This is a genomic window from Streptomyces sp. NPDC018263, assembly GCF_055562575.1.
On the sequence record NZ_JBVHFA010000003.1, the window covers coordinates 337040 to 393392 of the forward strand.

Sequence of the window (56353 nt, forward strand, 5' to 3'; positions counted from 1 at the left end):
TTGCTCGGTCGGAGCCGGGGGGAGCGGCCACCTCTTCTCGACCACCGGGCACGGGGTGGGTGCCGCTCGGCCGGGAACAGGCGTGACAGGTGCCCCGGCGAGCGCCTGCGGCTTTTAACGTTACCCAGTGCTCCACATTTCTGTGAAACCCCACCTGACCTGCGATTTTGCTTGGATTTCCAAGTAAATCGACAAGGCCCGGAAGTTCGCTGGTCACAGCCTTGCAGGAGGCCGGAGCAACGGCACGTTATCCCGCGCACCCAGCTCAAAGGAAGAGTCCCGGCGCGTCACCGGGGGCGGCCGGGGATTTATTTCGCGCCGCTCGCGAATTGCGCTTCCGAAGCCACCGGGACGTTCACCGGAGCACGCCGGGTGACCGAATGCGACCACCGACGACTGCCTGTGACAACCCCCAGCTCACGGGGGCTTTTCGTGCCCTAGCATCGGCGCGTGCAGCGCCCTCGTGTACCACCCGTCGTGCCCCACGCGCCCCCGCTCGGCACCTTGTTACCCCTGTACGGAGCCGGTACGGCCCTCGCCTGCGAACCGGTCGACCAAGGGCTGCTCAACCGCGGCTACCGGGTGCGCACCACGCGGGGCCGGTACTTCCTCAAGCACCACTTCGACCCCGACACCGCCGACCCCGACGCCATCGAGCGCCGCCATCTGGCCACCCAGCGCCTCGCCGAGGTCGGCGTCCCGGCCGTCCCCCCGCTCACCCACCGCGAGGGCCGTACGGTCGCGGTCGTCGGCGGACACGCCTACGCGCTGCACCCCTGGATCGACGGCGGGCATCTGCACGGCGGTCAGCTCACCCGCTCCGAGAGCGCGCGCCTGGGGGCGCTGCTGGGCGCCGTGCACGCCTGCCTGGAGCGCGTGATGCCACCCAAGGGGCGCACCCGTCCCGCCACGAGCCCGCACCCGGTGGAGAGCGCCGACCCGGCCGACACCTTCGCCCTCATCGACGACCTGCTCGGCCACGTCCACCGTCACAAGCCGGCCGACGCCTTCGACGACCTGGCCCGCCACCGCCTGCTGGAACGCCGGTCGCTGCTGGAGCAGCACACGGGCCGCCGTCCGCCGCGCGGCGGCCCGGTGGGGTGGGTGCACGGCGACTTCCACCCGTTCAACCTGCTCTACCGGGGCGGCACCCCCGCCGCCATCGTCGACTGGGACCGCCTCGGGGTGCAGCCGCGCGCGGAGGAGGCCGTACGCGCGGCGGCGATCTTCTTCGTACGGCCCGCCGGGATGCTGGACCTGCCCAAGGCGCGGGCGTACGCGCGGGCGTACCGGCGGGCGGCGCGCGCCACCCCCTCGGAGCTGGCGGCGGCCGTGCACCGGGTGTGGTGGGAGCGCCTGAACGACTTCTGGATGCTGCGCTGGCACTACGAGCGCGGTGACACCCGCGCCGACCGCCAGTTCCCGGCCGCCTCCGCGCTCGCGGTGTGGTGGACACGGGAGTACGACGCGGTGTGCGACGCCTTCACGAGCTGAGCCGTCTCGGCGCGGTCAGCCGACAGGCCCGTCCGGGCCCGTTCCGGGGGCCGGCGATGTCGGCCTTCAAGTACCGTCGGCGCCGCCCGCGTCAGCACCGGCCGCCGCACCGGCGTCCGCGCCGCCGGCACCCGCCGTGGTGCCCTGGTCGGTGCCGCCCGCGCTGCCCGTGCCGTCGGTCGTGCCCGCGTCCGTGCCGGTGCCGCCCGCGGCGTCGCCACCCGTGGCGGGCGGCGAGGTCTGCGGATCGGTCGGCGGCTGGCTGGTCTGCTGGTCGGTCGGCTCGTCCGACGGCTCGGTCGTGCCGGGGTCGGTCGGCCGGTTGGTCGGTGTGTAGTTCGAGCCGCCGTTGCTCCAGCCCGAGCCGCCGCCCTGCGTGGCCGGGTCGTCCGTCGGCTCGTTCGTGGTGTCGTCGGACGGCGTCTCGGACGCCTGGTCGTCCTTGTGCGTCTGAGAGACGCTCGGGGACGGCTTGTTGTTCGGGGTGTCGTCGCCGCCGGACTTGTTCAGCGCGAGCGCGACACCGGCCACGACCGCCACGACGGCGAGCGCGGCCAGCACCCACAGCTTGCCCTTGCCGCTGCCCTTGTTGCCGTGGCCCTCGAAGCCGCCGTCGTCGCCGCCCCCGTACCCGCCGGGCAGGATCGGCTGCGGGATCTGCGTGGTGCCGCCGCCGTAACCGCCGGACTGAGGCATCACGGTGGTGCCCGCGTAGCCGCCGGGCGGGGTCGGCGCGCCCGCGGTGGCGTCCACCGGGCCGGTGTTCCAGGTGCCGGTGTGGGCGCCCTGGTCGTACAGCATCTGCAGGCCGTACTGGATCAGGCCGCGCATCTCCTCGGCCGTCTGGAAGCGGTCGTCCGGCTCCTTGGCGAGGGCGCGCATGACCAGGCCGTCCAGCTCGGGCGGGCAGCCGGCGGTGACCTGCGAGGGCGGCACCGGCATGTCCTGGACGTGCTGGTAGACCACCGACAGCGGGGTCTCACCGGTGAAGGGAGGCCGCAGCGCGAGGAGTTCGTAGAGCAGGCAGCCCGTGGCGTACAGGTCGGAGCGGTGGTCGACGGCCTTGCCGAGCGCCTGCTCCGGGGAGAGGTACTGCGGGGTGCCCATGACCATGCCGGTCTGGGTCATCGTCGTGGAGGCGCCGTGCAGGGCGCGGGCGATGCCGAAGTCCATCACCTTGACCGCGCCGTTGTCGGTGATGATGACGTTGGCGGGCTTGATGTCGCGGTGCACGATGCCGTGCTGGTGCGAGTAGGCGAGCGCGTCCAGCACACCGGAGACGATGATCAGGGCCTGCTCGGGGCCCGGCGCGTCCGCGTCCACCAGCAGCTCGCGGATGGTGCGGCCCTCGACCAGCTCCATCACGATGTACGGCACGGCCTGGCCGTTCACCTGGTCCTCGCCGGAGTCGTACACGGCGACGATCGAGTGGTGGTTGAGTCCGGCCACCGACTGGGCCTCGCGCGTGAAGCGGGCCTTGGAGGTGGGGTCCTCGGCGAGGTCGGCGCGCAGCAGCTTGACCGCGACCGTACGGCCCAGCCGGACGTCCTCGGCCGCGAACACCTCGGCCATGCCGCCCCGGCCGAGCCGGTGGGTGAGCCGGTAGCGGCCGTCGCCGACGAGCCCGCCGTTGCCCCAGTTCTCCGGCGCCTCCGCCATGCCGCCGCCGGCCGCCGCCTCGGGGTCGGACGGGCCTTGGGCGCCGTGCGTCTGTGCCATCGGTCCTCGCCGTCGTTTCTGCCCGCGATGCGCGCGGTGTTGATACGGACTCCGTCGGCCACGCTACAGCCTCGCCGGTGGCCGCCGGTCCCGATCCGGCACCGGGACGGGCCCAGGACGGACCGGCCATGAAACCCGCAGCACAGGCCCTCGTGCAAATTCCGTGCACCGCTCGTACGCCTGCTGTAACGCTTGCGCGACGCTTCTTTCGCGTACGGTCACGGAACGGGCACCGGGCTTGACGTGTCCGTGCCCTCGGGCAGACTTGGCCGGGAATGACACATTCGATCAAGGCGGGTGCCGAGCGGCGCGTGTCCGGTCGATGACGGCTCCGACGGGGGCCAGTGGGGGACACGGAACGATGAGCCAGGACGGCGCACAGGGCGGCCGGTACACGGGGCGGGCACTGGCCGGTGGCCGTTACCGGCTCCAGGACCTGCTCGGCGAGGGCGGCATGGCCGCCGTGCACCTGGCCCACGACTCGGTGCTGGACCGCCAGGTGGCCATCAAGACCCTGCACACCGAGCTGGGCCGGGAGCAGGCGTTCCGCGAGCGGTTCCGCCGCGAGGCCCAGGCCGTGGCCAAGCTCACGCACACCAACATCGTCTCCGTCTTCGACACCGGCGAGGACGAAGCGGACGGCATGCCCTACATCGTCATGGAGTACGTGGAGGGCCGCCCGCTCGGCTCCGTGCTCGCCGACGACGTACGGCAGTTCGGCGCGATGCCCGCCGACAAGGCCCTCAGGATCACCGCGGACGTGCTGGCCGCGCTGGAGATCAGCCACGAGAAGGGGCTGGTCCACCGGGACATCAAGCCGGGCAACGTGATGACCACCAAGCGCGGGGTGGTCAAGGTGATGGACTTCGGCATCGCGCGGGCCATGCAGTCCGGGGTCACCTCGATGACCCAGACCGGCATGGTCGTCGGCACCCCGCAGTACCTCTCCCCCGAACAGGCCCTCGGCCGCGGCGTGGACGCCCGCTCCGACCTGTACTCGGTCGGCATCATGCTGTTCCAGCTCGTCACCGGCCGGCTGCCGTTCGACGCGGACTCCCCGCTGGCCATCGCGTACGCGCACGTCCAGGAGGAGCCGGTCGCGCCCTCCTCGATCAACAGCGCGCTGCCGCCGGCGGTGGACGCCCTGGTGGCCCGCGCGCTGAAGAAGAACCCCAACGAACGCTTCCCCACCGCCGAGGCGATGCGCGAGGAGTGCCTGCGGGTGGCGGCCTCGCTCCAGCAGGCGGCGCCGAGCATCGTGCCCGGCGCGGGTCCGGCGCAGAGCGGCTCGGGCGTGGGCTCGGCGGTGTTCCCGCCGGTGGACCACACCGCTCCGGGGCCGCACCCCGGCCAGGTGCAGCAGCCGTACCAGCCGGCCCCGAACCCGTACGGCACCCCGTCCCCGTCCTACGGCTACCCGCAAGCGGGCGGCTACCCGACCCCGCCCGCGTACGGCGGTCAGCCGGCGCCCGCCTACGGGGCCCAGCCGCCGACCGCGGTGCCCTCCTCCGGGGGCGGCGGCCGGAGCCACAAGCCGGTGCTGATCGGCTCGGTCGCGGTGGCCGCGGTGCTGATCGCGGGCCTGCTGATCGCGCTCAACATGAACAAGAAGGACGACACCACGGGGGGCGGTGGCTCCCCCAGCGCCTCCACCTCGTCGCACGCCTCCGGTTACCGGGGCCCGGACACCTCGCGGACGATCGACGCCACCGAGTGCACCGAGCCGCAGGAGTCGTACGACGACGAGAAGAAGATCCGGCTGCCCGACTTCCGGTACAAGAACATCGACTCCGTGAAGGCGTGCTTCCAGGCCGCGAGCTGGCGGTACTCGGTGAAGAAGGAGGACGACAACACCTGGGGCGACGGCACGGTCCTCGACCAGTTCCCCGCGCCGGGCACGGATGTCGACCCGAAGACCATGGGCGAGGTCTCGCTGAGCGTTTCCACGGGCGAGCCGCCGCAGTAGGCGTGACATGAGAAGGGGCCCGGCGGACTGTCTCCGCCGGGCCCTTCTTGTATGACGTGTCCAGAGGTGTCCGGAGGCTGGAGGTGTCTAGAGGTACGGCCCGCCCGAGCGGCCGCCGGTGTGCTGCTCCTCGGCGCCCTCCGGGACGCTGCCCGGCGGCAGCGCGCGGCGCATCTGCTCCAACTGGGCGCGGGCGGCCATCTGCTGGGCGAACAGCGTGGTCTGGATGCCGTGGAAGAGGCCCTCCAGCCAGCCGACCAACTGGGCCTGGGCGATCCGCAGCTCGGCGTCGCTCGGTGTCGCGTCGTCCGTGAAGGGCAGCGAAAGCCGCTCCAGCTCCGCCACCAGCTCCGGCGCGAGGCCGTCCTCCAGCTCCTTGACCGAGCTGGCGTGGATCTCCTTCAGCCGGACCCGGCTGGCCTCGTCCAGAGGAGCGGCGCGCACCTCCTCCAGCAACTGCTTGATCATGCTGCCGATCCGCATGACCTTCGCCGGCTGCTCCACCTGGTCCGTCACCGGGATCTCGCGGGAGCTTTCGTCCGTGTCGCCACCGAGCGCCATCCCGTCCTGGCCCACGACGAGGATCTGGGGGTTCTCGGGCGACCGTTCGTTCCTCGGCATCTCCATGCCGCCATTCTCTCGCACCCGCCCACCCCATCACCGCCGCACCCCCGCGCGCCGGTGATCCGGCGTCCCGCCCCCGACGGCCCAGCCCGAAATGCCCGGTGCGCCAGGAGATGTGAGGCTGGATTTCCTCTTCACCCAGCTTTCCCCCGGCACGCCCGGCTTTTCCTCCGGAGGTCACCGACGTGACTCCATGGCTGCGACTCACGCTCCGCCTGGTGCGGGTGCTGCTCGTCCTGGCAGCGACCGCCGCACCCGTGTGCGGCACCACGGCCGCGTACGGCGCGGAGAGCGCCCCGCCGGGTTCGTCCACGCCGTCCGGCCGCTCCTCCGCCCCCGCCGTACGGGCCCGGAACGCCGCCGACACCGCCTCGCCGTCCCCGACCGTCTCCAAGCCCGCGCGGGCCGGGAGCCGGGGCGGGGAGGGACGGATGCGGCCCGGCCGCCCCGAGCTGCCCGACCCGGCGGACCAGGCCCAGGACCCGGCGGGCAGCGCCACGGCCGCCACCCCGGAGGCCGCCTACCCGGAGGAGCCGGAGACCGCCGACAGCCCGGCCGCGCCCACCCCGACCGCCACCTCGGCCCCGCCTTCGCGGCCTGCCGCCGTACGCCAGGGGGAGAGCACCACGGCACGGGCGCCGCGCATCCTCCCCCTGGGCAGCGGCCTGGTCCTGCTGGGCCTCGGCATCGCCCTGGCCCGGCTGGGCCTCCGCATCCGCCGCACCTGAGAGACGCGCTCCGGGTCAGGGGGGCTTACGGCGCGACCAGCAGCACCTTGCCGATGTGGCCGCTGCCCTCCACCACCCGGTGCCCCTCGGCCGCGTCCGTCATCGGCACCTCGCGGTCGACGACAGGACGTACGACGCCCGACGCGATCAGCGGCCAGACGTGCTCGCGCACCGCCGCCACGATGGCCGCCTTCTCGCTCAGCGGGCGCGCCCGCAGCGAGGTCGCGCTGACCGCGCCGCGCTTGCCCAGCAGCAGGCCGATGTTCAGCTCGCCCTTGGTGCCGCCCTGCATCCCGATGATCATCAGGCGGCCGTTGACGGCCAGCGTCTCCACGTTCCGGCCCAGGTACTTGGCGCCCATGTTGTCGAGGATGACGTCGGCGCCTTCGCCGTCCGTGGCCCGCTCGATCTCGGCGACGAAGTCCTGGTCGCGGTAGTTGATCAGGATGTCCGCGCCCAGCTCGGCGCAGAAGTCCAGCTTCTCCTTGGTCCCGGCGGTCACCGCAACCCGCGCCCCGATGGCCTTGGCCAACTGGATCGCCATGGTGCCGATGCCGCTGGAACCGCCGTGCACCAGCAGCAGCTCGCCGGGCCGGAGGTGGGCCAGCATGAAGACGTTGGACCAGACCGTGCAGGCCACCTCGGGCAGCGCGGCCGCCTGCTTGAGGTCGATGCCCTCGGGCACCGGCAGCAGTTGCCCGGCCGGGATGACGACCTTCTGCGCGTAACCGCCGCCCGCGAGCAGCGCGCAGACCTCGTCGCCCACGGACCAGCCGGAGACACCGGGGCCGAGCGCGGCGATCCGGCCGGAACACTCCAGACCGGGGTAGGCGGAGGCGCCGGGCGGGGGGTCGTAGTGGCCCTGGCGCTGCATGATGTCGGCCCGGTTGACGGCGCTGGCCACCACCTCGACCAGCACCTCGCCCTCGCCGGGCACCGGGTCGGGCACCTCGGTCCAGGTCAGGTTCTCGGGCCCGCCGGGTTCGGAAATCGTGATCGCATGCATGCCCGCGACGCTACTCCCCGACCGCGCCACGGGCCTGACGGCCCGCTCAGTCGCCCGGCAATGGACGCGCGTGCGGGGCGACGTGCTCGGTGGGGGACGCCCGGACGATGGTGATCAGCCGGTCGGTGAGCTGCAACTTCCCCACAGCCGGGTCGTCGTAGCCGAGGACGCGGTGGCCCCGTACGACGCTGACCACGAGGTCCTCCGTGTCGCGCGGGCTGCGGCCCACCTCGGAGCGGACCACCGGGCGGTCCACGATGTCCAGGCCGCTGCCCTGCTGGATCAGGTCCTCCATCACCATGCCGGCGGCGGGGCTGAGCACGGAGAGACCGAGCAGCCGGCCCGCCGCTCCGGAGCTGGTGATGACCGCGTCGGCGCCGGACTGCTTGAGCAGCGGGGCGTTCTCCTCCTCGCGGACGGCGGCCACGATCTTGGCGCCCCGGTTGAGCTGGCGTGCCGTCAGGGCGACCAGCACGGCGGTGTCGTCGCGCTGCGGGGCGATGATGATCTGCCGCGCCTTGTGCACCTCCGCGCGCCGCAGCACCTCGCTGCGAGTCGCGTCGCCGGTGACGCCCGCGTAGCCCTCGGCGGTGGCCGCCTCGATCGCCTTGGAACTGGGGTCGACCACGACGACCTGTTCCTTCTTCAGCCCGGTCGCGCAGACGGTCTGGATCGCCGAACGCCCCTTCGTACCGAAGCCGATGACCACGGTGTGGTCGCGCAAGGTGGACCTCCAGCGGTTGAGACGCCATTCCTCACGGGTGCGCTCGGTGAGGACCTCCAGCGTGGTGCCGACCAGGATGATCAGGAAGAGCACGCGCAACGGGGTGATGACGAGGATGTTGATGAGCCGGGCACCGTCGCTGACCGGGGTGATGTCGCCGTATCCGGTGGTGGAGAGGGTGACCGTCGCGTAGTAGAACGCGTCGAGCAGGTCGACGGGACCGTCGGAGTTGTCGCGGTAGCCGCTGCGGTCCGCATAGACGACGAACGCGGTGGCCACCAGCACCACCAGCGCCATCACCAGGCGCTTGGCGACCTGGCGAATGGGGCGTTCCATCGCCTTCCTGGGGAGCTTCACCCGCGAGGGCACCAGGTGTTCGCCGGCCTGACGGGCTATGGCGTCATGGCCCGGAAGTTTCACGTGAAACACACCCCGATTCCGGCCGTGTCCCACGGCAGGTCCAGCAATTCCAGTCCGGCACCCTGCGCCGCCCCGCCCGGCGGGACGACGGCCAGCGCGTCGGCGGTGGCGATCCCGCGCAGCATGGCGGGCCCGCTGTAGCGCAGCGGCACGGCCCGCTCCCCGCGCAGTACCACGGGGACCAGCCGGGTGTCGTGCGCGTGCCCCTGCACCGCCTCCCTGAGCGGCACCCGGTACGGCTCTGGCGCCGGGTGGGCGGCCAGCGTCCGCAACAGCGGCTCGGCCAGCGTGAGCAGCCCGGCGACGGCAGCGAGCGGGTTGCCGGGCAGCCCGACGAGGTGCTGGTCCGCCTGAGTACGGGCCAGCAGCATGGGATGGCCGGGGCGCACCGCGACGCCGTCGACGAGGAGTTCTGCGCCGAGCCGGTCCAGCGTGGGGTGGACATGGTCCACGGGTCCGGCGGCGGTGCCCCCGGTGGTGACGATCAGGTCGGCGCGGGAGCCGGCGATCGCCTTGCGCAGCGCCTTGGCGTCGTCGCCGAGCCGGCGGACGGCGACGACCTCGGCGCCCAGCGCGCGCAGCCAGGGCGCGAGCATCGGGCCGAGCGCGTCCCGGATCAGCCCGTCGTGCGGCAGCCCCTCGGTGAGGAGTTCGTCGCCGAGGACGAGGACCTCGACACGGGGGCGCGGTACGACGGTGAGGGTGTCGTACCCGGCCGCAGCGGCGAGGCCCAGCACGGCCGGGGTGACCAGGGTGCCGGTGGGCAGCAACTGGTCGCCCCGACGGCACTCCTGACCGCGCGGGCGGATGTCCTGGCCGTGACTCAGCTCGCTCGTGGCGTGCAGCCGGTCCTGGGGGCCGGTGCGGCCGTGCTCGCTGCGCAGGACGGCGGTGACACCGGTGGGGACGCGGGCGCCGGTGGCGATCCGGACCGCCTCGCCGTCGGTGAGCGGCTCGGGGGGCGCGTGCCCGGCGAGCACTCCGCCGTCGCGGATCTGCCAGGGGCCGGGTCCGGCGACGGCCCAGCCGTCCATCGCGGAGGTGTCGAAGGAGGGGAGGTCGCTGAGCGCATCCAGGGGGGCGGCGAGGACCAGGCCGAGGGCGTCGCCGAGGGCGACGGAGGCATGGGGGCGCCGCGTGGCGTCGCGGACGGCTCGGGCGGCTCGGCCGGCGATCTCGCGGGCCTCGGGCCAGGGGGTGGCATGGGCGTGGGGGTGCTCGGGCCCGGCCGGGCGGGCGGGCGCGTGGCCCGTCCGCTCGGTCGGGTGGGGCCGGGCGGTTCGGTCGAGCCGGTCGGTCCGGTCGCTTCCGGGCGCGCGGACGAGGGCCAGGGCTTCCTCCACGTCGAAGTCGTCGGCGTCCAAGGCGTCACCGCGCCCGGCGTGGGGGCCCGCATGGGTGCCGGAGGGGGTCATCCGGCGTCCGGGGCGTCCCCGCCCCCGTTGTGCTCGGCTTCCCAGCGGACGGCCAGCTCGGCGACCTTGGCGGACGCCTCGGCGACGGACTCGGCGTCGCCCTTGCCCTGGGCGGCGGCGTAGCCGATGAGGAAGGTGGTGAGCGGGGCGGCGGGCCGGGCCACACCGTGCGCGACATCGCGTGCGGCGTCCAGCAGGACGCGGGTGTCGACGTCGAGCTCGATGCCCAGCTCGTTCTTGACTGCGGTGATCCATTCGTTCAGCACGTGCCCATGCTCCCTGATCCGTGCCCTGGCGTGGGCGATGTCTTCCCAGGTGTCGCAGTCGAAGGAGGCGAGGGGGTCGGTGAGCCGGGTCAGGCGCAGGGCGCCGGTCAGGCGGCGCAGCGGCAGCCCGGTCAGCCCGCCGTGCTCGCCGTGCTCTGCGGCCAGGTCCGCGAGGGCGGCGCGCAGGGAGGCGGTGCGGTACGCGGCCACCAGCGGCTGGTCTCGGCCGTCGTCGTCGGTGAGCATCGCCCCGTCGGCGTCGCCGTCCCGCAGTTCGGCCAGCAGCCGGTGCACGGTGTCCGCGCCGAGGAACGGCAGGTCGGCGGAGAGCACCACCGCGTGCTCGGCGGTGGTGAGCCGCAGCCCCGCGTCGAGCGCGGCGACGGGTCCGCCACCGGCCGGCTCCTCCCGGGCCCAGCGCACCGGCCTGGTGGTGGCGCGGGGGTCGGCCACCACGACGGTGGTGGCCGCGTCGGCGCAGGCGGCCAGCACCCGGTCCAGCAGCGCCCGGCCGCCGACCTGGACACCGGGCTTGTCGGCCCCGCCGAGCCGCCGCGCCCCGCCACCGGCCAGCACGACGGCGTCGTACGGGGCGTCGTAGGGCGTGCCGGTGGCCGGGCCGGACCCGCTGGACCGGCTGGACTCGGGGGATGCGGCCGGCGGAGGGCCGGCCGGGGCGTTGTCGGTCACCCTTCGAGTATGGCTGGTGGGCACTCGGGGGCGGGCGCCGCCCGGCGGGGACCGGGCGGCGGGGATCAGCCGGACGGGTTCACACGGTGCGCAGCAGTACGGCCGGCTGTTCCACGCAGTCCGCCACGTACCTGAGGAAGCCGCCCGCCGTGCCGCCGTCGCAGACCCGGTGGTCGAAGGTGAGCGAGAGCTGCACGACCTGGCGTACGGCCAGTTCGCCCTCGTGCACCCACGGCTTGGGGACGATACGGCCGACGCCGAGCATGGCCGCCTCGGGGTGGTTGATGATCGGGGTGGATCCGTCCACGCCGAAGACGCCGTAGTTGTTCAGCGTGAAGGTGCCACCGGTGAGTTCACCCGGCGTCAGCCGTCCGGCGCGGGCGGCCTCGGTGAGCCGGGCGAACTCGGCGGTCAGCGACTCCGCGTCCCGCCTGTGCGCGTCCCGGACGACGGGCACGACCAGTCCGCGTTCGGTCTGCGCGGCGAACCCGAGGTGCACACCGAGCAGTTGGACGACCTCGCGGGCCTCGGTGTCGACGTAGGAGTTCAGCTCCGGGAACCGGGCGAGGGCGGCCGCGCAGATACGGGCGAGCAGGGCGACCAGGGAGATCTTCGGGGCCCCGGCCGCGTTCATCGCGGCCCGCGCGCGCAGGAGTTCGGTCGCGTCGGCGTCGACCCAGCAGGTGGCGTCCGGGATCTCCCTGCGGCTGCGGCTCAGCTTCTCGGCGACGGCCCCGCGCACGCCCTTGAGGGGGATGCGGGTGCCTTCGGGGTGGGTGGTGGGCGCCGGCGCGGTGGGGGGTGCCGTCGCTTCGACGCGGAGGGCCGCTTCGACGTCCGCGCGCAGGATGAGGCCGTCCGGGCCGGTGCCGCGCAAGGCATGCAGGTCGATGCCGTTGTCACGGGCGAGCTTGCGGACGAGGGGGGAGACGACGGGGACGGGGCCCTGGGAGGCGGGGGGTTCTGGGGCGGCCGGTTCCGGTGCGGGTGCCGGGGCGGCCGGGGCGGTGCCGTTGGCCACGGTGAGCTGGGCGCGTACGCGGCGCCGGCGGCGGGCGGGGGCCTGGGTGCCGTAGCCCACCAGGACATTGCCGGAGCCCTCGGCCTCGGGGGTGTTCTCCCCGGCCGGTCCGACGGGGTCGGGGGAGCCGACCGCGACGGTGATCAGCGGTGCGCCCACGGGCAGTTCGGTGCCCTCCTCGCCGTAGCGGGCGGTGACCACGCCGCCGTAGGGGCAGGGGACCTCCACCATCGCCTTGGCCGTCTCGACCTCGACGACGGGCTGGTCGACGGCGACCACGTCACCGACGGCCACCAGCCAGCGCACGATCTCCGCCTCGGTGAGCCCCTCGCCGAGGTCGGGCAGCTTGAACTCCAGTACCTGGGCCATCAGTTCTCCGCCTCCCACTGGAGACGGGCCACCGCGTCCAGCACGCGGTCGACACCGGGCAGGTGGTGCCGCTCCAGCATCGGCGGCGGGTAGGGCAGGTCGAACCCGGCCACGCGCAGCACCGGTGCCTCCAGATGGTGGAAGCAGCGCTCGGTGATCCGGGCCGCGATCTCGCCGCCGGGCCCGCCGAACCCGGTGGACTCGTGCACGACGACCGCGCGCCCGGTGCGCCGTACGGAGGCGCAGACCGTCTCGTCGTCGAAGGGCACCAGCGAGCGCAGGTCGACGACCTCCAGGTCCCAGCCCTCCGCGCGGGCGGCCTCGGCGGCCTCCATGCACACCGGCAGGGACGGCCCGTAGGTGATCAGGGTGGCGCTGGTGCCGGGGCGCCGGACGACCGCGCGCCCGATGGGCTCCACCTCGGTGGGGTGGTCCGCGTTCCAGGTGTCCTTGGACCAGTAGAGCCGCTTTGGCTCCAGGAACACCACGGGGTCGTCGGAGGCGATGGCCTGCCGCAGCAGCCCGTAGGCGTCGGCGACGGTGGCCGGGGTGACGACGTGCAGGCCGGGGGTGGCCATGTAGTACGCCTCGGAGGAGTCGCTGTGGTGCTCGACGCCGCCGATGCCGCCGCCGTAGGGGACGCGCACGGTGATCGGCAGGGGCATGCGGCCCCGCGTGCGGTTGCGCATCCGGGAGACATGGCTGACGAGCTGCTCGAACGCCGGGTAGGCGAACGCGTCGAACTGCATCTCCACCACGGGCCTCAGGCCGTACATCGCCATGCCCACGGCGGCGCCGAGGATGCCCGCCTCGGCCAGCGGGGTGTCCGTGCAGCGGTCCTCGCCGAACTCGGCGGCGAGCCCGTCGGTGACCCGGAAGACACCGCCGAGGGTGCCGACGTCCTCGCCCATGACATGGACGGCGGGGTCGGCGGCCATCGCGTCGCGCATCGCGCGGGTGAGGGCCTGCGCCATGGTGGCGGGCTTGACGGCCACGGTGGTCATCGCGGGTCGCCTTCCTGGTCGTCCTGTTCGGCGGCCAGCTCGGTCCCGAGCAGCGCGCGCTGTTCACGGAGCTGCGCGGTGGGCTCGGCGTACACGTGGTCGAAGAGGTCCATCGGGTCGAGCCGGGGGTCCTGGTTCATGCGTTCGCGCAGGTCGGCGGCCATCGCCTCGGCGTCCTGCCGGACCGCGTCGATCGCGGCCTCGTCCAGCAGCCCGCGTGCGGTCAGCTCGCGTTCCAGGAGCTGGACCGGGTCGTGCCGCCGCCACGCCTCGACCTCGTCGTCCTCGCGGTAGCGGGTCGCGTCGTCGGCGTTGGTGTGCGCCTCCACGCGGTACGTCACCGCCTCGACCAGGGTGGGGCCGCCGCCCGCGCGGGCCCGCCGCACCGCCTCGGTGAGCACCTCGTGCACCGCGACCGCGTCGTTTCCGTCGACCAGGCGGCCCGGCATGCCGTATCCGACCGCCTTGTGGGCGAGGGAGGGCGCGGCGGTCTGCTTGGCGAGCGGGACCGAGATGGCGAAGCCGTTGTTCTGCACGAGGAAGACGACCGGGGCCTGCCAGACGGCGGCGAAGTTCAGCGCCTCGTGGAAGTCGCCCTCGCTGGTGCCGCCGTCGCCGACCATGGCGAGGGCGACCACGTCGTCCCCCTTGAGCCGGGCGGCGTGCGCGAGGCCCACGGCGTGCGGCAACTGGGTGGCGAGCGGGGTGCTCAGCGGGGCGACGCGGTGGGTGTGCGGGTCGTAGCCGGTGTGCCAGTCGCCGCGCAGCAGGGTGAGCGTCTCCACCGGGTCGACGCCCCGGGCGACCACGGCGAGGGTGTCGCGGTAGCTGGGGAAGAGCCAGTCGCGCTCCTCCAGGGCCAGGGCGGCGGCGACCTCGCTCGCCTCCTGTCCGGTGCTGGAGGGGTAGACGGCGAGCCGGCCCTGTTTGGTGAGCGCGGTCGCCTGCGTGTTGTAGCGGCGGCCGCGGACCACCTGGGCGTAGAGCCTGCGCAGCAGGTCCGGGTCGGCCTCGGCGGCCGTGTCGGTGCCGAGGACGCGATAGGGCTCGGCGTCGGGCAGCAGCGGCGCGGGGTCCGTGCGGGGCTGCCAGGCGGGCGGCGGCGATGGCCGGTACGCGCCCCGCTGCTCCATGACCGTCATGACGGCACCTCCTCGTGGGAGCGGCTACGAGAGGCGGGTCGGCTGTGACCCGTCTCACCTACCGATTGTTCGGTCGTCGGCGCATTTTGGCTACTGGCCCCCTCAGGCTGTGGACAAACGGTTTTGCACAGCCTGGAATGAATGCAGGACGTCCACGGCGATGAAGCGGGGGGACATGACACCTGAACAAATGGCCCAGGCGGCGGAGGACGGCGCGCTGCGCCCGCCCCGCCCGCTGGACGCCATAGATCAGGACATCCTCAAGATCCTCCAGGCGGACGGCCGCGCCTCGATACGTTCGGTCGCCGAGCGGGTCCATGTCTCCCGCGCCAACGCCTACGCGCGGATCAACCGGCTGGTCGAGGACGGGGTGATCCGGGGCTTCGGCGCCCGGGTCGACCACGAGCGGGCCGGGCACGGCACCTCGGCGTACATCACGCTGAACATCGTCCAGAACACCTGGCGCACGGTCCGGGAACAGCTTCGCCGCCTGCCCGGCGCGTCCCACATGGCGCTGGTCGGCGGCGACTTCGACGTGCTGCTGCTGGTGCACACGCCGGACAACAGGGCGCTGCGCGAGCTGGTGCTCACCCGGCTCCAGTCGATCCCGGAGGTGCTCGGCACCCGCACCCTGCTGGTGTTCGAGGAGGAGGACCTGGAGCCGGACGCCTGACCCCCGCGCCGGTCCCTACTCCTTGCGCAGCCCCGCGAAGACCAGCCGCACCACCGCGTCGGCCACCTCGCGCCCACTGGCCCCGCGTGTCTCGGGCCGGTACCACTCCACGATGGAGTTGATCATTCCGAAGACCAGCCGGGTCGCCAGCCGGACCTCCACGTCCCCGCGCACGTCCCCGTCCTCGGCGGCCGCCCGCAGCAGGTCGGCCACCCGGTGGTCGAAGTCCCGGCGCCGCTCCAGCGCCCACCGCTCCGCCTCGGTGTTGCCCCGGACGCGCAGCAGCAGCGTCACATAGGGCAGCTCGGCTATGAGCACCTCGACCATGCGCCGTACGACGTGCTCCAGCCGGTCCACCGGCCGCCCCACGCGCGCGGGCTCCTCGTCGAGGATGGCGAACAGTCCGTCCAGCGCCCGGCTGACGGCCCGGCGCAGCAGCTCCTCCTTGCCGCTGACGTGGTGGTAGATCGAGGACTTGGAGATGCCCGCCGCTCGGGAGAGGTGCTCCATGGAGGTGCCGTCGTAACCGCGCTCGTTGAACACCCCCACGGCGACCGAGAGCAGGGTCTCGGGGGTGTACGTGTCGCGCTTGGCGGTGGTCATGAGGTGCCCTCCCGCTTGTCGGTGGCGTACGCGTGGCGGTAGAGCGCGAGGGACGGCGCGTACCGGCCGGAGGGGTCGCGCATGTGCAGGTCGTCCAGCAGCTCGTACGCCCAGCTCCGGCCGAGCCTGCGGCTCCACTCGAAGGGCCCGAGGGGGTAGTTGACGCCCAGGCGCATCGCGGTGTCGATGTCCTCCTCGGTGGCCACGCCCTTGGCGACCGCGTCGTGCGCGAGGTCGACGATCCGGGCCACCGTGCGGGCGACGATCATGCCGGGCACGTCCCCGATGACGCTGACGTCCTTGCCGAGCGCCTGGAAGAGGCCGATGGCCTCGGCCAGCGTACGCGGGGAGGTGTCCTGGGAGGCGGAGAGCGCGATCCGGGTGGCGGCGCGGTAGTCCAGGGCGAGGTCGAAGTAGACGACGTCCCGGAACTCCACGGCGGTCTGCCCGTCGGCGAGGACCAGTTGGCCACCGCTCGGCAGGGCCAGCCGGCTGCCCTGGTCCTCGTCGTCCTCGTGGACGGCGATGCCCGCCTCGCGGATCAGCGGGAGCAGCCCGGCGGCCGGGCCGAGGTCGCCCTCCACGGTGACGTGGGCCGGCGGCTTCTCCTTCTCGGCGGTGTGCGGCTCGGGGCGCTCGGCGCCCTCGGCGTAGTCGAACCAGCCCTGGCCGCTCTTGCGGCCGAGCCGCCCGGACTCCACCAGGCGGCGCTGGGCGAGCGAGGGCGTGAAGCGGACGTCCTGGAAGAAGGAGTTCCACACCGAGTGGGTGACGGATTCGTTGACGTCCTGCCCGATGAGGTCGGTCAGCTCGAAGGCGCCCATGCGGAAGCCGCCGCTCTCGCGCAGCACCGCGTCGATGGTGGCCGGGTCGGCGCCCTGTGCCTCCAGCACGGCGAACGCCTCGGCGTAGAAGGGCCGGGCGATGCGGTTGACGATGAAGCCGGGGGTGTCCGCGCAGGCCACCGGGGTCTTCCCCCAGGCGCGGGCGGTCTCGTACGCGCGCGTGACCGACGTGACGTCGGTGGCGTACCCGGAGACGACCTCCACCAGAGGCAGCAGCGGGGCCGGGTTGAAGAAGTGCAGACCCAGGAAACGGCCGGGGGAGGCGAGCGCGCCGCCGACGGCGGTCACCGACAGGGAGGAGGTGTTGGTGGCGAGCAGACAGTCCTCGGAGACGATCCCCTCCAGCTCCCGGAACAGCTCCTGCTTGACGTCCAGCCGCTCCAGCACGGCCTCCACGACCAGCGCGGAGTCGGCCAGTTCGGCGAGGTCCTCGACGGGCGTGAGGCGGGCGCGCGCCGCGTCCCGTTCGTCCGCGCCGAGCCGGCCCTTGGCCACGAGCCGGTCGAGGCGGGCGCCGATGGCCTCGGCGGCCTCCCGCGCCCGGCCGGGCAGCGCGTCATGGAGCAGGACCGGGTGGCCGGCGGTCAGCGCGACCTGGGCGATGCCCTGGCCCATGGTGCCGGTGCCGACCACGGCCACGGGACTGCTGAGGTCGATAGCTGTCATGTGCGCGATCCTCCCGCACGACGTTGTCCACAGATGCGGCGGACCCCCTTGTCCCGACCGATCGTTCGGTTACTCTAGCCCTGACCGCCCGCAGCCCACCACCGTCCGGCGGAAGGCTCCGCGGGCCGCGCCCGCCGCAACCCTGCCGTCTCTCCAAACCCCCAGGTCACGAGCTCGACGACGAGCTCACGCAGACGAGGAGTTGGTCCCGGATGACCGCCCGACCGACCGCACACGAGCTGATCGCCCAGCACCGCCCCACCCTCGATCAGGCCCTTGAGGCGATCCGCACCCGCGCGTACTGGTCCCCGCACCCTGAGCACCCCAAGGCGTACGGCGAGCACGGCAGCCTGGACGCGGGCGCGGGCAAGGCCGCCTTCGACGCGCTCCTCGGCACCCGTCTGGACCTGGACCAGCCCGGCACGGACGACTGGGTGGGCGGCGAGGTCTCGCCGTACGGCATCGAACTGGGCGTGAGCTACCCGCACGCCGACCTCGACGTGCTGCTCCCCGCGATGCGCGCCGGGCAGGCCGCCTGGCGCGACGCGGGCGCGGAGGCCCGCGCGGCGGTCTGTCTGGAGATCCTGAAGCGGATCAGCGACCGGACGCACGAGTTCGCGCACGCGGTCATGCACACCAGCGGCCAGGCGTTCATGATGGCGTTCCAGGCGGGCGGCCCGCACGCCCAGGACCGCGGCCTGGAGGCGGTGGCGTACGCGTACGCGGAGCAGACCCGCACCCCCGAGACCGCGGAGTGGAGCAAGCCGCAGGGCAAGCGCGACCCGCTGACGCTGACCAAGAGCTTCACGCCGGTCCCGCGCGGCATCGCCCTGATGATCGGCTGCAACACCTTCCCCACGTGGAACGGCTATCCGGGCCTGTTCGCCTCCCTGGCCACCGGCAACGCGGTCCTGGTCAAGCCGCACCCGCGCGCGGTGCTGCCGCTCGCGCTCACCGTCCAGGTGGCCCGCGAGGTGCTGGCCGAGGCCGGTTTCGACCCCAACCTGGTCGCGCTCGCCGCCGAGCGGCCCGGCGAGGGCATCGCCAAGACCCTCGCGACCCGCCCCGAGATCCGCATCATCGACTACACCGGCTCCACCGCCTTCGGCGACTGGCTGGAGGCCAACGCCCGCCAGGCGCAGGTCTACACGGAGAAGGCCGGCGTCAACACGGTGATCGTGGAGTCCACCGACGACTACCAGGGCATGCTGGCCAACCTGGCCTTCTCGCTCTCCCTGTACAGCGGCCAGATGTGCACCACCCCGCAGAACCTGCTGATCCCGCGCGAGGGCATCAGTACCGATGAGGGCCACAAGTCCTTCGACGAGGTGACCGGCGACCTCGCCCGCGCCGTCGACGGCCTCCTCGGGGACGACGCCCGGGCCAACGCCCTGCTGGGTGCCATCGTCAACCCTGATGTGAAGGCCCGCCTGGAGGCCGCCGCCGACCTCGGCGAAGTCGCCCTGGCCTCCCGCGAGGTCACCAACCCGGACTTCCCGGACGCGGTGGTGCGCACCCCGGTGATCGTGAGGCTGGACGCCGCCAAGCCCGACGACGAGGCCGCCTACCTCGGCGAGTGCTTCGGTCCGGTGTCCTTCGCGGTGGCCGTCGACTCGGTCGCCGACGCCGTCGACCTGCTGCGGCGCACCATCCGCGAGCAGGGCGCCATGACGGTCGGCGCCCACACCATCGACCCGGAGGTGGCGCGCGCCATCGAGGAGGTCTGCCTGGAGGAGCCCGCCCAGCTCTCGCTGAACCTGACCGGCGGGGTGTACGTCAACCAGACCGCCGCCTTCTCCGACTTCCACGGCTCCGGCGGCAACCCGGCGGCGAACGCGGCCCTCACCGACGGCGCGTACGTCGCCAGCCGCTTCCGTGTGGTGGAGGTCCGCAAGGAGGCGTAGTCGCGCGGCTCAGGCGGTGCGCAGGCTCCAGTGGTACAGCGTCATGGCCACGCTGGTGGCCAGGTTATAGCTGGAGACCTGCGGCCGCATGGGCAGCGCCAGCAGCCGGTCGGCTCGGGCCCGCAGCGGTGCCGAGAGCCCGCTGCGCTCCGAGCCGAACGCCAGCACCGCGTCGTCGGGCAGCCCGACCCGCCGGATGTCGTCGCCCTCGGGGTCGAGGGCGAACAGCGGCCCGGTGGGCAGCTCGTCGACACCGAGGCGCTCCACGGCGGTGGCGAAGTGCAGCCCCGCCCCGCCGCGCACCACGGTGGGGTGCCACGGGTCGAGAGTGCCGGTGGTGACGACCCCGGTGGCGCCGAACCCGGCCGCCAGCCGGATCACGGCGCCCGCGTTGCCGAGGTTGCGCGGCTCGTCCAGCACCACCACGGGCGCGGTGCGCGGCTGGTGGGCCAGCGTCTTGAGGTTGGCCTCGCGGGACGGCCGTACGGCCAGGGCGGCCACGCCGGTCGGGTGCGGGCGGGGCACCAGGGAGGCGTACACCGCCTGGGGCACCTCCGTCAGCAGCGCGTCCAGCGGGTCTCTGACGTCCCCGGCGAGTTCACCGGCGAGGGCGAGCGTGGCCGCGCGGTCGGTGGTGACCGCCACGGGCACCTCGGCCCCGAAACGCAGCGCGTGCTTGAGGGCGTGGAAGCCGTCCAGCAGCACGGCGTCCCCGGCGCGCTCGCGCCAGCGGTTCAGGGAGTCGGTCATGCCCTGAACCCTACGTGCCCCGCGGTGGACTCCTCCGGGGCGCGGGGCGGCGGCACCCGGCCCGCCCCGCCGCGCCGTATCAGCCGTCCACGCGCGCGTGCGGCCCAGCCGCCGAGGAGCAGCAGGAAGGCGGTGGGCAGGAAGACGGCGTCCGCCGTGATCATCGCCAGGGAGAAGAAGGGCAGCCCGAGGACGACGGCGATCACCGCGTGCTCGGTCATCATCAGCACCAGCAGGACGTTCTTCACGCGCCGGTTGAACAGGGTGAAGGGGAAGGCGACCTGCACCATGACCGTCCCGTAGGTCACGATCATCATCAGGACGCCGCTGGCGGACATCAGGCCGGCGAGGGCGGGCCAGGGGGAGAAGTAGTCCAGGTGCAGCGGGTAGTAGACGGCGGTGCCGTCCTGCCAGCGCGAGCCCTGGATCTTGTACCACCCGGCCGTGGCGTAGATCAGGCACGCCTCCGCCATGATCACGGCGATACCGGCGTTGTGCAGCACGTTCGCCAGCACGTCGAGCAGCATCCGGGGCTGCTGCGAGCGCGTCCAGCGACCGGCCGCCCACCACAACCCCAGCCCGGCCCAGCTCGCCCAGAGCAGCGCGGGCACCAGCCAGTCGCCGTGGAACCGGCCCGTCACCGCGGCCGTGACCAGCACCGTGCCGGACAGCCCCCACAGCACCGGACCCACCCGGTCGGCGGGAACGCGCTCCCCACGCGCGCGTGCCGCCTCCGCCCGCCCGGCCCGGCGCGCGTCCAGCGACCACACCTGGGCGCAGCGGGTGAACACCAGGTAGAGGGACATCAGGTGCAGCACGTTGTCGCCGCCGTCCCCCATGAAGACGCTGCGGTTCTGGAGCGACAGCACCCCCACCATGAACAGCACGGCCGCGGTCCGGGTGCGCCACCCGACCAGCAGCGCGGCACTGGCCAGCAGCGCGAGGAGGTAGCAGAGCTCGAAGAAGAGCCGGCTGTCGGACCACATCAGCACCGTGAAGGCGTGATTGTCGGCGATGAGCTGGTGGGCCAGGTTCCAGCTCCACGGCCCGGCCGGCCCGTACAGCTCCTGGCGGTGCGGGAACTCGCGCAGCAGGAACAGCAGCCAGGTCCCGGCGAACCCGATCCGGATCACCGCGCTCTGGTACGGGCCGAGGGCAGCGCCGGTGACGCGCCCGACGCCCTGGGCGAAGGTCTGGGAGAGCCGGTTCATCGGGCACCCGCCTCGGTCTCGTCACCGGTCACCGTCCACCAGGGCAGCACACGGTAGGCGGGCTCGGTGGAGACCTTCTCCCGGCTCCACTCGGGCGGGGGCACGTTGACGGTGCGGGAGCGCACTTGCACGCGCTCGATGGTTCCGAGGCGTTCGACGCCCTCGTCCCGCCGCAGGCGCAGCACCACTATCCGGCGCACGTACTGCTCGGAGAGCGCCCCGCGCACGCCCACGGGCCGGTTGTCGGTGCCGTGGGTGTTGCCGAGGAAGTCCCAGGCGCGGCGCAGCTCGTTCTGCTGGGTGTGGCTGGGCAGCAGGTTGCCGTCGATGGCGGCGCCGTCCGCGGCGGACAGGTCGGTCCAGCCGGTGGTGCGCACCTCGCCGTCCCCGCCCCGGACCTGGGCGCGTACCTGTACGGCGACGTTCTGCTGCAACGGGTTCGGCGCGAACAGCTTCCAGTTCTGCTCGAACTCCGGGTACACCCACCCCTCCACCGCCTTGGCGTGCCGCTTGCTCACGGTGTTGGCGGGGGCGAGGCTCAGGAACACCATGCCCAGGTGCACCGCGGCGACGGCCGCCACGACCGCGAGCGCGCCGCCCGCGACGAGGCGGTAGCGGGGGGAGAGGGCGGCGAGTCCGGTGCGCGGAGCGGGCTCCCTGGCTCCGCCGGGCTCGGTGGCCCCGGGTCCGGCGCCCTCTGCTGCGGTGGCCCCGGACTGGGTGGCCCCGGACTCGGTGGCCCCGGACTCGGTGACCTCGGATTCGGTGGCCCCGGACACGGTGGCCCCGGACACGGTGACCTCGGATTCGGTGGCCCCGGACACGGTGGCCCCGGATTCGGTGGCCCCGGACACGGTGGCCCCGGATTCGGTGGCCCCGGACACGGTGGCCCCGGATTCGGTGGCCCCGGATTCGGTGGCCCCGGATTCGGTGGCCCCGGATTCGGTGGCCCCGGCTGGTGTTCCGGGGCTGTCCGCGCGACGCGCCCCGGCCGGACCGTCCGGCCCGCTCAGGGCCCCCGGCTCCTCGTCGTACGCGTCCATCCCCGCCCCGTCCCGCTTCCGCTCCGGCATCGACGCACCCGGCATGGGCGCCCCCTGGTCCTCGGACGCCTTTGCTTCCGCTTGGCACCCGCACGGAACGGTACTCAGCCCCACCCGCCCCGCGCAGCCCAGGGCCCGGCCTTCGCCGCCCGGCCGGGGCGGGGTTTTCCACAGGCGCGGGGCCGCATTGTCCACAGCGGTTGACACCCGACGACGCCCCGGCACACCATTGACACGCACGAACCGAACGATCGGTCGGGGCGTGTTTCCGGCAGAGTCCTAGGTCAGGGGGACCGCATGGCCACAGCAGCCGCGCCTCGCACGGACCGCACACCCGCGGAGGGCGCACCCGGCGCCACCGCGGACATCGCGGCGCACCAGTACGCCTTCGACACGGCGGTGGCCGCCGAGGAGCGCATCGAGCCGCGCGACTGGATGCCGGACGCCTACCGCGCCACCCTCGTCCGCCAGATCGCCCAGCACGCGCACTCCGAGATCATCGGCATGCAGCCCGAGGCGAACTGGATCACCCGCGCCCCCAGCCTGCGCCGCAAGGCGATCCTGATGGCCAAGGTCCAGGACGAGGCGGGCCACGGCCTCTATCTCTACAGCGCCGCCGAAACCCTCGGCACCAGCCGCGAGGAGCTGCTCGACAAGCTGCACAGCGGCCGCCAGAAGTACTCCTCGATCTTCAACTACCCAACCCTGACCTGGGCCGACGTGGGCGCCATCGGCTGGCTGGTGGACGGCGCCGCCATCACCAACCAGGTCCCGCTGTGCCGCTGCTCCTACGGCCCGTACGCCCGCGCGATGGTCCGCATCTGCAAGGAGGAGTCCTTCCACCAGCGCCAGGGATACGAGCTGCTGCTCGCCCTGAGCCAGGGCACCCCCGAGCAGCACGCCATGGCGCAGGACGCGGTCGACCGCTGGTGGTGGCCCTCACTGATGATGTTCGGCCCGCCCGACGACTCCTCTCAGCACTCGGCCCAGTCCATGGAGTGGAAGATCAAGCGCCACTCCAACGACGAGCTGCGCCAGCGCTTCGTCGACATCGCCGTCCCCCAGGCCGAGTCCCTCGGCCTCACCCTCCCCGACCCGGACCTGAAGTGGAACGAGGAGCGTGGGCACCACGACTTCGGCGCCATCGACTGGACCGAGTTCAAGGAAGTGCTCAAGGGCAACGGCCCCTGCAACGAACAGCGGATCACCCAGCGCCGCCGCGCACACGACGAGGGCGCCTGGGTCAGGGAAGCGGCCGCCGCCCACGCGGCCAGACACGCCGGGAGCACCGGCCGGACAGGAGCGACGCGCGCATGACCCACACCGACTGGCCCCTGTGGGAGGTCTTCGTCCGCTCCCGCCGCGGCCTCTCCCACACCCACGCCGGCAGCCTGCACGCCCCCGACGCGGAGCTGGCCCTGCGCAACGCCCGTGACCTGTACACCCGGCGCGGCGAGGGCGTCTCCATCTGGGTCGTCCCGGCCACCGCCGTCACCGCCTCCTCGCCCGACGAGAAGGACCCGTTCTTCGAGCCGTCCGCCGACAAGCCCTACCGGCACCCGACCTTCTACGAGATCCCGGAAGGGGTGAAGCACCTGTGACCGCCACCGTCCCCACCACCGCCGCGCTGGCCCTCGGCGACGACGCCCTGGTGCTCTCCCACCGCCTCGGGGAGTGGGCCGGACACGCCCCGGTCCTGGAGGAGGAGGTCGCCCTCGCCAACATCGCGCTCGACCTGCTCGGCCAGGCCCGTGTACTGCTCTCCATGGCCGGCGACGAGGACGAGCTGGCCTACCTCCGCGAGGAACGCGCCTTCCGCAACCTCCAGTTGGTGGAACAGCCCAACGGCGACTTCGCCCACACCATCGCCCGGCAGCTCTGCTTCTCCACCTACCAGCACCTGCTGTACGCCGAACTGGCCGCACAGGAAGGTCCGTTCCAGCCGCTGGCCGGCAAGGCGGTCAAGGAGGTCGCCTACCACCGCGACCACGCCGAGCAGTGGACCGTGCGCCTCGGCGACGGCACCGATCTCAGCCACGACCGGATGAGCCGGGCCTGCGGCGCACTGTGGCGCTTCACCGGCGAGATGTTCCAGCCGATCCCCGGCGTGGACGTCGACTGGGCGGCGCTGGAGGCGAGTTGGCTCGCCTCGGTCACGGACGTGCTCGGGCGCGCCACCCTGACCGTGCCCGAAGGCCCCCGCACGGGCGCCTGGGCCGCGGGCGCGGGCCGACAGGGCCTGCACACCGAGTCGTTCGGGCGGATGCTCGCCGAGATGCAGCATCTGCACCGCAGCCATCCGGGGGCGTCATGGTGACCGCCACCGCGCTGGAGTCGGAGCTGCTGGAGCTGGCCGGCTCGGTGCCCGACCCCGAACTCCCCGTGCTCACCCTGCACGAGCTGGGCGTCGTGCGCGCCGTGCACCTCACCGGCACCGGCGCGGTCGAGGTCGACCTCACGCCGACCTACACCGGCTGCCCGGCGGTGGAGACGATGAGCGCGGACATAGAAGAGGTCCTCCGGGCGCACGGCATGCGGGAGGTGACCGTCCGCACGGTCCTCACCCCGGCCTGGTCCACGGACGACATCACTCCCGAGGGCCGCCGCAAGCTCCGGGAGTCCGGCATCGCCCCGCCGCGCACCCGGCACCCCGCGGGACCGGTCGCCCTCACCCTGGGCCCGACCCGCACCGGCGCCGCCGGGGAGCCGACGACGGAGGCCGTCCGCTGCCCCCACTGCGACTCGGCCGACACCGAGCTGCTGAGCCGCTTCTCCTCCACGGCCTGCAAGGCGCTGCGCCGGTGCCTCTCCTGCCGTGAACCCTTCGACCACTTCAAGGAGTTGTGATGGCACGCTTCCACCGGCTCCGGGTGGCCGAGATCGACCGGCTGACCGACGACTCGGTCGCCGTCACCTTCGCCGTGCCGCCCGAACTGCGCGAGGAGTACCGGCACCGGCCGGGCCAGCACCTCACCCTGCGCCGCCGAGTGGACGGCGGGGACATCCGCCGCACCTACTCCATCTGCTCCCCGGCCCCCGACCCGGCCGGGCCCGGCCCGAGCACGCTGCGGGTGGGGGTACGGCTGGTCGACGGGGGCGCGTTCTCGACGTACGCGTTCAAGGAGATCGCCGCCGGGGACGAGCTGGAGGTGATGACCCCGGCCGGGCGCTTCACCCTGGACCCGGCGCCGGGTCACTTCGCGGCCGTCGTCGGCGGCAGCGGCATCACGCCGGTGCTGTCGATCGCCGCCACGCTGCTGGCCCGTGAGCCGGGCGCGCGGTTCTGCATGGTCCGGGCCGACCGTACGGCCGCCTCGACCATGTTCCTGGAGGAGGTGGCGGACCTGAAGGACCGTTACCCGGAGCGGTTCCAGTTGGTGACGGTCCTCTCCCGCGAGGAACAGCAGGCGGGCCTGCCCTCCGGCCGCCTCGACCGGGACCGGCTCACCGGGCTGCTGCCCGCGCTGCTCCCGGTGGACCAGGTGAAGGGCTGGTTCCTGTGCGGCCCGTACGGCCTGGTGGAGGACGCCGAACGGGCGCTGCGCGGTCTCGGCGTGGACCGCTCCGGCATCCACCAGGAGATCTTCCATGTGGACGGCGGCACCACCCCGGCCACCACCGCCCCGGCGGCCGCGCACAGCACGGTCACCGCCCGCCTCGACGGCCGCGGCGGCAGTTGGCCGGCCCAGCGGGGCGAGTCCGTCCTGGACACCGTCCTGCGCAACCGCCCCGACGCCCCCTACGCCTGCAAGGGCGGCGTCTGCGGCACCTGCCGCGCCTTCCTCGTCACCGGCGAAGTCCGCATGGACCGCAACTTCGCCCTCGAACCCGAGGAAACCGAAGCGGGGTACGTCCTGGCCTGCCAGTCCCACCCCATGACCGAGAAGGTGGAGGTGGACTTCGACCGGTGAGCGGAGTGGCTAGATCACGACCCCGGCCTGTCCCGCGTCCGTGACCACAGGCCGGCCCGCGGCCTCCCAGTGCTTCATGCCGCCGTCGACGTTCACCGCGTCGATGCCCTGCTGGACGAGGTACATGGTGACCTGGGCGGAGCGGCCGCCGGAGCGGCAGATGACGTTGACGCGGCCGTCCTGGGGGGCGGCCTCGGTCAGCTCGCCGTAGCGGGCGACGAACTCGCTGATGGGGATGTGCAGCGCCCCCTGGGCATGACCGGCCTGCCATTCGTCGTCCTCGCGGACGTCCAGCAGGAAATCGCCGTCCTTGAGGTCCGTGACCTCGACCGTGGGCACACCAGCTCCGAAACTCATGCCCCCGACGCTACCCGAAGCGCCGCACGCGACGCGGGGGCCTCACTCCTGCGTCAGCAGCGCCGCCAGGTCGGACTCACGGCGGGCGATGTCACCGTGCAGCCGCTCGGCGATCTCGGTGAGGAGGCTGTCGGGGTCGTCCGGGGCGAGCCGGAGCATGCCGGCGATGGCGCCGTTCTCCAGTTCCCGGGCGACCAGGGTGAGGAGTTCCTTGCGCTGGGCGAGCCACTCCAGGCGGGCGTACAGCTCGTCGCTGGGGCTGGGCCGGCGCTCGGGCGGCACCGGTCCGGCGGCCCACTCCGCGGCGAGTTCCCGGAGCAGGGCCTCGTCACCGCGGGCGTAGGCGGCGTTGACGCGGGTGATGAACTCCTCGCGGCGGGTGCGCTCGGCGTTCTCCTGGGCGAGGTCGGGGTGGGCCTTGCGGGCGAGGTCGCGGTAGAGCTTGCGGACCTCCTCGCTGGGCCGCACCCGCTCCGGCGGCCGCACCGGCTGGTCGGTGAGCATCGCGGTGGCCTCGGGGAACAGACCCTGGCCGTCCATCCAGCCGTGCAGCAGTTCCTCGACGCCGGGTATGGGCGACAGGTTCGCGCGGGCCTCGGCGGCGCGCCGGATGTCCTCGGGGTCCTGGGTACGGGCGGCCCGCGCCTCGGCGATCGAGGCGTCCAGCTCCTCGATGCGGGCGTACAGCGGGCCCAGCCGCTGTTCGTGCAGCCGGGCGAAGTTCTCGACCTCGACGCGGAAGGTCTCCACGGCGATCTCGAAGTCGATCAGCGCCTGCTCGGCGACCCGGACGGCCTTTTCCAGCCGTTCCTCGGGCCGCGGCGACTGGGCCTGTTCGGTCTGCTCAGCTTCCGGGGTCGTCACCCGACCAGCCTAGGCCACGGCCACAAGGCCCTGCCGCGACGGAGCGGAACGACCGCCCCAACTCGCCGTCTCCGCCTAGGAACCCGCCTGCGGGCACACGGCCGGAACCCACTCCGCCACCAGATCCCGGCACGCCACCACCAGCCGGCCCGGGCGGCAGGCCACCTCGTGGGTGCAGCCGCCCGGCAGCGGCAGGATCTCGTCCAGGATCACATCGGCCGGCGAGGCCGGATCGCACACGTCCAGCACGTCCGACTGGAAGCGGGAGACCCCGGTGTAGCGCAGGAGCAGGTCCTCCTCGTGCCGGAAGCAGTGGTGCCGGAAGCGGATCTCGACGTCACCGTCGTCCGTGCGGTGGACCCGCGTGGGCAGCAGGTCGCGGACACAGCGCTTGGCCTCCGGGTCGTAGTGCGCCGGGTCGGTGGCGAAGGCACGGGCGCCGGGCGGCAGTCCGGCGGCGATACCGGGCAGCCGGGCGAGATAGGGGCGGGGGTCGGCGAGCACGGGCTCCTCGCTGCCGCCGCCGCGCAGTTCGACGTACTTCATCTCACCACCCCGGCCGCCCTCTTCCCGCCACTGCGGCTTCTTGCCGCATCCCGCTCACACCCCCGTCTCGGCCGCGATCCGCCCGGAGCGCACCGCCTCCACCAGCCGCGCGTGGTCGGCCTCGGTGAGGTCGGCGTAGGCGGTGGCGAAGCCGGCCACGGCGTCGTCCAGTTCCTCGTTCTTGCCGCAGTACCCGGCGATGAGGCGGGGGTCGGCGCTGTGGGAGTGGGCGCGGGCCAGCAGGGCGCCGGTCATCCGGCCGTAGTCGTCGACCTGGCCGGGCGCGAGGGCGGCCGGGTCGACGCTGCCCTTGCGGTTGCGGAACTGCCGTACCTGATAACCCCGCCCGTCGACCGTGGTCCAGCCCAGCAACATGTCGCTGACCACCTGCATCCGCTTCTGCCCCAGCACCACGCGCCGCCCCTCGTGCCCGGCGGGCGGCACCGGGAAGCCCGCGGTGGCCAGGTGCGGGGCGAGCGCGGAGGGCCGGGCCTCCTTCACCTGGAGGACGAGCGGCTCCCCACGATGGTCGAGAAGCAGTACGACGTAGGACCGGGTGCCCACGCTGCCGGTGCCGACGACCCGGAAGGCGACGTCCTGCACCGCGTACCGCGCGAGCAGCGGCAGCCGGTCGGCGCCCAGCGTCGACAGATACGGCTCCAGCGAGGCGGCGACGGCGGCGGCCTCCGCGTCCGGGACTCGGCGCAGCACCGGGGGCGCGTCCACGAAGCGGCGGCCCCCGTCCTCCCCGGCCTCCGTGGACCGGGCGGCGAAGCGGCCGCTGGTGTTGGCCCGCGCCTTCGCCGAGACCCGCTCCAGGGTGCCGAGCAGGTCGTGCGCGTCGGTGTGGGAGACGAGTTCCTCGTCCGCGATGGCGTTCCAGGCGTCCAGCGCGGGCAGCCCGGCCAGTAGCCGCATGGTGCGCCGGTACGCGCCGACGGCGTCCCGCGCGGCCGCGTGACAGGTGTCCTCGTCGGCACCCGTCTCGCGCCCGGCCAGCACCAGGGAGGCGGCGAGCCGTTTGAGGTCCCACTCCCAGGGGCCGTGCACGGTCTCGTCGAAGTCGTTGAGGTCGATGACCAGGCCGCCGCGCGCGTCCCCGTACAGACCGAAGTTGGCCGCGTGGGCGTCGCCGCAGAGCTGGGTGCCGATACCGGTCACCGGGGTGCGGGCCAGGTCGTACGCCATGAGGCCGGCCGAGCCGCGCAGAAAGGCGAAGGGAGAGGCGGCCATGCGGCCCACCCGTATCGGCGTCAGCTCGGGAAGGCGCCCGGCGTTGGACTCCTCGACCGCGGCCACCGCGTCCGGACGCGCCTCGTCGATCACGAGGTCCCGGTGGGCGGCGCGGGGCACCTCGGCCCGCAGCGCCTTGCCCTGATGCTTGGCGGACCCGGCCGGCGGCCACTGCGCGAACCCGCGCAGCCTCGGCACCCTGCCCGCCGGCCTCACCCCGGCCGGCTCCACCCGCGCTCCGGCCACCACGACCGCCTCCCCCGCACCCCGAACGCCCCCGCACGAGCGTCTCGAACATCAACTCGTGCCGAAGGTACATGCGGTGGCCGAAACGCGTCAGACCCTGTGGACAACTCACCACTGGCGGGCACGGCGGACGGCCGGCCCCTACTGCGCGGGCACCCCCTCCGGTTCCGGGGCCGGCAGGCGCCGGCAGGCCGCGATGAACAGCAGCCACCCCACCACCGACGCGAGCGCGAAGGCGAGGATCGAGTTCCACAGGCCCAGCCGCCCGCCCAGCAGACCACCGAGGAAGGCGCCGATCGGCAGCGTCCCGTAGGTGAGCATCCGGTACGCCGCCGTCGCCCGGCCGAGCACCTCGGTCGGGATCACCGACTGCCGGAAGGCGACGACATGGACGTTGTAGATGGTCAGCCCGAACCCGTAGACCGCGAACGTCAGCGTGGCCAGGGTGAAGTTCCAGCCCGAGCCGGGCCCGGTCGGGAGCAGCAGCAGGGGCGCCAGGGACGAGGCGCTGCTGGCCAGGATCAGGATGCCGGGGAAGCCGAAGCGGTTTCCCGCGCGACGGGCCACGAACGCCCCGGCCAGCGAGGCGACGCTGCCGAAGGCGAGCACGAAGCCGACGCCGCCGGCGTCCATGCCCAGCTCCTTCACCGCGTAGACCAGGAACAGCGTGAGGATCGCCTGCTCGCACAGGTTGAACCAGCCCGCCCGCATGCTCAGCACCCGCAGGGTGCGGTCCCGCCACAGCAGCTTGACCCCGGTGAGCAGGTCGGCCGCGCGGGGCCGCCCCGTCGAGGACCGCTCGCGGGGCGGCTCGCGGTGCCGGATGAGCAGCATGGTGACGAACGCCGCCAGGTAGGCGACGACGTTCGCCAGGATCGCCAGCCACGCGCCGAGCGCCCTGATCAGCAGGCCGCCGACACTGGAGCCGCCGATCTGGGCGACGGAGTACGAGCCCTGCAGCTTGCTGTTGGCGTCCACCAGATCGCGCTGGGGCACCAGTGCGGGCAGGTAGGCCAGGTAGGCCACGTCGAACACCGAGGTCCCGGCGCCCACCACGAAGGCGATCAGGCACAGGGTCGGCACGGTCAGGGTGTCGGTGAGATACAGCACCGGCACCACGGCCAGTGCCACCGCCCGCGCCAGGTTGGCCACGAGAAGGACCAGCCTGCGGTCGAACATGTCGATCACCAGGCCCGCGAACGGGGTGACGCACAGCGCGGGCAGGTATTGCATCCCGGCGACGAGCCCGACCTCGGCCGGACTCGCCCCCAGGGTGCTCAGCAGCAGCATGGGCAGCGCGAGCTGTGTGACCTGCGCGCCGATCGCGGCGACCGTCTCCCCCGACCACAGCTTGAGGAAGTCCCGGTTGCGCCACAGCCCCCCGCGGACCTTCGCCGTACCGGGTGGCACCCGGTCCTCCGGTTCACTCGACGTCGGCCGCTCGGCCGGTGCGCTAGTCACCTCGGTAGACCTCCCTGCCCTGGTCCAGCGCCCCGAGCGCGGCCGCGACCTCCTCGCGCGTACCGGCGAAGAGCGCGTAGCCGAGGCGGTCCTCGGGGCCGCGCGGCACCCGGTGCACCGTGCCCTCACCGGCGGAGTACCGCAGCTCCCGCAGCGTGCCGAGCAGCGGGGGGCGCGAGGCGTTCGCCAGGGTCACCGGGTGGGTGAACGGGGTGACGCCGTCCCCGACGAAGCAGCGGACGGCCGCACACTCCGCCGCGGGCTCCGACGGGCGAAGCCGCTGCCCCGCCACCGCCGCCAGCTCCGCGAGGTTGATGTTCCAGCCGGTGGCCAGCTCCACCAGGCGCGGTATCTGGCCGCCGGCCGGGCGCCCGGCCACCTCCATCAGGAGGGGCCCCTCCTCGGTCATCCGGAACTCCGCGTGGCACACGCCCGCCTCCATCCCGAGGGCGTCCAGCGCGGCCCGCGTCGCGGCGGCCAGCGCCTCGCGGTCCGCGTCCGGCAGCACCGCGGGCACCACATGGCCCAGCTCGACGCAGTACGGCGGCCGGGTCAGATGCTTCTCGGTGACCGCGAGGATCTCGGTGTCCCCGGGCGCCCAGGTGACGGCCTCGACGCTGTACTCCTTGCCGCGCACATAGCGGTCCACCGCCACCCGGCCGCTCGCCGACAGCGTGGCGGCCGACCGGAAGGCGCCGGCCAGCCCGTCCGGGCCGGTGACGACCTGGACGCCGCCGCTGCCGCCGTAGTCGGTCGGCTTGAGCACGAGCGGGAACCGGCCCCCGGCCAGGTCCTCGCACTCCTGGAGCGTGCGGGCCACCCCGAGCTGGGGGGTGGGCAGCCCCTGCTCCCGCAGCCGGCCGTGCATCAGGCCCTTGTCCCGGAAGTGGCCCGCCGGCATCCGGGTGCCCGGCACGCCGAGCTTGCGCGCGACCTCACGGGCGATGTCGGTGGACAGTTCCTCCCAGCACAGGACCGCGTCCCAGGTGAAGTCGGCCGAAGACGCCTCCTCCAGCATGGAGTCCACCGAGAAGCGGTCGCCCGCCCGCCACCAGTCGCACAGGTTGACCGGGATGCGGTGCGGCAGGTCGATGACCCCGACGAAGTGCCCCGCGTCGCGCAGCGACTTGAGCCCGAAGTCCTTGTTGTCGCCCAGACCGGCGATCAGCACCCTCATCGCGTGCCCGCCTTCGCCCCGAAGACCTCGAAGCCCTCCTCGAGCCGGCGGGCGGCGGACTCGACGGGGCAGCGCAGCAGTCCGGCGGCGTCCAGCTCCTTCAGCCAGCGCTTGCCCGCCTCCAGGTCGCCGATGGTGGTGACCAACTGCATCCGGTCGGTGTTGATGAAGCACCGGTTGGTGGGCCGGCGCGCGGTCACCTTCATCACCTCGGCGCCCTCGGGGTGGGCGGGCACCTCCACACCGGGGATCTCGGTGGAGGGCAGCTCGATCGTGACCGCGCGGGTCTGCACCTCCGGCAGCGCCTCGCCGAGCGCGGCCGCGGTGAACACGGCGTGCGGGTCGGTCCCGGTGCCCGTCAGGCCCAGGTCGGACAGACCGCCGAGCCGCGGGTTGATCTCCAGGACGACGATGTCGTCACCGACGACCGCGAAGTCGATCTGCCACGGCCCGAACGGGGCGAAGTTGTCCTGGATGTCGGTGAGGAACGCCTCCAGCCGGGCCGCCGCGCCCGAGGGCAGCTCGTACGGTGTGATCCGCGCCCGCAGCGAGGGGTCGAGGCCGTCGTCCAGCGGTCCCATCGAGACCACCGGCCAGCGCATGAGCGTCCCGCCGGCACTGATCAGCTCGATGCCCGTCTCGGTCCCCCGCTCGAAGGACTGCACGATCGCCGGGAAGGCGAGCCCCGCGGCCAGGATCGCGTCCAGCTCCTCCTGGGAGGAGGCGTGGAAGCGTCCGTCACCGGCCTGGGCCTGGGCCTCCTTGATGACGAGCGGGAAGCCCACCTCGGCCGCGGCGGCCGCGACCTGGCCGGCGTCGGCGCAGACCGCGCCCGCGGGGACCGGCCAGCCCCGCTCCACGGCGGTCCGGTGGAGCGCCACCTTGTCGCAGGCGACCTCGGCGAACTCGGCGGAGTGGGCCACGAACCGGCCGTTCCACCGGGCGGCGGCGCGGCCGTAGACGATCGGCAACTGCTCCTGGCCGTGCGCGTAGGGGTTGGCGATCGCCACGTCGGGGCGCTCGGCCTCCAGGACGGCGACGACGTCGTCCGCCGTCCAGTCGAGGTCCATCAGCTTGACCTCGACGCCCTCGTTGTCGAACTCCGAGGCCGCGTCGAACTCGACGGCCGAGTAGACGACGATGTCGGTGTAGCCGCGGTCCCGCAGGACCGGCAGGAAGCGGGCGATCTTGTACTCGCCGAAGAGCAGGGCTTTCTTCATCGGTTGCTCCAGTGGGTGAAGAGGGACGAGAGAGAAGACGAGAGAAGAAGACGGTCTGGGGGCGCCGGGCGCGGCCCTCAGACGGGAAGCGGCTCACCCCGTACGACGGTGGCCTCGGCCAGCTTGAGCAGGCGCGCGTCGATCTCCGCGACGTCGCCGCCGGTGGCGATCACATAGCCGGCCCGGCCCAGGAACTGGCGGGGCGGCAGGCGCAGTTCGGTGCCGGGGTCGCTGACCGTGCGCACCTCGTGCACCCACGGCTCGCCGACGAGGGCGGCCGGTGCCTCGATGTCGTCGAAGGTGAGGTCGGCCTCGGGGTACAGGAACCGGATGCCGACCAGACGGTCCGGCCCGGCGATCGGGCCGGGGACGCGTCCCGTGGCGACGGCGCCCAGGACGCGGCCGATGGACAGCCCCGGCGCGGCGAGTTCGGCCAGACGCGGAATGAGGTCGCCGCCGAGGCGTCCGTTGACCTCCACCACCTTCGGGCCGTCCGGGGTGAGCATCAGCTCGGTGTGGGTGATCGTGCGGTCGGTGCCGAGCGCCAGGTTGGCGGCGATCACCACCTCGCGGACCCGCGCCTCGGTACCGGCGTCGAGCACCCGCCCGACGACATGGGCGACCTCCTCGAAGTACGGCGGGTAGCCGGTGCGCTTCGCGGCGACCGAGAAGGGCTCGACCCGGCCGTCGAGCACCCAACTGTCGACGGCGATCTCGGGACCGGTCAGGAACTCCTCCACGAGGACGAGCCCGTCGTCGATGGAGGGGCTCTCGGAGTCCCGCACCGCGGCGAACGCCCGGAGCAGTTCGTCCTCGGAGCGCACGACCGTCACCCCGACACTGGCCGCGCGGCCCCGCGGCTTGAGCACGACGGGATAGCCGATGTCCGCGGCCGCGCCCACCGCCTCCGCCGCCGAGCCCACCAGGGCGAACCGGGCGGAGGGGACCCCCGCCGCCCGGAAGCGGTCCCGCTGGCGTGCCTTGTCCCGGCAGGCCCGCGCGGACTCCACCGGCATGGCGGGCACCGCGAGCCGCGCGGCCAGCTCGGCGACGGGTGTCAGCAGGGACTCCTCCCAGGTGACGACGCCGGTGATCCGGCGGCCGACCGCCAGTTCCCCGGCGGCTGTGAGCAGCGCGGCCTCGTCGTGGACGTCCGCCTGACGGTGGTCGGCCAGGTACGGCAACTGCCAGTCCAGCGGGGAGGGGCCGATCAGCACGACGGAGAACGCCTCCGCGAGACCGCGCAGCGCGTACTCGCGGAAGTGCCGGTATCCCGAGCCGATGACAAGAACACTTTCCTTCACGTGGTCACTCCTCGTGGGTGGCATGGCGGAACCGGCGGCCGGACGGTCAGCGGAGGGCGCGCTGTGCCTCGACGATCAGCCGGCCGCTGTCGTCGGGGGCGGCCCGCCGCTGGAGCCAGGCCGACACGGACGGGAACTGCACGGCCAGGGCGCACTTCAGCCGGAGACCGAGCGGTGCGATGTTGACTTCGGCCCGGTCGCCCTCGACGGCCCGGAGCACCGCCTCCGCCACCTGGTCCGGGGTGACGGGACGCGCCCCGCGCGGCAGCGGGGCCCCGGTGCGGGCGAACATGCCGGCCTCGCTGACGAAGCCCGGCTGGATGAGCGAGACCCCGACGCCGGCCGGGCGCAGGTCCAGCCGCAGGGCGTGGGCGAACCCGCGCAGTCCGAACTTGGAGGCGGTGTACAGCGAGGAGGACGGAGTGGCCGCCTTGCCCGACATCGAGCCCACGAACGCCAGGTGGCCGCGGCCGTCCCCGGTCATCGCCGGCACGAGCAGCCGGGCCAGCAGCGCGACGGAGCCCAGGTTCACGGCCAGCGCCCGCTCGATCTGGCCGGGCGTGTACTCCAGCAGGTCACCGCTGGCGGGCAGCGCCGCGTTGGCCACCAGGACCCGCACGTCCGGGCAGGCGTCCGCCAGCTCGGTGACCTGGCGCGGGTCCGCCAGGTCGGCGGCGATCCAGCGGGCACCGAGCGGCTCGGCCAGCTCCCGCAGCGCGTCGGCGTCGCGGCCGGTGAGAACCAGCCCGGCGCCCGCCCGCGCCAGGCGCCGGGCGAGGACGCGTCCGACGCCCCCGGTGGCACCGGTGACGAGGACGGTCTCTCCTGCGATCTTCATCGGACTGCTCCAGGGGATGCGGGCGTGGGCGGGGGCGGGTGGGCGGCCGTGGTCACCAGCGGTGGTGCACCTGGGCGCGGAAGCGCCGGTCGTACAGCTCACGGAGCTGGTCCAGGAGCGGTTGCGGCAGCGGGTCCAGGGAGCCGGCGGCCGCGTTCGCGCGGGCCTGGGCGACCGAACTGGCGCCCGGGATCACGGTGGTGACGCCGTCCTGCTGGGTGACCCAGCGCAGGGCGAGCTGCGCGGGGGTGATCCCCTCGGGCGCCAGGCCGGTGAACTCGGCGGCGGCCGCGACACCGGTGGCGTAGTCGACCCCGGAGAAGGTCTCGCCCACGTCGAACTGCTCGCCGTGCCGGTTGTACGCGCGGTGGTCCTCGGCCGGGAACACGGTGTCCTCGCGGAACTTCCCGGACAGCAGCCCGGAGGCCAGCGGCACCCGGGCGATCACCCCGACACCCGCCTCCCGGGCGGCCGGCAGCACCCGGTCCAGCGGCTTGCGCCGGAAGACGTTCAGGATGATCTGCAGGGACGCCACGTGGGGCCGGGCGAGCGCGGACAGCGCCTGGTCGCAGGTCTCCACGCTCACGCCGTACGACGCGATCCGGCCCTCGTCGACGAGCGTGTCCAGGGCGTCGAAGACGGCGTCGGAGGCGAACACGGAGTCCGGCGGGGTGTGGAGCTGCACCAGGTCGAGCGTGCCCATCCCGAGGTTCTCCCGCGAACGGTCCGCCCAGGCCCGGAGGTTGTCCAGGGTGAAGGCCGCCGGTTCCTGCGGGCCCCGCCGGCCGAACTTGGTCGCCACGGTGGGGCGTTCGCCGGGCGAGGTACGGAAGTCCCGGAGGAAGCCGCCGATGATCCGCTCGCTGCGGCCGTCGCCGTACACGTCGGCGGTGTCGATGAGGTCGACGCCGCTCTCCACGGCCGTCTCCAGGATGGAGCGGGCGTCGCCCTCCTGTACGTGGCTCCAGCCGTCGCCGAACTGCCAGGTGCCCAGACCGACGACGGACACCTTCCGCCCGGTCCTGCCCAGTGGTCGCTTCTCCATGTCATGCCCCTTGGTCGCGCTGCGGGTGGTCGCGCTGAGGTTGGTCGCGCCGCGGGAACAGCGCGTCGACGACGTCGTTGCCGAACTTGCCGCCCGGGTCGGCCTTGTGCCGCAGCTCGCCGAAGTCCGCCGCCCGGGGATAGCGGGCGAGGATCGCCGGGGCGGCCATCGCCGTGAGCTTGGCCCAGTGCGGCCTGGCGCCCAGCGGCACCAGCGCCTCCTCCACGGCGGCGATCACCGGGGCCACCCGGTCCGGGTCCTTGACCCAGGTGAAGTGGAAGGCCACCGAGTCCTGTCCGTACGCCGGGCTCAGCCACAGGTCGTCGCCGCGCACGGTCCGTACCTCGCCGACCTGCAGCACGGGGGCGAGGGCCCCGCCCAGCGCGCGCAGCGCCGCGAACGCGGCCGGCGCGGCGGAGCGCGGCAGGAAGTACTCGGACTGCAGCTCGTCCCCGAGCAGGGGCGCGGTCCCGGTGCGGATGTGCGGGAGCCGCTCGTGCCAGGGTCCGGGCACTCCGAGCTGGGCGGTGCAGGGCGCCGGGTCCGTCCCCGGTACCGGGTTCAGCGGGGCGTCCGCCCGGGTGCCGAGGGCGGGTTCGGGGGCGGGGCGGTCGGTACGCCGCTTCAGCCACAGGTTCGCCTCGCCCTGCCAGGTGGTGAACACGCTCACGCTGTAGGCGGCCCCGAAGACCTCGTCGAACCGGTCCGCCACCGCCTCCAGCGGCACCCCGACCCGGACCGACTGGGCCACCTCGAAGGACGGCTCGATCTCCAGGGTCACCCTGACGATCACGCCGAGTGCGCCGAGGGACACCACGGACCCGGAGAGGGTGTCGCGGTCCACGTCGCGGCGCAGCCGCACCAGGTCGCCGTCGGGTCCGACCAGCTCCAGGCCGGTGACCGCGGCGGCGAGGCTGCCGACCGTGTCACCGGAGCCGTGGGTCCCGGTGGCGACGGCGCCCGCGACGGTGATGTCGGGCAGCGAGGCCAGGTTGGCCAGGGCGAAGCCCTCACGGTGCAGCGCGTCCGCCACTTCGGCGTAGCGCAGCCCCGCGGAGACGGTGACGGTGCGGGCGTCCGGGTCGACGTCGACCGCCCGGGGAAGCCCGTCGAGCCGTACGACGGTGCTCGCCGGGGACAGTACGCCGCTGAAGGAGTGGCAGGTGCCGGTGGCCCGGACCCGTTCGCTCTCCGCGACGGCCCGGCGCAGGGCGTCGACGGTCTCCGGGCGGACGATCCTGGCCGCGCCGAAGTCGATGGTGCCGGCCCAGTTCCTCATACGGCGCCCGCCAGTGCGCTGCGGTCCCGGTCGAGCATGTCGTCGGCGCGCACGAAGGTGTAGCCGCGGTCCAGCAGGCCCTCGATGATCGGCGGGAGCGAGGCCACGGTGGCCGAACGGTCACCGCCGCCGTCGTGCAGCAGCACGACCGAGCCGGGCCGGACCTCGGCCAGCACGTCCCGCGCGATGGCGTCGGCCTCGCGCATCGCCCAGTCGTCCGGGGCGACGTCCCACAGCACGGTGGTGGTGTCGAACTCGGCCAGGCGGCCGAGCACTTCGGGGGTGCGTGAGCCGTAGGGCGGCCGGAACAGCCGGGGTGCGTCGCCTCCGCAGGTGTCGGCGATCACCTCGTCGGTGCGCTCGATCTGCTCGGCGAGCTGTGCCCCGGTCAGTTCCGGCAGGAACGGGTGCGACCAGGTGTGGTTGCCGATGGCGTGCCCCTGCTCGCGCATCCGCACCAGTTCACCGGCGTATCCCCGCACATGGATGCCGCAGCAGAAGAACGTGCCCGGTACGCCGTAGCGCTCCAGGATGTCGAGCACCTGCCCGGTGAACGGCGGCAGGGGGCCGTCGTCGAAGGTGAGGGCCACCGTGCGGCTCTCGCCGTCGCCGTGGCTGAACAGGCGTCCTGCCGCGATCATCTGGCGGTCGGCGGCGGCCGCCCCGGCGATCCAGCCGGCGAGTTCGCCCTCGCGGCCGGTCTGCGTGCCCCGGTGGCGCTGAAGGCGCACCAGGTCGCCCCGGTCGCGCAGGGCGGCCCGCGCCAGTTCCTCCGCCGGGACCGCGCCGAACAGCGGGCGCTCGGGCAGCAGCCGCGCGTCGGCGCGGTGCACGCGCAGGCCCGCGGCCATCAGCCGGCCGTCCAGCGTGCCGTTGGTGCTGTCGACCACCACGGTGTTCGGTCCGGTCAGCGTCCGCAGCCTGCCGACCAGCTCACCGGTACGGTGCGACGGAAAGTCGGTGGGCGCCAGGACGTCCCGGCCGTCACCGTCCAGCACGGCGAGCCGGTAGCCGCCCTCGTGCCAGGAGATTCCCGTGTACAGCATGCGTCGTCCCCCTACTCGGGCTTCACGTAGTCGCCGAAGTGACGCTCGGAGAACAGGTCGGGCCACTCGGGACCGCCGAGGCGCCGGTGCCGGGCGCGGGCGAGCATCTCCCGCCAGTACGGCTTGACCGGCGGCCACAGGGTCCCGGCCTGGCAGTACGAGGCGTCGACGAAGTAGCGCGGGCGGCCGGGGTAGCCCGGCTTCGCGCGGCGGGCGTGGAACAGCGCGGAGTGGACGATCACGGTGGAGCCGGGGGGCAGCTCCTCCAGGTAGACCTCGCCCGGCAGCTCCTCGGTGCCCAGGTGGCCGCGGGCGTCCTTCTCCGCGATCTCCCGGTGCGAGCCGGGCAGCACCGCGAGACCGGCCATGTCCGGGTCCATGCCGTCGAGGTAGTGCAGCGTGTGGACCATGGAGTGGGTGCGCTCCGACTGCACCCACTGCTCGTAGTCGTGGTGCCACGCCTTGCCGGGCAGGTCGGGCGCGTGCCGGTCGCTGTGCATGTGGTGGAAGGCGAAGCGGGGCCCCATGAGCTGCTCGATGACTCTCAGCAGCGGCCGGTGGGCGAGGAGTTCACCGTGTGCGGGCAGGTCGAGTTCCATGACCTCCGGCACTCCGTGGGTGGCGGGGTCCAGCACTGAGGCGATGGACCGGGCCCGCAGGCCGGTGTCGACCCAGCGGTCCACTTCGGGCTTGAGCCGGGCCACCAGGCCGGCGGGGAGGAACCCCGGCAGCACGAGGAAGCCGGACCGTTCGAACTGCGCCCTCCGTTCGTCGTCCAGCCGAGACTGCTGGCGGGGTGTGTGAAGCGTCTGCACGGACACGGAAAAACAGCTCCGTTCTGTTCAGGGAACCTCGGCGCTTGAGCTGGTGTTGCCAAAGCGTGGATAGGCTTGGCTAGCCTTGGCAACATCTGAGGCAATGCTGGCAACTAAGCGGAACCCGTGATTCTGAAACCGGGCGGTCAGCAGTGCGGTGCGAAGAAAGGTTTTTTCGGTACGGCCCGCCTTACGGCCAGTCGATGCCGCCGTCCTCACCGGCACCGGCCGCGGCCACGTGGGTCGGCTGCGGGGCGGGCCAGTCGATGGAGTCGAGCGTGACGCCCGCGGCCGCGGCGAGGAAAACCGCGCAGAACGTAACGAAGCGGACGGAGTGCTTGATGGCGCGCATGACTGTCCTTATGACTCGGAATGGCTCGGAATGACTCGGAATGCGGTCGGAACGCGGGGATCGGCCCCCCGCCTTGCCAAGGAACGTACCGAGCGGGCGAACCGTTTGGCAAGGGTTGCCAAACTATTGATCACGTTGATCTTGATCGCGCTGCTGAGACCCCTTAATTCTTGGAGAAATAGAGGCATAGCTTTGTCAAACAGGCTGCCTGGAGTAGGCTCTCCCTTGTCAGGCCGGACCCAGGACGACGTGCAGACAGGCGGGGGCTGCCCACGTTCGCCGCCGGCCCGACCCCCCTATCCGTCGACATGGCTGGGATTTCGCGTGCAGCAGCCCCAATTCGGCCGTCGGCTCAGGCAACTGAGGACCGAACGCGGCCTGTCGCAGTCCGCCCTCGCCGGGGACGGCATGTCCACCGGCTATCTCTCGCGGCTGGAATCCGGTGCCCGGAAGCCGACCGAGCGGGCGGTCGACTACCTGGCGGAGCGCCTCGGCATCGACCGCGGCGCGTTCGAGGAACCGAGCAAGAAGTCCTTCCTCCAGGCCCTCACCATCGCCGCCTCCGCGAACGGCGAGGAGTTCAACGACGAGCTGAGCGAACTGCTGGAGAACTCCGGCGTCGAGGACCCGGTGCTGCGCTGGCACGGCTTCTGGCTGGTGGCACAGCGCCGGCTGCAGCAGGGCAGGCACGACGAGGCCCGCGGTCACCTTCAGGAGGCCGTCCGCATCGCCGACGACCTCGACATCCCCGAGCTGCGGTGCCGCGCCCGTACGCAGTTCGCCCGCTGTCTGCGCTCCCTCGGAGAGGTCAGCGCCGCGCTGGCCGTCGCCGGGCAGGCGTACCGGCTCAGCCGGGAAGCCGACCTGCCGGCCCAGGAGGTCGGGGCGGCGCTGCTGGCCCTGATCTCCTGCGAGGCCGAGGCCGGCCGGCTGCCCGACGCCCGCGCCCACAGCGAGGAACTGCTGGAAGTGGTGGGCCACCGCGCGGACGCGCTGGGTGCTGAGGCCCACTGGGCCTCCGCGACGGTACGGGTCCGCCAGGGGGACTACGAGGGCGCGCAGAAGCTGCTGGGGCAGGCCCTGGACCGGCTCTCCAGCCACGAGAACCTGCTGCTGTGGGTCCGGCTGCGGCTCGCCGCGGCCTCGCTGTCCCTGCAGTCGCACCCGCCGCTGGTCGAACGGGCCGCGGAGCTGCTGGCCGAGGTGGAACCGGCGGTCGCGCTGGTCGGTACCGAGGTGTCCCGCCAGGAGCTCGCCACCCTCAAGGCCCACCTGGCCCAGCACCAGGGCAGGCCGGAGGAGGCGCTCCGGATCATCAAGGAGATGCGGAAGGAGCCGCTGCTCATCACCCACCGCGACCTGATCCGGCTGCGCATCCTCGAGGCGCAGCTCATGATCGGTTCCGGGGAGACGACCGAGGGTGTCCGGCAGTTGCGGCAGCTCGCCGAGGAGACCCAGCGCGAGGCCAACATCGACCTGGCCGCCGAGGCATGGCGGCTGCTGGCCCAGTCGCTCACATCGCAGGCCGCCGAGAACTGACCGGGCCCACCCGCACCGCGGCCCCCGCCGCACGGCACCGCGCCCCGCCGAGCACCCGCTCGGCGGGGCGCACCCGTGTGCGTGCCGTCAGAGCGCCGGGGTGAAGCCGAGGGCCTCGCCGTACTGCCTCAGCTCGGCGTGGAGCGCGGTGACGATGTTCTCCGCCTTGCGGAAGCCGTGGCCCTCGCCCTCGAAGGTGAGGTACTCGCACGCCACTTTGCGCTCGGCGAGCCGCTCGGCCATCAGCCGGCTCTGCGCGGGCGGGCACACCTTGTCCTCCATGCCCTGGAGCAGCACGAACGGCGCCTTGATCCGGTCGGCCCCGGCAAGCGGGGAGCGCTCCTCGTAGCGGGACGCGGCCTCGGGCCAGGGGCCGATGAGGCTGTCGAGGTAGCGGGACTCGAAGTCGTGGGTCCCGCCGGCGGCCCAGGTCACCGGGTCCAGCAGCGGGAAGTAGACGCCCGCCGCGCCGTACAGGTCCGGTTCGGCGCACAGCGACGCGGCGGCGGTCCAGCCGCCGGCGCTGCCGCCCCGGATGGCGAGGCGCGCGGGGTCCGCGAGCCCCTCGGCGACCAGCCCGCGGGCCACGGCGGCACAGTCCCGCACGTCGGTGAGCCCCCAGTTCCCGCGCAGCCGTTCGCGATAGGCCCGGCCGTAGCCGGAGGAGCCGCCGTACTGGACGTCGGCCACGCCGATGCCGCGGCTGGTGAAGAAGTTGATGTCCTGCCGGAGCACCAGCGCGCTGCGGCTCGTCGGACCCCCGTGCACGAAGATCAGCCACGGCGGCAGCTCGTCGTCCGGTCCGGCGTGGTCGGGGCTGTGGGGCGGGTAGAGGTGCGCGTACACCTCCTGGCCGTCCGCGCCGGGAAAGGCGCGGGTGTACGGCGCCGGGGCCCAGGCGTCGAACTCGGTCCCCGAGGGGGGCCGCACCACGGTCACGGTGCCGTCGGCCGGATCGGCGACGACGACGGTGCGGCGGCGGCGCGGACCTGCGCAGACCGCGGCGAGGAGGCGGCCGTCGGTGGCGGGCGAACTCCACTCGGTGCCGGCCGCGACGAATCCCTCCGGATCGCGCAGGGCGCCGTCCGGGGAGAGGATGCCCAGCCGGCGCTCCCCGGTGCCGTGCACCACCGCGAGGGTGCCGTCGCGCAGCGGCACGATCCAGCGCTGCCCGATGCGCCACAGGGCGTCGCCGAACTCCTCCTCGGCGGGGCGCAGGTTGCGCACGGTGCCGTCGGGGGAGACGGCGTGGACGTTCCACCAGCCGTCCGGGTCGGTGACCGCGTACAGGACGCCGGAACCGTCGGCGGCCCACTCCGCCTGGGTGACCGCCTGGCGGGGTTCGGCACCGGCGAGGTCGCCGAGCACGGCGCGCACCTCGGCGAGTTCACCGGACGGTGTGATGTCCGCGACCATCAACTCGGTGGCGTCCCAGGGGAGATCGGGGTGGTTCCAGCCGATCCAGGCCACCCGGTCACCGCCGGGCTCGATCCGGGGGCCGGTCAGGAACTGGTGGCCGCCCGCCAGTTCGCGCACCCGGCCCGCGTCGGCGCGGGCACTCCCGTCCAGCGGTACGGCGACCAGGTGCCGGACGACCCGGGTGCCCGCCTCGTCGGCCACCGTCTCGCGCACGCACCAGACCTCGTCGCCGCGCACGGTGGGGTCCGCGTAGCGCAGCTCCGCCGCCCAGCTCCCGGGCGGGGTCAGGGGAAGCGGGTCGGCGCCGGGCCGCCAGAGGTGGAGCCGCTGGTCGGGGCCGTGGGTGAAGACGACGCCGTCGGCGGGGTCGCCGGAGACCGCCCGCCACGGGCGGCCGCCGTACTCGATCACCCGGGTCCGTACGTCCCACCGGCCGGGCAGCGCCTCCACCGGGCCGTCCGGGCCGCCTCGCATCAGCGCGGCCCGGCCACCGTCCTCCGGCAGGGGTTCGGTCCACCAGACCTCGCTCCCGACGAAGTCCACCCACTCGGGCAGGGCCTCACCGCCGGCGACGTCGTCGGCGCCGATCGGGGAGACCCAGCTCCCGTACGGGGCGGTGCGTTGTCCGTGGGCCATGGGTGCCTCCTGGAGGGTCGTTCCGGACGCGAACGATTGACAATATTGGCAAAAGGTTGTCACGCTACTTTCTCAGTTGGCAACGCTTGCCTCGCAGGAGGGTCTGCCGGTGAGCGAACAAGGCTGAAAACAAGCCCTTCATCTGCATGCTCGGCCTGAACGCCACCTTGGCAACTCATTGCCTACCGTTGATGTCAGGAGCACCGCCATGACCCAGCAGACCGCCGTGCAGCAGACCGGCGCGTCGCTCAGCGCGCCACGGCATCTCCGGCCGGCGCTCTTCCTGGACCACTTCTTCGGCAGCCTCGGCCTGTTCACGGTCTTTCCCGTGCTCGGCCTGCTGCTGGCCGCCCGCACCTCGGGCATGGGCACCGGCTGGGTGGGCACCGGGCTGTTCTGCTACACCGCGTCGGCCGGACTGTCCGCCCTGGTGCTCAACCGGTGGCTGCACCGCGTCGGTTACCGCACCGGGATGGTCGGCGGTGTGCTGCTCTCGGCCCTCGCCTTCGGCTCGCTGCCCTACCCGACGCTCCCCTGGGCGCTGTGCGGGCTGCTGATCCTCGCGGGCACCGGGGTGAGCGTGCACTACACGGTCTCCCGTGTGCTCATCGCCGAGGCGGTGGGCGACGACATCGGCCGGCACCGGATCTTCTCGCTGTTCCAGATCGCTGTGAACGCCGGTGCGATGCTCGGCCCGTTCCTCGCCAACGCGCTGTACGGGGGCGGCGATCCGCGTCCGCTGATGACCGTGATCGCGCTGTGCTACCTGCTCGCCGGCGCCGTGATGGTCCCCGGCATCCCGCGCGGCCACCGGCCGCCCCCCACCTCCGGAAGCTGGCCGCTGAGCCGGGCGATGCTGCGCGAGGTGGTGCGTACCTCCGCCGTGTGGCGGCTGGTCGTGGTCGGCACCCTCGGCACCTTCGTCTACGCGCAGTTCTACTCGGCGTTCGCCCTGTACGTCGGCCGGGACTTCGAATCCGGTGCCGTGCGCTCGGTCCTGCTGGCCGTGCCCGCGGTCTCCATCGTGGTGCTGCAGACCGTCGTGACGGCGGGCGTCGGGCGTCTCATGAAGGCCGGCCGCACCCCGCTCACCCTGCTGGGGTACGCCAACCTGCTGTTCGCGGCGGCCATGCTGCTGCTCGGCCTCGGAACGCCCGAGCTGCTCGGCGCGGCCCTCGCGGTGGTCGTCTTCGCCCTCGCCGAAATGGTGTGGGCACCCATGATGAGCACCGCCTTCGCCTCCCTGCGCACCGGCTCCAGCCTGGAGGTCATGCACCTGCGCCAGGTGTGCCGGACCGCCGGTGACTCGCTCGGCTCCCTGGCGGGCGGCTCGCTCTTCCTGCTCCTGCACGACGCCGGCCGGGGACGGCTGTACTGGGTCGCCCTCGGTGTCCTCACCCTGGCCACCACGCTGCCGCTCGCCTTTCGCGACCGGCGCCCCGGCCGGCCGGCCTGACGCCGCCCACGCGGCTCCCTCCTCCGCCCTCACCCGCCCAGCTCACAGCAAAGGACTCTCCCCATGTCCCTCACCGAAGCCGCAGCGGCGCCCCCGGCCACCGGGACGACGGCCCACCGGCCGCCGGTGCACGAACTCGTCTCCCGTTTCGCCCGCCTGACCCCCCGTCGCCCCGCCGTGCGCAGCGGCGACGCCACCATCGGCTACGGCGGCCTGGACGCCTGGGCGTCCCGTGTCGCGGCCCGGCTGGCGGCGGCCGGCGTGGGCCGCGGGGACCGGGTGGCGGTCCTGGCCGCGCCCGGCACCGCGATGGTGGCCGGGGCGCTGGGCATCCTGAAGTCCGGCGCGGCCTACGTACCGGTGGACCGGGCCCTCCCCGACCACCGGGTCGCCGCCGTGCTCGCCGACGCGCGGGTGAGCGCCGTCGTCGTCACGGCGGACCTGGCACACCGGATCGGCGGGGACGTTCCCGTGGTCCGCGCCGAGGACGCCGAGCAGCCGGACGACGGCGACCAGGACGACGAGCCCGAGGGGAGCCGTCCGGACCGCGCCGCCTCCCCGGCCGACCCCGCCTATCTGATCTACACCTCGGGCACCACCGGAGAGCCCAAGGGTGTCCTGGTCGAGCACGCCCAGTTGTCCGCCTCCACCGCGGCGCGTGCCGAGGTCTACCCGGACCCCGGTGTCTTCCTGCTCGTCTCGCCGCTCGCCTTCGACTCCTCCGTGGCCGGACTCTGGGGCACCCTCACCACGGGCGGCACGCTGGTGGTCGCCCGGCCCGAGGAGGTGACGGACCCCGAGCGGCTGCTGGGGCTCGTCGACCGGCACGCGGCGACCCGCCTGCTCTGCGTGCCCTCGCTCTACTCGGTGCTGCTGGACGCGGCCGAGCGCACCGGCACGGCGGCGCTGCGCTCGCTGCGCACGGTGATCATGGCCGGGGAACCGCTGCCCCAGACCCTGCTGGACCGCCACTTCCGCCTGCTGCGCGACACCGAGCTGGTCAACGAGTACGGCCCCACCGAGGCCACCGTGTGGGCCAGTTACCGGCGCTACACCGCACCGGCCCCGGTCACCATCGGCCGAGCGGTGCCCGGTGTCTCCCTGTACGTGCTGGACGAGCGGGGCGAGCCGGTGCCGGACGGCACCGAGGGCGAGCTGTACATCGGCGGCGAGCAGGTGGCGCGCGGCTACTTCGGCCGGCCGGAGGCCACCGCGGCGGCGTTCTCGCCCGACCCGCACCGGCCGGGCGGCCGCCGCTACCGCACCGGGGACCTGGTCGTCCGCCGCCCCGACGGCACCCTGGACTTCCGCGGCCGCGGCGACCACCAGGTGAAGATCCGGGGCCACCGGGTGGAACTGGGCGCGGTCGAGGAGGAACTGCGCGGGCTGCCCGGTGTCCGGGACGCCGCCGTCGTCCCCGACGCCGGCCGCACGCTGCTCACCGGCTTCGTCCGGACCGAGCCGGGCACCGACCCGGCCGCGCTGCGGCAGGCGCTGGCCCGGCGGCTGCCGGACGCCATGGTCCCCGCGCGGCTGCTGGCCGTGGACGCGTTCCCCCTGACCGTCAACGGCAAGGTGGACCGCGCCGCGCTCGCCGAGCGGGCCGAGCGGCCCCCCGTGGCCGCCCCCGAGGCCCCCGCCGTACAGGGGGACACCACCGCCCAGGTGGCCGCGGCCTGGGCGGAGGTGCTGAAGCTCCCCTCGGTGCCGCTGGACGTCAACTTCTTTGACCTGGGCGGTCATTCGCTCACCATGTACCAGCTCCAGACCGCGCTGGAGAGCCGTACCGGCGTGCGCCCGTCGGTGGTCTCGCTCTTCCGGCACACGACCGTCACCACCCAGGCCGCCCTGCTCGCGGCCGGCGCCGAGGACGGCCGCGACGACTCGGCGGCCGGCCGCCGTGAGGCCGCGGCCCGCCGGGTCAGCGCCCGGCGCGCCCGCCGCAGCCGTGACAAGGAGGATGTCGCATGACCAGCCCCGCCCCGGACGCCACGCACGAGCTGTGGCTGCACACCGTCGCCGACCGTCCCGACGCCACCCACCGGCTGGTGTGCTTTCCGCACGCCGGGGGTTCGGCCTCCTTCTTCCGGGAGTGGGCGGCCGTACCCGGCTGCGCGGTGCACGCCGTGCGGTATCCCGGCCGGGCCGAACGCCTCGCGGAACCCTGCGCCACGGACCTGCGGGCCCTGGCCGACGACATCGCCCGGGCGCTGCTTCCGCTGGCGGACCGGCCGCTGGTCCTCTTCGGACACAGCCTGGGCGCGGCCGTGGCCCTGGAGACCGCGCGCTCCCTCCAGGGGCGCGGTGTCGACGTCGCGCATCTCTTCGCGTCGGGCTCGCGCAACGCGCCGCTGCCCGAGCCGGAACCCTTCACCGACGACGACGAGGACGACGCGACCGTGGCCGCCCGTCTGGTGGCCATGGGCGGCACCGACCCCGAGCTGGCGGCCGACCCCTTCTTCCAGGAGCTGGTCATCCCGTACGTCCGCGCCGACGGCCGGCTCTTCCACAGCTATGCCATGGAGCCGGGCCCGCTTCTGACCTGCCCGGTGACGACCGTGGTCGGAGACGCGGACGCGGACGCCGACCTGCGGCCGTGGCCGGAGCTGACCAGCGGCCCGTTCCGTGAACACACCGTGCGCGGCGGCCACTTCTACCTCATCGACGAGCCGCCGTACGCGCTCGTCGAGCAGGCGCTGGCCGGCGCGTCCCGGACCTGAACGACCCACGACGGCGCCCCCGGAACCCATCGGTTCCGGGGGCGCCGTCGTCGTGGCGGGGCTCAGCCCACGGGCGCGGTGTCCCGCTCCGCCAGCAGCCCCCGCACGATCTCCCGCTGGCTGCCGAGGGTACGCGCGAGGAACATCTCGCGGATGGGCACCTTCACCCCCAGCTCCAGCTTGATCCGGCGGGCCAGGTGCGTGGTGAGCAGCGAGTCCCCGCCGAGGGCGAAGAAGTCCGAGCCGTCGGTCAGCTCCGCGTGGCCGAGCAGGTCGGCCCAGAGTCCGGCCAGCACCTGTGCCGGGTCGGCCGGAGCACCCTCCCGCTCGTCGGCCTCGCCGGCCACCGTGCCGGCCGGGACGGCGGCCTCCTCGGGTCGGGGTGCGGCGGGGCGGGCGGCGGCTTCCGGGGCGATCCAGCGCGGTCCGGCGAAGGGATAGCCGGGCAGGTGCACCGGCTCGCCGTGTGCGCACAGGGCGCCGGTGGACAGCGGCTGGCCCAGGGTCCACAGCGTGCCCAGCGCGGCCAGCACCTCCTCGGCGGGGCGCTCGGTGCGGTCCGGGCTCAGCGGGACGGGGGTGAGGCCCGCCGCGGCCGCCATCGCCGACAGGGCCCGGCCGGGGCCGACCTCGACCGCCACCGCGCCGGGGTGCCGACGGGCCAGTGCGGCCAGCGCGTCCGCGAACCGCACGGTCCCGCGCGCCTGGTCGACGTAGTCCCGGGCGACGGGCGTGCTGCCGGCCGGGAGGATGTCGCCGGTGCGGTTCACCGCGATCGGCAGCGTGATGCGGCGCGGCGCGAGACCCTCCGCCGCGGCCGCGAGCGCCGGCAGGGCCGGCTCGATCAGCGCCGAGTGGAAGGCGTGGCTGGTGCGCAGCGGCCTGGCGTGCACACGGTCGCCGACGCGGGCGAGGAAGCGCTCGACCTCGTCCCGGGCACCGGCCAGCACACAGCTCTCGGGAGCGTTGTGCGCGGCGAGTTCGAGAGTGCAGCCGAACTCCCCGGCCAGGGCCAGCGCGGTGGCCGGGTCGCATTCGAGGGCGGCCATCGCGCCCGCGGGGCAGTCGGCCATGGCCCGTCCGCGGGCCACCACCAGCCGGGCGGCCTCGGCGAGTTCCAGGCCGCCCGCGACGGCGATCGCGGTGATCTCCCCAAGACTGTGTCCGGCGAGCGCGACCGGGCCGATGCCGAGCGCGCGCAGGGCTCGGGCGGCGGCGTACTCGACCGCGAACAGCGCCGGCTGGGCGAGCGAGGTGGCGGCGAGCCGCTCGGCCGGGAAGCCGGTGTCCAGCAGGGCGGCGCGCACCTCGTCCGCGACATCCTGCGGGAAGGCGGCCAGGCACTCCTCCAGCGCGGCGCCGAAGCCGGGCAGGGCCGCCCTGAGGGGCAGGGCCATACCGGGCCGCTGGGCTCCCTGACCGGGGAAGAGCAGCACGACGGGTGCCGGTGCCCCGGCGGCGGTCCCGCGTACGGTGCCGTGGCGGCCGGCCCGCAAGCGCTCGACGGCCTCGGCGGTGTCCCGCGCGGTCACCGCGAGGCGCGCGGGCAGGGCGGCCCGCCGGACGAGGGTGCTCGCGACGTCGTCGAGCGCCGGGGCGGACGGCTGTCCGAGGTGTGCGGCCAGGCGGGCCGCGGCGCGGTCCAGCGCGGCGTCCTCCTGGGCGGAGAGCAGGAGCAGCTCGCCCGCCTCGCGCGGCTCCCGGGCCGGCCGGGGCGGGCGTACGGGGGGCTGCTCGACGATGACGTGCGCGTTCGTGCCGCCGACGCCGAAGGAGGAGACACCGGCTCTGCGCGGCCCGGACGCCGTCCACTCCACGGGCGCGTCCGGCACGTACAGCGGTGAACCCTCGGTCTCCAGCAGCGGGTTGAGCCGCCGGAAGCCGGCCACGGGCGGGATGACGCCCTCCTTCACCACCAGCAGCGTCTTGATCAGTGAGGCCACCCCCGCCGCGTTGTCGAGGTGGCCGGTGTTGGCCTTCAGGGCGCCGACGGCGATGCTGTCCGCCGGGGCTCCGAGCCCCGCGTAGGCCGCGGAGGCGGCGGCCCACTCGATGGGGTCGCCGACGCGGGTGCCGGTGGCGTGCGCCTCCAGGTAGCCGATCGAGTCGGCGGGGACGTCCGCCGCGGTGACCGCCGCACGGATCACGCTCTCCTGGCCGTCGACCGAGGGGGCGTAGTAACCGGCCTTGCCGGAGCCGTCGTTGTTCACGGCGGTGCCGAGCAGGACGCCGTAGGGGTCGGGGCCGGGCTCCTCCTCGGTGTCGGTGAGCCGGCGCAGCACCACGGCCGCGACCCCGGAGCCGGAGACGACGCCGTCCGCGTCCGCGTCGAAGGGCCGGCAGTCCCCGGTGGCGGAGTGGATGCCGCCCGCCACGTGGAGGTGCCCGTGCTGGGGATGGGCGATGCCCGCGCCGACCACGAGTGCCTGGTCGCAGTCGCCGCTCAGCAGCGCCTGCACGGCGAGGTGCACCGCGACGAGCGAGGAGGAGCAGGCGGTCTGCACCGCGATCGCCGGGCCGGTCAGACCGAGCTTGTAGGAGATCAGGCTCGCCATGAAGTCCGGCTCGGTGCCGTGCAGGGCGTCTTCCAGCGTGAGCGGGTCGAGCTTGCCGGAGGCGACCATGCTGCGCAGGTATCCGCTGCTGCTGGCGGTGGCGAACACGGCGGTGGTGGGCAGTCCGGCGGAGCGGGGCGCGCAGCCCGCGTCCTCCAGGGCGGCCCAGGCCGTCTCCAGCATCAGCCGGTGCTGCGGGTCCATCATCTCGGCCTCGCGCGGGCTGACCCGGAACAGGGCGTTCTCGAACCGGTCGGCGTCGGCCAGATGACCGTGCACCGGTACATGGTCGGGGTCCGCCACCAGGCGGGGGTCCACTCCGGCGTCGATCAGTTCGGCCCGCTCGTAGCGCCGGGTGAGGACCTGCCCGGCGAGCACCGCGTCCCACCACTCGGCGAGGTCGGGTGCGCCCGGGAACCGGGCGGCGATGCCGGTGACGGCGATGTCGAGAGATCGATCGCGGGACATGTTTCCCCTTCGGTCGCTGAATGGTGTCCGCCGCCGACGTGCGGGGTGACCGCAGGAACGCGACGTGCAGGCCAACTGCTTGGCAAGAGGTTGCCTGATGTTGCCTAGCTGTGGCAACCTCTTGGCAACCGAGGGTGGACCGGCCCCGTGCGCCGTCCGGCCCGGCCACCGACGAGGGGAGAGCGCCGACATGCGAGCTGGAGCAGAGTGGCCGGTGCCCGACGAGGGTCTGCACGAGACCTTCGCGCGGGTCGCCCGGCGGCACCCGGAGGCCCTCGCGCTCACCGGGGCGGACGGCTCGGTGACCTACGCGGCCCTGGACGGGGCGGCCGACGCCTTCGCGGCCCGGCTGGCGGCCGCCGGAGCCGGCCCCGGCCGGGTGGTCCCGGTCCTGCTGCCCCGCGGCACCGCCCTGGTGACCGCGCTGCTGGCGGTCCTCAAGACCGGGGCCGCCTACGCCCTGCTCGACCCGGCGTGGCCCGAGCGCCGGCTGCGCGACGTCCTCGGCCAGTTGGACGCGCCCGTACTGGTGGGCACCGGGCCCGGGGCACCGGCCGGGCTGCCGCTCTGCCCGCCCCCGGACGACAGTTCCCCGGCACCGGACGGATTCCGCCCGGCCGCCGCGCGGTCCGCCGACCCCGCTTGCGTCTTCTTCACCTCGGGCACGACCGGCCGGCCCAAGGGCGTCCTGAGCCCCCACCGCGCGACCGCCCGGCTCTTCCCGCCCCCCGGCACCGGCGGCTTCGCCGGCATCCGGCCCGGCACGGTGGTCCCTGTCGCCGCCCCGATGCCGTGGGACGCCTTCTCCCTGGAGCTGTGGGGCGCACTGCTGAACGGCGCCACCGCCCTGCTGGTGACGGAGCCGTACCTGTCACCGCAGGCCCTGCGCCAGGCGATCGCCGCTCATGGGGCGGACACCGTCTGGCTGACGGCCGGTCTGTTCAACATGGTCGTGGACGAGAACCCCGACGCCTTCACCGGCCTGCGCACCCTGATGACCGGCGGCGAGCGGCTGTCCCCGGGCCACGTGGCCCGGTTCCTGCGCCGCCATCCGTCGATCACCCTGCTGAACGGCTACGGGCCGGTCGAATCCACCGTCTTCGCCACCACCCACCGCATCACCGGCGCCGACTGCGCGTCCGCCGACGGCATCCCGCTGGGCACCCCCGTACCGGGCACCCGGGTGTACGTGCTCGACGGCGACCGGCCGTGCGGTCCCGGCGAGACGGGGGAGATCTGCCTCGCCGGCCAGGGCCTGGCCCTGCGCTATCTCGGCGACCCGGCGCTCACCGAGGCCGCGTTCCCCACCGTGGACCTGGACGGCGGACCCACCCGGATCTACCGCACCGGCGACCTCGGCTCCTGGGGCGAGGACGGCCTGCTGCGCTACGGCGGCCGCGCCGACCGCCAGATCAAGATCCGCGGCCACCGGGTGGAACCGGCCGAGGTCGAGCGGCAGATCGAGGACCTGCTTCCCGCCGTGCGCGCCTGCCGCGTGCTCGCCCGCCGGGACGCGCACGGCGCCGTACGCGACCTGATCGCGTTCTGTGTCCCCCGCACGCCGGGCGACCCGCTCACCGGCGCCCTGGAGACCCTGGCGGAGGCTCTCGTGCCCTACCAGCGCCCGAGCACCGTGGTCGGTGTGGCGGAGTTCCCGCTCACCGCCGTCGGCAAGCTCGACGAACGGGCGCTGCTGGGCTCGCTGGAGGCACCGGAGCCGGGCGCCCGGCCCGGCTCCGGCTCCGACTCCGGCTCCGGCGACGCCCTGGGCGACCCGGTCGAGCGGCTCGTCGCCGAGACCTTCGCGGCCGTCCTCGGCCGCCGGACGGTCCCCGTGGACGCCTCCTTCTTCGAACTGGGCGGCACCTCCCTGGACGCGGGCCGGGTCTGCGCCCGCCTGTCCGCACGCCTGGACCGGCCCGTCCCCGTCTCCCGCATGTTCCGCGAGCCCACCGTCACCGGCCTGGCGGCCGTCCTGCGCGCCGCCCCGCCCGAGAGGAGCGGTCCGGCCGCCGACCCGGAGCGCGTCCCGCTGACGCCGCTCCAGCTCGTCTACCTCACCCGCCACCTCACCGACCCCGGTGACCGCACCGGGGAGTGCCGGCTGAGCTGGGTGATCGAGGGAGCAACGGACCCGGCCGCCCTCGCCTCGGCGGTCGCGTGGACACACGGCCGGCACGAGGCGCTGCGCGCCCGCTACGTCGTCGACCCCGCCCCGGCCGCCGTACTGCCGGGCCTGCCCCCGCCGGAACTGGAGGAGGTGGCGCCCCAGCCCACCCTGGACGCCGCCTTCAAGGCCCTTGACGCCCAGCTCTCCGACGGCCTGGAACCCACCGAGGGCGAGGTCTGGCGCACCGCCCTGGTCCCAGTCGACGACGGCGGCACCCCCCGGGCGGTCCTCGGCTGCCTGGTCCACCACATCGCCTTCGACGGCTGGTCGGAGTCGGTGCTCGCCCGCGACCTGGCGGCCGGCTACCGCCGCGCCCTCGGCCGGCCCACCGACCCGCCCCCCGCCGTGCCCACGCTCGCCGAGGCCCACACGGAGCGCCAGCGCCGACTCTCCCTCACCGGCCAGGACGGCTCACCGGACCAACTCCGCCGCCAACTGGCCGACGCGCCCGACCTCGTGTGGCCCGAAGGCCCCCGGGTGCCCGGCCCGGTCCGGCACCGCGAGCTGAGGCTGCCCCCCGCATCCGTCGCCGGGCTGGACGCCGAGGCGGCCACCGTCAGCACCACCCGCTTCACCGTGCTGCTCCGCCGGTGCGCGCTGGCACTGGCCGCAGCCACCGGGCAGCGCGATCTCACCCTCGGCGTCCCGGTGGCCCAGCGGGACACCCAGCTCGTCCAGCACGCCGTCGGCTGCCACCTCACCATGGTCCCGGTGCGCCTGCGCGGGACGGCGCTGGAGGACGGGCCGGACGCCCTGCGCGCCGCGGCCCGGTCGGTGACCGACGCGCTGGCCGCGCTGGACGTCCCCTTCCAGGACCTGCTCCGAGCCGCCGGCCGCCGCCCGCAGGGCGACCGCCCCCCGCTGTACCAGGCGCTGTTCGCCCTCCAGGACAACGCTCCCGCGCCGCTCGACCTGCCCGGCGCCACCACCCGCTTCGTCCGCCCGCCGTACGCCGACCTGCCGCTGGAGTTCCACGCCGAACTGTGGCCGGAGGACGACGGCGCCCTGCGGCTGACGGTGTCGTACCAGCCCGGAGCCGTGCCCGAGTCCGCCGTCGGCACGTTCCTGGAGACCTTCCGCACCCCGGACGCCCCGCACACCGGCCGCACAGGAGATGCCTCGTGACCGTCCTCACCGCGCACCCCGTCCAGCCCCGCCCGGCCGCGGGCCCCGCCCCCGTCGGCCGTCCCGGCCTGCTGACCGACCCCGCCCTGCACGCCACGGGCGACCCGCACGCCATCTGGCGCTGGATGCGCGAACACTCCCCCGTCCACCGGCACGAGGCCGGTGAGCTGCCCGCCTTCTGGTCGCTCACCCGCTACGAGGACATCCGCGCCGTCTACCGCGACCCCGCCACCTTCAGCTCCGCCCAAGGCGTCCTGCTGCGGCCGCTGGCGCTGGGCGAGGACCCCGGCGCCGGGCAGACCCTCGCGCTGACCGACCCTCCCCGGCACAAGCAGTTGCGCGCCCTGATGGCCGACTGGTTCAACACCCGCGCGGTCCGCGAACTGGAGGGCTTCATGCGGGACGCCGTACGGGACACGCTCGCCCTCGGGGTCGAGCGCGGCTCGTGCGACGCGGTCGACGACGTGGCCGCCCGGATCTCGATGTACACCATCGCCCGCATCATCGGGGTGCCCCGCGAGGACCAGGAGTCGCTCCTCGAATGGGCCAACGAGTGCTTCCTGGCCCACCGTTCGCTCGCCGCGCACCACGGCTTCATGGGCTACTTCATCGACCTGATGGACCGGCGCACCGCCGAACCCACCGACGACCTGATGTCCTCGCTCGCCCACGGAACCGTCGACGGCGAACCGCTCACCGAGGAGGAGATCCTCCTCAACTGCGAGAACCTGGTGGGCGCCACCGAGAACGGCCGGCTGGCGCTCGCCGCCGGGCTGCTGGCCCTGCTGGAGCACCCCGCGGAGCTGGCCCGGCTGCGGGCCGACCGCGCGCTGCTGCCCTCGGCGGGGGAGGAGATCCTGCGCTGGACCTCCAGCGCCACCCACAGCATGCGCACCGCGACCCGGTCCGTCGAGATCGGCGGCCGCCGCATCGAGGCCGGCGACAAGGTCGTCGTCTGGGTGCCCTCCGGCAACCGCGACGAGACGGTCTTCACCGACCCCTACCGCTTCGACGTGGGCCGCACGCCCAACCGCCATCTGGCGCTCGCCGCCGGGGAGCACTTCTGCATCGGCAGCACGCTGGCCCGCGTCCAGCTACGGCTGCTGCTCACCGAACTCCTGGACTCGGGCATCGAGTTGGAGCTGGCGGGCCCGGCGGTGCGGCTCAGCTCGATCCACGTGGCCGGCCCGGAGAGCGTCCCCCTGCGGGTCAGGGCGCCCCGCTGAAGCGCGCACAAGAGAGCGGAAGAGAGACGAGATGGCCCACCGGCATGTGCTCCTGATCGGCTGGCGGCCCGACGCCGTCGCGGCCCTGCACGGCCTCGGCGCCGAGGTCACCTGCGTCGTCGCGGCACACGAACTGACCGCCGCCGGCGCCTTGCTGGACGACGCACACACCCTCGTGGCCGGTGACCCGTACGCCACCGAGCCCACCCTGGCCGCCCTGGCGCGCGAGGGCCTGTCCGCCGACCGCTTCGACGTCGTCACGAGCCAGTTCGAGTACTCCCTGGTCAACGCCGCCGTCGTGGGCGGCGCGCGCAGCCCGATGAGCCCCGGGCAGGCCCTGCTGCTGCGGGACAAGGCCCTGCAGAAGCGCCGCGTCCGGGCCGCCGGTCTCCCCGTCGCCGACTCGGCGCAGGTGACCCGCCCGGCCGACCTGCACGGCTTCGCCCACTCCCGCGGCGTGCTGAAGCCGCTGGACCTGTCCGCCGGCCGGGGCGTGCGCACCTGGGCGGACGACGCCGGCCGGGCCCTGCTCGCCGAGACCCTGGCCGACTCGCCCACCCCCGGCCCCTGGCTCGCCGAGTCCTGGGTGGACGGCGCGGAACTGCACCTCGACGGGGTCGTACGGGCGGGCCGTGTCCGGTTCGTCTCCGTGGGCCGGTACCTCCAGAACCCGCTCGCCGTGCACACCGGCGGCCCCCGCGGCTCCCTCATGGAACACCCGGACCTGGACCCGAGCCTGTACGAGCGGGCGGAGGCGTTCGCGGACCGGGCCATGGCGGCACTGGACCACCACGACGGCGTGTTCCATCTGGAGGTCTACGAACAGCCCGACGGCACCTGGGTGTTCGGCGAGTGCGGCGGCCGGATCGCGGGCGGCTCCATCGACGTGATGGTCCGCCTCCAGCACGGGGTCGACCTGCACCAGGAGTGGGCCCGCGCGGTACTGGGACTTCCCCCCGCCCCGGCCCGCCCGGCCGCCGCCACCTCGTTCGGCCACGTCTTCCTGGCCGCCCCGGGCCCGCACTGCGCGCTGCCCGGCCTGACGGAGATCGCGGCCCGTCC

At 73.8% G+C, this 56353-nt stretch carries 47 protein-coding genes (1 of these 47 only partly in view); 17 read left to right on the plus strand and 30 right to left on the minus strand.

Annotated elements, in window-relative coordinates:
• Positions 1-477: 477 nt before the first annotated feature.
• Positions 478-1494: a phosphotransferase gene (locus tag ACZ3HQ_RS10685; RefSeq protein ID WP_467510005.1), complete on the plus strand. Its 1017-nt coding sequence runs from the start codon at positions 478-480 to the stop codon at positions 1492-1494.
• A 66-nt stretch (positions 1495-1560) separates the two neighbouring features.
• Here the strand turns inward: ACZ3HQ_RS10685 and ACZ3HQ_RS10690 are convergent, their stop codons facing one another.
• Positions 1561-3213, minus strand: a complete 1653-nt coding sequence (locus ACZ3HQ_RS10690; protein WP_467509427.1) for a protein kinase domain-containing protein — start codon at positions 3211-3213, stop codon at positions 1561-1563.
• Positions 3214-3574: 361 nt separating this feature from the next.
• Between ACZ3HQ_RS10690 and ACZ3HQ_RS10695 the strand changes: the two genes are divergently transcribed.
• Complete coding sequence (locus tag ACZ3HQ_RS10695; protein WP_467509429.1) at positions 3575-5179, plus strand: protein kinase domain-containing protein; 1605 nt, start codon at positions 3575-3577, stop codon at positions 5177-5179.
• Positions 5180-5266: 87 nt separating this feature from the next.
• Here ACZ3HQ_RS10695 and ACZ3HQ_RS10700 read toward each other — a convergent pair whose 3' ends face one another.
• Positions 5267-5806 (minus strand): bacterial proteasome activator family protein, encoded by a 540-nt coding sequence (locus ACZ3HQ_RS10700; RefSeq protein WP_467509431.1) that lies wholly within the window; start codon positions 5804-5806, stop codon positions 5267-5269.
• Positions 5807-5988: 182 nt separating this feature from the next.
• Here ACZ3HQ_RS10700 and ACZ3HQ_RS10705 point away from each other — a divergent pair, with 182 nt between their 5' ends.
• The gene (locus ACZ3HQ_RS10705) at positions 5989-6531 is read left to right on the plus strand and encodes a hypothetical protein (RefSeq protein WP_467509433.1); all 543 of its coding nucleotides are present in this window, start codon (positions 5989-5991) and stop codon (positions 6529-6531) included.
• Positions 6532-6556: 25 nt separating this feature from the next.
• Here ACZ3HQ_RS10705 and ACZ3HQ_RS10710 read toward each other — a convergent pair whose 3' ends face one another.
• The 7 genes from ACZ3HQ_RS10710 to pdhA all read right to left on the minus strand — a co-directional run bounded on the left by ACZ3HQ_RS10710 (position 6557) and on the right by pdhA (position 14588).
• Positions 6557-7537 carry an NAD(P)H-quinone oxidoreductase gene (locus ACZ3HQ_RS10710; protein ID WP_467509435.1) on the minus strand — a complete coding sequence of 327 codons (981 nt, stop codon included), beginning with the start codon at positions 7535-7537 and terminating at the stop codon, positions 6557-6559.
• Between the two features lie 46 nt (positions 7538-7583).
• The gene (locus ACZ3HQ_RS10715) at positions 7584-8681 is read right to left on the minus strand and encodes a potassium channel family protein (protein WP_467509437.1); all 1098 of its coding nucleotides are present in this window, start codon (positions 8679-8681) and stop codon (positions 7584-7586) included.
• The gene (locus ACZ3HQ_RS10720; protein WP_467509439.1) at positions 8678-10096 is read right to left on the minus strand and encodes a molybdopterin molybdotransferase MoeA; all 1419 of its coding nucleotides are present in this window, start codon (positions 10094-10096) and stop codon (positions 8678-8680) included. The genes ACZ3HQ_RS10715 and ACZ3HQ_RS10720 overlap by 4 nt, the downstream gene beginning before the upstream one ends.
• Positions 10093-11052: an NTP transferase domain-containing protein gene (locus tag ACZ3HQ_RS10725; RefSeq protein WP_467509441.1), complete on the minus strand. Its 960-nt coding sequence runs from the start codon at positions 11050-11052 to the stop codon at positions 10093-10095. Before ACZ3HQ_RS10725 ends, ACZ3HQ_RS10720 begins: the two co-directional genes overlap by 4 nt.
• A gap of 79 nt (positions 11053-11131) precedes the next feature.
• On the minus strand, positions 11132-12442 hold the full coding sequence (locus tag ACZ3HQ_RS10730; protein WP_467509443.1) for a dihydrolipoamide acetyltransferase family protein: 1311 nt from the start codon (positions 12440-12442) through the stop codon (positions 11132-11134).
• Positions 12442-13446 carry an alpha-ketoacid dehydrogenase subunit beta gene (locus ACZ3HQ_RS10735; protein ID WP_031179013.1) on the minus strand — a complete coding sequence of 335 codons (1005 nt, stop codon included), beginning with the start codon at positions 13444-13446 and terminating at the stop codon, positions 12442-12444. Before ACZ3HQ_RS10735 ends, ACZ3HQ_RS10730 begins: the two co-directional genes overlap by 1 nt.
• Entirely contained in the window at positions 13443-14588 is a 1146-nt protein-coding gene (pdhA, locus tag ACZ3HQ_RS10740; RefSeq protein ID WP_467509446.1) for a pyruvate dehydrogenase (acetyl-transferring) E1 component subunit alpha, read from the minus strand. Before pdhA ends, ACZ3HQ_RS10735 begins: the two co-directional genes overlap by 4 nt.
• 175 nt (positions 14589-14763) lie before the next feature.
• Here pdhA and ACZ3HQ_RS10745 point away from each other — a divergent pair, with 175 nt between their 5' ends.
• The gene (locus ACZ3HQ_RS10745) at positions 14764-15261 is read left to right on the plus strand and encodes an Lrp/AsnC family transcriptional regulator (RefSeq protein WP_467509448.1); all 498 of its coding nucleotides are present in this window, start codon (positions 14764-14766) and stop codon (positions 15259-15261) included.
• A 15-nt stretch (positions 15262-15276) separates the two neighbouring features.
• Here the strand turns inward: ACZ3HQ_RS10745 and ACZ3HQ_RS10750 are convergent, their stop codons facing one another.
• Both ACZ3HQ_RS10750 and ACZ3HQ_RS10755 read right to left on the minus strand, forming a co-directional pair.
• The gene (locus tag ACZ3HQ_RS10750) at positions 15277-15864 is read right to left on the minus strand and encodes a TetR/AcrR family transcriptional regulator (protein ID WP_467509450.1); all 588 of its coding nucleotides are present in this window, start codon (positions 15862-15864) and stop codon (positions 15277-15279) included.
• The gene (locus ACZ3HQ_RS10755; protein WP_467509452.1) at positions 15861-17375 is read right to left on the minus strand and encodes a 3-hydroxyacyl-CoA dehydrogenase; all 1515 of its coding nucleotides are present in this window, start codon (positions 17373-17375) and stop codon (positions 15861-15863) included. Before ACZ3HQ_RS10755 ends, ACZ3HQ_RS10750 begins: the two co-directional genes overlap by 4 nt.
• 212 nt (positions 17376-17587) lie before the next feature.
• On the opposite strand from ACZ3HQ_RS10755, the gene paaN reads away from it, so the two are divergent.
• Positions 17588-19279, plus strand: coding sequence for a phenylacetic acid degradation protein PaaN (gene paaN / locus ACZ3HQ_RS10760; RefSeq protein WP_467509454.1), 1692 nt, complete (start codon positions 17588-17590; stop codon positions 19277-19279).
• A 9-nt stretch (positions 19280-19288) separates the two neighbouring features.
• Here paaN and ACZ3HQ_RS10765 read toward each other — a convergent pair whose 3' ends face one another.
• The 3 genes from ACZ3HQ_RS10765 to ACZ3HQ_RS10775 are packed head-to-tail and all read right to left on the minus strand — an operon-like array spanning position 19289 to position 22064.
• The gene (locus ACZ3HQ_RS10765) at positions 19289-20029 is read right to left on the minus strand and encodes a TrmH family RNA methyltransferase (protein ID WP_467509456.1); all 741 of its coding nucleotides are present in this window, start codon (positions 20027-20029) and stop codon (positions 19289-19291) included.
• A complete protein-coding gene (locus tag ACZ3HQ_RS10770) occupies positions 20026-21240 on the minus strand; it encodes an HTTM domain-containing protein (protein ID WP_467509458.1) in 1215 nt (404 codons plus the stop codon). The genes ACZ3HQ_RS10765 and ACZ3HQ_RS10770 overlap by 4 nt, the downstream gene beginning before the upstream one ends.
• Positions 21237-22064, minus strand: a complete 828-nt coding sequence (locus ACZ3HQ_RS10775) for a DUF5819 family protein (RefSeq protein ID WP_467509459.1) — start codon at positions 22062-22064, stop codon at positions 21237-21239. The genes ACZ3HQ_RS10770 and ACZ3HQ_RS10775 overlap by 4 nt, the downstream gene beginning before the upstream one ends.
• A gap of 516 nt (positions 22065-22580) precedes the next feature.
• Here ACZ3HQ_RS10775 and paaA point away from each other — a divergent pair.
• From paaA to paaE, 5 genes are read left to right on the plus strand one after another with little or no spacing between them, the layout of a single operon-like run.
• Positions 22581-23600: a 1,2-phenylacetyl-CoA epoxidase subunit PaaA gene (paaA, locus tag ACZ3HQ_RS10780; protein WP_467509461.1), complete on the plus strand. Its 1020-nt coding sequence runs from the start codon at positions 22581-22583 to the stop codon at positions 23598-23600.
• Positions 23597-23884, plus strand: a complete 288-nt coding sequence (gene paaB, locus ACZ3HQ_RS10785) for a 1,2-phenylacetyl-CoA epoxidase subunit PaaB (protein ID WP_030805879.1) — start codon at positions 23597-23599, stop codon at positions 23882-23884. The genes paaA and paaB overlap by 4 nt, the downstream gene beginning before the upstream one ends.
• Positions 23881-24600, plus strand: coding sequence for a 1,2-phenylacetyl-CoA epoxidase subunit PaaC (gene paaC, locus ACZ3HQ_RS10790; protein WP_467509463.1), 720 nt, complete (start codon positions 23881-23883; stop codon positions 24598-24600). Before paaB ends, paaC begins: the two co-directional genes overlap by 4 nt.
• Complete coding sequence (gene paaD, locus ACZ3HQ_RS10795) at positions 24594-25130, plus strand: 1,2-phenylacetyl-CoA epoxidase subunit PaaD (RefSeq protein ID WP_467509465.1); 537 nt, start codon at positions 24594-24596, stop codon at positions 25128-25130. The genes paaC and paaD overlap by 7 nt, the downstream gene beginning before the upstream one ends.
• Positions 25130-26194, plus strand: a complete 1065-nt coding sequence (paaE, locus tag ACZ3HQ_RS10800) for a 1,2-phenylacetyl-CoA epoxidase subunit PaaE (RefSeq protein ID WP_467509467.1) — start codon at positions 25130-25132, stop codon at positions 26192-26194. Before paaD ends, paaE begins: the two co-directional genes overlap by 1 nt.
• Before the next feature lie 9 nt (positions 26195-26203).
• Here paaE and ACZ3HQ_RS10805 read toward each other — a convergent pair whose 3' ends face one another.
• From ACZ3HQ_RS10805 to ACZ3HQ_RS10870, 14 genes are all read right to left on the minus strand, one after another.
• Positions 26204-26533: a rhodanese-like domain-containing protein gene (locus ACZ3HQ_RS10805; protein WP_467510007.1), complete on the minus strand. Its 330-nt coding sequence runs from the start codon at positions 26531-26533 to the stop codon at positions 26204-26206.
• Positions 26534-26593: 60 nt separating this feature from the next.
• Positions 26594-27415, minus strand: coding sequence for a J domain-containing protein (locus ACZ3HQ_RS10810; RefSeq protein WP_467509469.1), 822 nt, complete (start codon positions 27413-27415; stop codon positions 26594-26596).
• Between the two features lie 75 nt (positions 27416-27490).
• On the minus strand, positions 27491-27961 hold the full coding sequence (locus ACZ3HQ_RS10815) for a hypothetical protein (protein ID WP_467509471.1): 471 nt from the start codon (positions 27959-27961) through the stop codon (positions 27491-27493).
• A 54-nt stretch (positions 27962-28015) separates the two neighbouring features.
• The gene (locus tag ACZ3HQ_RS10820) at positions 28016-29443 is read right to left on the minus strand and encodes a DUF2252 domain-containing protein (RefSeq protein ID WP_467509473.1); all 1428 of its coding nucleotides are present in this window, start codon (positions 29441-29443) and stop codon (positions 28016-28018) included.
• A 138-nt stretch (positions 29444-29581) separates the two neighbouring features.
• The gene (locus tag ACZ3HQ_RS10825; protein ID WP_467509475.1) at positions 29582-30901 is read right to left on the minus strand and encodes an MFS transporter; all 1320 of its coding nucleotides are present in this window, start codon (positions 30899-30901) and stop codon (positions 29582-29584) included.
• Positions 30894-32078 (minus strand): ATP-grasp domain-containing protein, encoded by a 1185-nt coding sequence (locus ACZ3HQ_RS10830; protein WP_467509477.1) that lies wholly within the window; start codon positions 32076-32078, stop codon positions 30894-30896. Before ACZ3HQ_RS10830 ends, ACZ3HQ_RS10825 begins: the two co-directional genes overlap by 8 nt.
• Positions 32075-33298, minus strand: a complete 1224-nt coding sequence (locus ACZ3HQ_RS10835) for an ATP-binding protein (RefSeq protein WP_467509479.1) — start codon at positions 33296-33298, stop codon at positions 32075-32077. Before ACZ3HQ_RS10835 ends, ACZ3HQ_RS10830 begins: the two co-directional genes overlap by 4 nt.
• Before the next feature lie 77 nt (positions 33299-33375).
• Positions 33376-34602, minus strand: coding sequence for an ATP-grasp domain-containing protein (locus ACZ3HQ_RS10840; RefSeq protein WP_467509481.1), 1227 nt, complete (start codon positions 34600-34602; stop codon positions 33376-33378).
• A 46-nt stretch (positions 34603-34648) separates the two neighbouring features.
• Positions 34649-35440, minus strand: a complete 792-nt coding sequence (locus ACZ3HQ_RS10845; RefSeq protein ID WP_467509483.1) for an SDR family NAD(P)-dependent oxidoreductase — start codon at positions 35438-35440, stop codon at positions 34649-34651.
• A gap of 52 nt (positions 35441-35492) precedes the next feature.
• The gene (locus ACZ3HQ_RS10850; protein ID WP_467509485.1) at positions 35493-36485 is read right to left on the minus strand and encodes an aldo/keto reductase; all 993 of its coding nucleotides are present in this window, start codon (positions 36483-36485) and stop codon (positions 35493-35495) included.
• 1 nt (position 36486) lies between these two features.
• A complete protein-coding gene (locus tag ACZ3HQ_RS10855; protein WP_467509487.1) occupies positions 36487-37764 on the minus strand; it encodes an FAD-binding protein in 1278 nt (425 codons plus the stop codon).
• Positions 37761-38810 (minus strand): polysaccharide deacetylase family protein, encoded by a 1050-nt coding sequence (locus ACZ3HQ_RS10860; protein WP_467509489.1) that lies wholly within the window; start codon positions 38808-38810, stop codon positions 37761-37763. The genes ACZ3HQ_RS10855 and ACZ3HQ_RS10860 overlap by 4 nt, the downstream gene beginning before the upstream one ends.
• An 11-nt stretch (positions 38811-38821) precedes the next feature.
• Positions 38822-39631: a phytanoyl-CoA dioxygenase family protein gene (locus tag ACZ3HQ_RS10865; protein WP_467509491.1), complete on the minus strand. Its 810-nt coding sequence runs from the start codon at positions 39629-39631 to the stop codon at positions 38822-38824.
• Between the two features lie 184 nt (positions 39632-39815).
• On the minus strand, positions 39816-39977 hold the full coding sequence (locus ACZ3HQ_RS10870) for a hypothetical protein (protein WP_467509493.1): 162 nt from the start codon (positions 39975-39977) through the stop codon (positions 39816-39818).
• Positions 39978-40301: 324 nt separating this feature from the next.
• On the opposite strand from ACZ3HQ_RS10870, the gene ACZ3HQ_RS10875 reads away from it, so the two are divergent.
• On the plus strand, positions 40302-41516 hold the full coding sequence (locus ACZ3HQ_RS10875; protein ID WP_467509495.1) for a helix-turn-helix domain-containing protein: 1215 nt from the start codon (positions 40302-40304) through the stop codon (positions 41514-41516).
• An 87-nt stretch (positions 41517-41603) separates the two neighbouring features.
• Here the strand turns inward: ACZ3HQ_RS10875 and ACZ3HQ_RS10880 are convergent, their stop codons facing one another.
• On the minus strand, positions 41604-43571 hold the full coding sequence (locus ACZ3HQ_RS10880; RefSeq protein WP_467509497.1) for an alpha/beta hydrolase family protein: 1968 nt from the start codon (positions 43569-43571) through the stop codon (positions 41604-41606).
• Positions 43572-43779: 208 nt separating this feature from the next.
• On the opposite strand from ACZ3HQ_RS10880, the gene ACZ3HQ_RS10885 reads away from it, so the two are divergent.
• The 3 genes from ACZ3HQ_RS10885 (at position 43780) to ACZ3HQ_RS10895 (ending at position 47747) form a co-directional block, all read left to right on the plus strand.
• Complete coding sequence (locus tag ACZ3HQ_RS10885; RefSeq protein WP_467509499.1) at positions 43780-45027, plus strand: MFS transporter; 1248 nt, start codon at positions 43780-43782, stop codon at positions 45025-45027.
• A gap of 63 nt (positions 45028-45090) precedes the next feature.
• Positions 45091-46998 (plus strand): non-ribosomal peptide synthetase, encoded by a 1908-nt coding sequence (locus ACZ3HQ_RS10890; RefSeq protein ID WP_467509501.1) that lies wholly within the window; start codon positions 45091-45093, stop codon positions 46996-46998.
• The gene (locus tag ACZ3HQ_RS10895) at positions 46995-47747 is read left to right on the plus strand and encodes a thioesterase II family protein (RefSeq protein WP_467509503.1); all 753 of its coding nucleotides are present in this window, start codon (positions 46995-46997) and stop codon (positions 47745-47747) included. The genes ACZ3HQ_RS10890 and ACZ3HQ_RS10895 overlap by 4 nt, the downstream gene beginning before the upstream one ends.
• Positions 47748-47809: 62 nt before the next feature.
• On the opposite strand, the gene ACZ3HQ_RS10900 is transcribed toward ACZ3HQ_RS10895, so the two are convergent.
• A complete protein-coding gene (locus tag ACZ3HQ_RS10900; protein WP_467509505.1) occupies positions 47810-50770 on the minus strand; it encodes a type I polyketide synthase in 2961 nt (986 codons plus the stop codon).
• A 190-nt stretch (positions 50771-50960) separates the two neighbouring features.
• On the opposite strand from ACZ3HQ_RS10900, the gene ACZ3HQ_RS10905 reads away from it, so the two are divergent.
• The 3 genes in view from ACZ3HQ_RS10905 to ACZ3HQ_RS10915 are tightly spaced (at most 31 nt apart) and all read left to right on the plus strand, a layout consistent with a single transcriptional unit that may run on beyond the window.
• Complete coding sequence (locus ACZ3HQ_RS10905) at positions 50961-54065, plus strand: amino acid adenylation domain-containing protein (protein WP_467509507.1); 3105 nt, start codon at positions 50961-50963, stop codon at positions 54063-54065.
• On the plus strand, positions 54062-55291 hold the full coding sequence (locus ACZ3HQ_RS10910) for a cytochrome P450 (protein ID WP_467509509.1): 1230 nt from the start codon (positions 54062-54064) through the stop codon (positions 55289-55291). Before ACZ3HQ_RS10905 ends, ACZ3HQ_RS10910 begins: the two co-directional genes overlap by 4 nt.
• A 31-nt stretch (positions 55292-55322) precedes the next feature.
• Positions 55323-56353: the 5' portion of an ATP-grasp domain-containing protein gene (locus tag ACZ3HQ_RS10915; RefSeq protein WP_467509511.1), read on the plus strand. It continues 199 nt past the right edge of the window; the window shows 1031 of its 1230 coding nt (coding positions 1-1031); its start codon is at positions 55323-55325; its stop codon lies beyond the right edge, outside the window.

What these genes read in the sequence shown, in the direction of transcription:
- ACZ3HQ_RS10690 (WP_467509427.1), bottom strand. Translation starts at nt 3,213, where the DNA reads ATGGCACAGACGCACGGCGCCCAAGGCCCGTCCGACCCCGAGGCGGCG.
- ACZ3HQ_RS10695 (WP_467509429.1), top strand. Translation starts at nt 3,575, where the DNA reads ATGAGCCAGGACGGCGCACAGGGCGGCCGGTACACGGGGCGGGCACTG.
- ACZ3HQ_RS10700 (WP_467509431.1), bottom strand. Translation starts at nt 5,806, where the DNA reads ATGGAGATGCCGAGGAACGAACGGTCGCCCGAGAACCCCCAGATCCTC.
- ACZ3HQ_RS10710 (WP_467509435.1), bottom strand. Translation starts at nt 7,537, where the DNA reads ATGCATGCGATCACGATTTCCGAACCCGGCGGGCCCGAGAACCTGACC.
- ACZ3HQ_RS10720 (WP_467509439.1), bottom strand. Translation starts at nt 10,096, where the DNA reads ATGACCCCCTCCGGCACCCATGCGGGCCCCCACGCCGGGCGCGGTGAC.
- ACZ3HQ_RS10730 (WP_467509443.1), bottom strand. Translation starts at nt 12,442, where the DNA reads ATGGCCCAGGTACTGGAGTTCAAGCTGCCCGACCTCGGCGAGGGGCTC.
- ACZ3HQ_RS10735 (WP_031179013.1), bottom strand. Translation starts at nt 13,446, where the DNA reads ATGACCACCGTGGCCGTCAAGCCCGCCACCATGGCGCAGGCCCTCACC.
- pdhA (WP_467509446.1), bottom strand. Translation starts at nt 14,588, where the DNA reads ATGACGGTCATGGAGCAGCGGGGCGCGTACCGGCCATCGCCGCCGCCC.
- ACZ3HQ_RS10745 (WP_467509448.1), top strand. Translation starts at nt 14,764, where the DNA reads ATGACACCTGAACAAATGGCCCAGGCGGCGGAGGACGGCGCGCTGCGC.
- ACZ3HQ_RS10750 (WP_467509450.1), bottom strand. Translation starts at nt 15,864, where the DNA reads ATGACCACCGCCAAGCGCGACACGTACACCCCCGAGACCCTGCTCTCG.
- ACZ3HQ_RS10755 (WP_467509452.1), bottom strand. Translation starts at nt 17,375, where the DNA reads ATGACAGCTATCGACCTCAGCAGTCCCGTGGCCGTGGTCGGCACCGGC.
- paaN (WP_467509454.1), top strand. Translation starts at nt 17,588, where the DNA reads ATGACCGCCCGACCGACCGCACACGAGCTGATCGCCCAGCACCGCCCC.
- ACZ3HQ_RS10765 (WP_467509456.1), bottom strand. Translation starts at nt 20,029, where the DNA reads ATGACCGACTCCCTGAACCGCTGGCGCGAGCGCGCCGGGGACGCCGTG.
- ACZ3HQ_RS10770 (WP_467509458.1), bottom strand. Translation starts at nt 21,240, where the DNA reads ATGAACCGGCTCTCCCAGACCTTCGCCCAGGGCGTCGGGCGCGTCACC.
- paaA (WP_467509461.1), top strand. Translation starts at nt 22,581, where the DNA reads ATGGCCACAGCAGCCGCGCCTCGCACGGACCGCACACCCGCGGAGGGC.
- paaB (WP_030805879.1), top strand. Translation starts at nt 23,597, where the DNA reads ATGACCCACACCGACTGGCCCCTGTGGGAGGTCTTCGTCCGCTCCCGC.
- paaD (WP_467509465.1), top strand. Translation starts at nt 24,594, where the DNA reads ATGGTGACCGCCACCGCGCTGGAGTCGGAGCTGCTGGAGCTGGCCGGC.
- paaE (WP_467509467.1), top strand. Translation starts at nt 25,130, where the DNA reads ATGGCACGCTTCCACCGGCTCCGGGTGGCCGAGATCGACCGGCTGACC.
- ACZ3HQ_RS10815 (WP_467509471.1), bottom strand. Translation starts at nt 27,961, where the DNA reads ATGAAGTACGTCGAACTGCGCGGCGGCGGCAGCGAGGAGCCCGTGCTC.
- ACZ3HQ_RS10830 (WP_467509477.1), bottom strand. Translation starts at nt 32,078, where the DNA reads ATGAGGGTGCTGATCGCCGGTCTGGGCGACAACAAGGACTTCGGGCTC.
- ACZ3HQ_RS10835 (WP_467509479.1), bottom strand. Translation starts at nt 33,298, where the DNA reads ATGAAGAAAGCCCTGCTCTTCGGCGAGTACAAGATCGCCCGCTTCCTG.
- ACZ3HQ_RS10845 (WP_467509483.1), bottom strand. Translation starts at nt 35,440, where the DNA reads ATGAAGATCGCAGGAGAGACCGTCCTCGTCACCGGTGCCACCGGGGGC.
- ACZ3HQ_RS10850 (WP_467509485.1), bottom strand. Translation starts at nt 36,485, where the DNA reads ATGGAGAAGCGACCACTGGGCAGGACCGGGCGGAAGGTGTCCGTCGTC.
- ACZ3HQ_RS10855 (WP_467509487.1), bottom strand. Translation starts at nt 37,764, where the DNA reads ATGAGGAACTGGGCCGGCACCATCGACTTCGGCGCGGCCAGGATCGTC.
- ACZ3HQ_RS10860 (WP_467509489.1), bottom strand. Translation starts at nt 38,810, where the DNA reads ATGCTGTACACGGGAATCTCCTGGCACGAGGGCGGCTACCGGCTCGCC.
- ACZ3HQ_RS10870 (WP_467509493.1), bottom strand. Translation starts at nt 39,977, where the DNA reads ATGCGCGCCATCAAGCACTCCGTCCGCTTCGTTACGTTCTGCGCGGTT.
- ACZ3HQ_RS10880 (WP_467509497.1), bottom strand. Translation starts at nt 43,571, where the DNA reads ATGGCCCACGGACAACGCACCGCCCCGTACGGGAGCTGGGTCTCCCCG.
- ACZ3HQ_RS10885 (WP_467509499.1), top strand. Translation starts at nt 43,780, where the DNA reads ATGACCCAGCAGACCGCCGTGCAGCAGACCGGCGCGTCGCTCAGCGCG.
- ACZ3HQ_RS10890 (WP_467509501.1), top strand. Translation starts at nt 45,091, where the DNA reads ATGTCCCTCACCGAAGCCGCAGCGGCGCCCCCGGCCACCGGGACGACG.
- ACZ3HQ_RS10895 (WP_467509503.1), top strand. Translation starts at nt 46,995, where the DNA reads ATGACCAGCCCCGCCCCGGACGCCACGCACGAGCTGTGGCTGCACACC.
- ACZ3HQ_RS10900 (WP_467509505.1), bottom strand. Translation starts at nt 50,770, where the DNA reads ATGTCCCGCGATCGATCTCTCGACATCGCCGTCACCGGCATCGCCGCC.
- ACZ3HQ_RS10905 (WP_467509507.1), top strand. Translation starts at nt 50,961, where the DNA reads ATGCGAGCTGGAGCAGAGTGGCCGGTGCCCGACGAGGGTCTGCACGAG.